Below are 57,537 nucleotides of genomic sequence, written 5' to 3' on the forward strand. Positions count from 1 at the left end.
AGGACTCCAGCTTCGCCGAATACGCCGTGTTCTGGCCGAGCCTTGTCGCCCCGTTGCCAGACGACCCGAAGTACAACTGGGCAAAGGCTTCGCTGGATCAACGGACCGGCGTGGTCTCGGTCGCCGAGGTGGCCGGTCAGGTGCCCGGCTACCTTCTCTCGCACCGCTCCAGCGGCAAAGACACGCACAAACGGTTCGACGACTCGCCGGGCACCGCCGTTCCCTACTGCTGCCCGAAATGCGGCGCGGACTATTCGACCCGACGATTATCCGAGAACGCTCTTCGGCGCGAGGGAAGGCTTTCCCCCATTCGTAGCTTCCGGACCGGCTTTAACAAGTTCTCCCAGTTGCTGGCGAGCGAACTCGTCGGAGCCCTCAAGATCCAGGGCGGGGATGGGAAGCTTGTCGCGTTCTCGGACAGTCGGCGCGACTCCGCCAGTCTTGCGATGGAACTGGAAGAGGCCCACCAACGGGACCTCCGTCGCGAGCTTCTCGCCATCAACGCTGAACGCATCGCGGAAGGACAGTCCTTCACCGCGGACGATGCGATCGCGCTGGAGGCGGCCGAGGCAGAAGTCGGTAAGGCAATCGCGGAAAAGCGTTTTGGCGATCTTGAGGAGATTGGAAGACGTATCAACGGTCTCGAAAGGAGACGGGATGCTGCGAACTTCCCGGTCGCCGTCGCTCTTAAGCACCTCTTCGAATTCAGCGAGGGCGCTGACCGCGAGCATGGAAACCTGAGACCGCTTCTCTCGGCGCTCGTCGGCCTGGGTGCCAACCCCATCGAGGGCGCAGACACGAAGCGGAGACTGCTCGGCAAGAGGCGGTGGGAAGAGAACTTCTACGGTCACGAGGACGGAACCTACCGCTGGAAGCAGAGCACGGACGCGAGCGACGCGCAGAAGCTCGACGACGCTCGTTCGCAACTCGAGCTTCAGCAAAGCCCGGAAGCCACGGACCTCCTGTTCAGCAAGACCTACTTCGCGATCGAGGAGACCGGCCTCGGGTGGCCGAGCTTCTACGGGACGCAAGCCTACACCGACGAATTGGACCGAAAGGACGCGTTGCTCCGAATGTTCGGGGACGCGTACAGGATCGTGCCGAACCGGTTCATGACGGTCGAGGACGCCAAGCCATGGGATAGCTGGCCGGACGTCGCGAGAAGCCGGCGTGTGCGCGAACTATCGAGATCCATATTCGGGACCGACGCGGCCGCGGCTCTCGTGGTGGAGGAATTCCTGCGGGAGATCGACGCGGCGGGTCATCGCAACGGCAGGATCGACGTCCGCAAGCTGTTCCTTCGCCCGACGCGAACCGGAGACACGTTCTGGCGCTGCGAGAAGTGCTCGAGAGTCCACCTCCACAAGGGCTTCGGACGATGCACCCGCTGCGCGGAGCCTCTGCCGCAGAAGGCTTCCGGCGTAGTCGACGAACTGCGCGACGCCAACTTTCTCGGCTCGCGCGTCGTCCGCGCCATGAAAGGCGGGGGCGAACCCTTCCGCCTGCGTTGCCAGGAACTGACCGGCCAGACCGGAGATCCGAGCGAACGCCTCCAGCAGTTCAAGGGGATCTTCGTCACTAGAGAAGGCGAGAGCGCCGACGCCTTCGACCTGAGGCGCAGCGCGCACGAAATCGACCTCCTCTCGGTCACGACGACTATGGAGGTCGGTGTCGACATCGGAGCCCTCCAAGCGGTCTTTCAGGCAAACATGCCGCCGCAGCGGTTCAATTATCAGCAGCGCGTCGGCCGAGCGGGGCGTCGTGGCCAGGCGTTCTCCTCGGTCTATACGGTCTGCCGCAGTCGCTCCCACGACCTGCACTATTTCCGGAACCCTGTCGCGATCACCGGCGACGCACCGCCGCCGCCGTTCCTCACCAACGGGTTGACCGACATTCCGGCCAGGCTTCTTCGAAAGTTCTGGATGATAGCCGCCTTCGACCTCCTGCGCGAACATGCAGGCGACGAATGGGCGGGCGACGATCTGGTACCGGGGGACTTCCACGGCGAGTTCGTGAAGTGTTCGACCTATTTTGCCTCCGACGACGATTGGCCGAGCCGCCTCTCGGCCGCTCTGGACAGAACGGACGAGGCGCGTCGAAAGCTTGCGAGCCTTCTCGCCTCCTCGTGTTCGGTGGACGAGGATGGAATACTGGAACTCGTTTCTCGGGACGCGCTCCTCGGTGCCATCGCCGGCATGCAGGAAGAGTTCGGCCACCAAAGCACTGGATTGGCTTCCGCCATGGCCGAGACCGGCCTTTTCCCGCTTTACGGAATGCCCACACGCAGTCGAAATCTCTATCTCGAGATGAATCGTGAGAGAAACGGCGAGTTCCACGGCTGGGACACGATCGACCGAGACCAGGACATGGCGATCTTCGACTTCGCTCCCGGTAGCGTGGTTGTCCGGGACAAGGAGCGCCATCTTGCCGTAGGCTTCACGGGAGAACTTCCCGATCTCTCGTTCCAAAGGGAAGCGGACGTCGAGCCCTACGGCAACTGGTACAAGGAAAGGTACGTCCTCGGCTACTGCTCGGCATGCGGTAACTGGCAACGCGATCTTCCAGAATGCGCCGTCTGCGGCTCATCTATCGACGAGGCAAATCGGCGTGCATGCATAAGCCCGGCGGGATATCGAACGGACTTCTCCCCGCGTCAGGACGATGTCAGGGTCGGAGGGCGCCGGAGCCTGAAGCTGTCGAGCATCGGCACGCTGCGTGATCCGGATACGACCGGAAATTTCGACGTCTACTTCCAGGAAGTGACCGAAATCCACACCGTCAATCCAGGGCCGGAAATGCCTGAGGGCGAGCCCTACGGCTTTTCCGTGCGTGAAGTAATCGACACGCAGCCCGTCAGAGCTTTCCCGAAGCGGCGCGTGTTCGGCAAAGAAGTTGACACCGTGCTGCTCGACCAGGCCGTTCAGAGCGATCTCGTCAGCGATCGTCGCTTCACGCTTTCGGGCGATCCACTCGTTCACGGATGGCTCGCGTCTTCGAAGAGGACGAACGCTCTCCAAATCTCGCCGCGCAGTCTCAATCCGGCGCTGCGGATCAAGGAGATCGATTCCGCGCCGTTCGGCGATCGCCGGCCGGAACTTACCAGCATCCGTGCGGCGGCAATAAGCGCGACCCAAATGATGGTCCAGCGCGCCGCTCTGGATCTCGACGTCGCACCGGAAGAGTTCGAGATCCTGGCGCCACGCTCAGCCAGCGGGCCGGACGGCAGCATGAGGCCGTTCTTGCAGATCGCGGACAGTCTCGCCAACGGTTCGGGTTTCTGCCGTCATCTGCAGACGGGCGCAAGCGCGGTACCTTTGCTCATCCGCAGCATACTGAGCGATCGAAAAGCGTGGCCGCGCAAGGCGTTGGAGGCGAAGAGCGACGCCCACGATCACAGGAAGTCCTGCGACACGTCGTGCTATCTGTGCCTGCAGCGCTATGACAACCGAAACTATCATGGCCTGCTCGACTGGCGTTTGGGGATCTCGTACCTGCGCGCCTTTTCGGACGCCGGCTTCATGTGCGGGCTGGACGGTCGCTTCTCCGAATACTTCGAACTCGAGGACTGGCCGCGGATGGCCGCCGCAATGGCAGACGAAGTTGAAAGCTATGTCCCCGGCCGCCGTCGGCGAGCGATTGGCAAGCTCGATCTTCCGGGCTTCACGCTCGACCGCAATGGAAAAAGGTGGGCAGTCGTGGTTCATCCGCTGTGGTCGCTGGAGGGCCTCAGAGAGCGCCTTCATTTTCCCGAAGATGTAGCGCTCGTTGACACGTTCGAGCTTGCACGGCGGCCGCTGGCGGCGATCGATGTCGTGAGGAACATTACGTGACAGAGGTGGCCTCGGAAGAGGCAGACGAGAAAGACGTTCCGGCCAAAAATGGGATGGACTGGTCGGACGAGGACAACGACTTCCTGGTCGGAACATATCTCAGGATGATGCGCCTCGAGCACGATGGTGTCGACTTCATCAAGTCTCATATTCGTCAAGAGGCGCAGGTCCGGCTCGAGAGAACGAAACGCTCTGTCGAGTTTAAGCTGATGAACATCTCAGCCGTATTATCCGAACTCGGTTTTATCCACCTGACCGGGTACACCAGGAAAATGAACTTCCAGCAGAGTCTCTTTGCTGCCATCGAACGCCGTCTCGTCGGCTATCCTGCCGATCTGGAGCTTCTCGAGAGCTTCTCTCCGCGGAGCGACAGGCAAACGTCGAAAGCGGCCCAAGAGGCCGAGGCCATGTCGTATGGCGTCATAGATTCGGTTCCACCTCCTAGGAGGGCTTCAGCAGAACAGCTGGAGGCACTCTCGCGTCTGGTCCGAAAGTTCGACCCGGCAGCGCGTGACGCCAGGAACAAGGCTCTCGGATCATGTGGCGAGCATTTCGTCTTCGAATTCGAGCGACGGACCATGATCGCCGAAGGAAGGCAGGATCTTCTGAGCGAGGTTCGATGGGTTTCTCGTGATGAGGGTGACGGCCATGGGTATGATATCGTCTCCGTGGACCCGCTAACGGAGAAGAAGAAGTTCATCGAGGTGAAATCCACGAGGGGATCACAGTACGTGCCATTCTTCCTCTCGCGAAACGAAATCGATGCCAGTGAGCAGACCCAAGGCTGGCAGATATACCGCGTGTTCGACATCGGAATACGATCGCGCTTGTTCAAGCTGATGCCCCCGCTCGACGCTTGCACCAGGATGAGACCGGAAACCATGAAAGTCTGGCCCTTCTCGACATTGGAAGGCAGCGGGAGTATTGCCTAGCGCATGACCCGAGGGACGATGAAGCGCCTGATGATGGAAGAGACGTCGCAGCAGCTTCGCTGACGACGATCGACATCGCTTGCCCCTATGGGCGCTTCTTCTTCAGCCAAGATCGAGGCTTGGCATTGTTCCGAGGTCCGGCGCCATGCGCCTTCTTATCGTCTCCGATCTACATCAGGGCGAGGGCGGCCTGCCGTTCGACCCATCCGACATACGCGAGCCCTTCGACATCGCCGTCGTCGCAGGCGACAATGCCGGCCGTCTGACATCGTCGATCGCCTGGCTCGGGGACCGCTTTCTCGGCACGCCGACGATCTACACTCCAGGTAATCACGACTTCTATCGCGACGAAGGTCCCGACGGATCCACGATCGAGGACGAGACGGAGGCCGGAATGGAGCTCGCGGATCGGCTAGGCATCCACCTTCTCATCGACGGGGAGGCCAATGTCGGCGGCCTGCGGTTCTTGGGATCGACCCTATGGACGGATCTGCGTGCAGGCCACCACCACAGCCTGTCGCATTCCTCCGGTGACGCTCGTCGAGGCATGAACGACTACCGGCGGATCCACCGCCGGTCGTCCACGCGGAGATCACGTCGGCTCGATCCCTCCGACACGCTGAGGTTCCATCACGCCTCGCGACGTTTCCTGGGAGAAGCGTTCGTGACGGGCGACGCCTCGCGCACGATCGTCGTCACGCATCACGCTCCCAGTCTTCGGTCGCTGCAGAGCCCGTCCGCGGAGCTGAACCAGTGCTATGCTTCCAATCTCGAGGCCGAGATCCACCTTTGGCGGCCCACTCTGTGGGTTCATGGACACATCCACAGCGCAAGGGACTACCGTATCGGGCCCACGCGCATCATCTGCAATCCAGCCGGTCGTGCGGAGGAATATACCGGTTTCGAACCCGAGCTGATCGTCGACATCGACTGACGACATCGACGAACGGGCTGCTCCTTCCTGGTACCCGTCCGGTTGAGGCGAGGCCGTCCGCGTGCGTCGAGGGCTGCTCGCCTATGGCAGGCAGACGGCAACTCCGGATCGCCGCAATTGCGACATCGACGACTAGACGGCGAGAGGAACGGCCCGTCGAAACAGCCGAGTTGAATGCATAGATGGGGTCAATCTGATACCCGAAAATCACGGACATCGACATGTTCCAGAACAAGGCCATCCGAGCCGCTCTCGGGGCCGCATCCCTCGTCGCCGCGACCGCGCTGGACCAACCGGCCGACGCCAAGACAAAGGCTCGGCCGATCAGCATCGTCGCTTTCGGCGACAGCCTCACGGCAGGCTACCGGCTCGATCGAAGCGAGGCGTTCCCCGCTAGGCTCCAGCAGGCGCTGAAGAAGCTCGGATATGACGTCGCGGTCCTGAACGCAGGTATCTCCGGCGACACCAGCGGCGGCGGTCTTGCCCGGGTTGCTCGCGACGTGCCGAAATCCGCCGACCTCGTCATCCTCGAACTAGGCGCGAACGATATCCTTAGAGGAATTCCGCCGACGACGACGGAGCGCAATCTCGACTCGATCCTCGAGCGGTTGCAGAGCAACGGCAGCGACGTGGTGTTGGCGGGAATGATCGCTCCTCCGGGAATGGGAACGCATTCTCCCGCTCGTTCAACCCAATCTTCGAGAGGCTGGCGGCCAAGCATGGGGCGGCATTGTATCCGTTCTTCCTGAACGGGATAGCGATGCGATCCAGCTATAACCTCGGCGACGGCATCCATCCGAATGCGGCCGGAGTGGATCGGATTGTCGACGGCATTCTTCCCGTCGTGACCGCCCGCCTCGACGCCCTGATTTGAGACCTCTCGGAAGAGGGACGTGCCAGCCCGTTGCCTTGCATCGACGAGAGTTCGGCTGACAACAAAGCGCTGCGCCAGAGCAGGATCTCTTCGATCGGTCTCTCGCTGCTCTCCCGATAGGCTGCACGTGCGGCCTGATCGAGGAGGCAGTCGTCCGTGACGAAGAACTCGTCCGCTGACGACAGGAGGATCTGGTTGTTGCCGAAGAGCTGGGTGGGAGAGCAATCGTCAGCTTCAACGCCTAACGGCTCGCCGATGGGGCGCCCTCGTAGTGGAACCCTGCGAGTTATCCATCTCGCGGGTCGTCGAATTCGATCTGGGATACCATCGCGTCTTGACGCGCGGCGCATCTAACAGGGTTGCCGTAATTGGTTAGCAGCCCGAGGGGTGCTTCCATCCCGGCGACGCGTTTAACCAGAGCTGATTTGCATCGAATCAAAACGCTTGCCTCACCGCACGTGTACCCTTTATGTTCTCATCATGATCGAGCGTCGAATGAAAACGCCAGTAGCCGTGATCCGGCTAGAGACACGCCGGAGATAGTGGGTTCCACCCCGTCCTCCGGCGCCTGACGGCGTGCGGCCCGCAGCGGCCGCGGAGCGACGATGATGAACACCTTTCTCGATAGATTATCCACATCCCAGCATAATTCCGAAGGCGGGGCGGCCACGCCTCCATCGTCACGCCGACGTTTTCAGCCCATCGGCACCGTCCGCTGCGAAGGTCGTCCTGTTTTCCGGACACAGCTTGCTCGTGACTTGGGTGTGCTTCTGGATCTGGACGACGAGGTCGAGAATTGGTGCTGTCTACCAGGGTCATTCGAGTTCCTCGGATCGGACGGGCAGGTGATTTCCCGCACCCCGGATTTCCGGGTCCATCACCATGACGGCTCGGCCATACTGATGGATGCAGGCGGCCCGGCGGGCATCCGGCCGATTGATCCCGCGTTGGCTTACAGCTCGGTCTCGTCGGATGAGGTTCGCGCCGAGCCTGCTCTCACGAATGCTCGCGAAATGCTGCGCTACAGCCGTCGGGTGGTCTCGCTCGCTGATCGGGTGCGGTTGCTCGCATGGCTCGAGGAAGTCGGCTCCGTCACCTTGATCGAAGCCGCTTCGGCCATGCGCGAGTCCACCGAGCCAGTCGGAGCCGTGTTGGCCCTCGTGCTTAAACGGCACGTAACGCTGGACTGGCGCGAGATGCCGGTCGGACCCGACACGCAGATCAGGCCGAGAAGATGAGCCTGGATTCCATTCGAAGATCTATCGCACGGAGGCGAACGGACATGACCCGCGCCGCACCTATCGACCGAGCCCAGAACACGGATGCTGAAGCTCCCGAGGATGTCGATCTCGCTGTCTCTCTCATCGAGGAGCAGACGAAGATCGCCCAGGAGGCCGTGGACGCCTTGCGACCGTCCGCCCTCATCGCGTACCGGACGATCTTGAACGCGCTCCCCCAGCGGACGCGGGACGCCCTCGCTTCGAGACGTCCGCAACTGATCGTCCTGCGCCTTGCGTCGGAGGCATGGAGCGCCCCGATCACTGATGCAGTCGAGACCATCACGATCGCCATCTGTGGCACGTCCATTCGTATGTCGCAGCACTACTCTCCGTCCGTCATCAAGACCGGCCGGCGGGGCGACTTCACGGCGGATGCCATCCTGAAGGATCTCTATAGCGAGACGGTCTGCTGCTTGATCGGCCCCGGAGACGCCCTGCCGGACCAAATCACGCCCTTCGTAGACTTCGACCACAAGATCGGTCCGTTGTCGCCCGACGATATCCGCGGCGCAGTGATCGACCGCTTCCCGAATGCTTCGGGGACATGGCCGGACGAGCTGTGCGCGGAAGCTGTCGCTCCGGACGTCCTGGACCTCGTCCTGAGGAAGGGCGTGGATGCCGATGATGCATATCGCCTGCTGAGGGCAACCTACATTGAGCGCCGGGCGGAGTCAGAACCGGGCGATCAGCCGCGGCTGGAAGATCTGCATGGTTACGGCCAAGCCCGGGAGTGGGGTCTGCAGCTCGTCTCCGATCTTGCAGCCTTTCGGGCTGGCCGCATCACTTGGGCCGACGTCGACTCGGGTTGTCTCCTGGTGGGACCGCCTGGAACTGGGAAGACCCTCTTCGCAGCGGCGCTTGCGCACTCGGCGGGGTGCGCATTCCTGCCGACGTCGTATGCCGAATGGCAGTCGAGCAAGTCCGGGCACCTCGGCGACTTGATGAAGAAGATGCGTCAAGTCTTCGAGGACGCGGCATCGCACTCCCCGTCAATCGTCTTTATCGACGAAATCGATACGCTGCCGGCGAGAGGAAGAGCTACGTCGTACGACGACTGGTGGCGCTCGATCACAAACGGGTTGCTCGAATGCCTCGACGGGGCGAGCCGCCGCGAGGGAGTGATCATCCTCGCCGCCTGCAATGACGGTCGAAACCTCGATCCGGCTCTGGTCAGGTCGGGTCGACTGGACCGACGCTTCCGGATCGAGCTGCCGGACGAGCAGGCACTGGCCGGCATCATCCGAAGCCACCTTGGGAACAACCTGGCGGACGACTTCGTCCAGCCGATCGCAACGGCGCTAGCCGGAACGACTTCCGGTGCCGACGTCGTGAGGATCGCCAGGGATGCGCGTCGCATCGCTCGCCTAGCGGGGAGGGACGTTGCCGGCGAGGATCTCCTCGCCGCAGCGCTGCCGCCTGAAACCCGGCCGGCAGCGGTCCTGAAGCGTGTGGCGATTCACGAGGCGGGGCATGCCGTCGTTTATATGCTGTTCGGCGGGGCGCCCTCGTCCCTTTCGATCGTGCGGGACGCTGAAAATGGCGGTGGCGTGACCCTCGAAGTCGATGAGGCGACTATGGAGGGGAGGCGCCGCGACATCGAAGCGATGATCGTCCCAATCCTTGCGGGTCGAGCCGCCGAGGAGATCATCCTCGGATCGGTCTCGGCCGGCGCGGGTGGAGCGGATTCGTCGGATCTCGCTCGAGCCACGACTCTGCTGATGCAGATCGAGGCACAGCTGGGTCTCGGCCGCTTCCTGTCTTTCGGTCAGCAGGTCGATGGCGTAACGGTCGAGATCGGACTCCGGCGTCTCTATGCCGAGGCCATGATGATGGTTGCTCGGCACAGGGGAGCGATTGCGGCCTTGGCGCAGCTGGCTCTGGAGAAGCGGGTCCTCGGCCGGGCTGCGCTGGAAGCGTTTGCGAAGACGCATCTGGTTTAGATCAAGTACGATCAAAGACTGAAAAAGGGTCGCGGTGTATCCACCGCGGCCCTTTTTCTTTGATCAGCTTTTATACTCTTCCAACCTTAAGTCGAAATCCGCCAAGTTCATAGTAAAGGTGGTTTTTCGCAGAACATTGGTGATCTCGACACAAGGCTGATCAGGGCCGGCGGGTACTGCCCGCTACGCCTCAGTGCCGGAAGTGGCGCATCCCGGTGAAGACCATGGCGATACCATTCTCGTCGGCGGCGCGGATCACCTCGTCGTCGCGCATCGAGCCGCCCGGCTGGATCACCGCCGTCGCCCCGGCCTCGACCGCCGAGAGCAGCCCGTCGGCGAAGGGGAAGAAGGCGTCCGAGGCAACGACCGAGCCCTTGGTCAGCACAGCGCCGCCGTTCGCCGCCGCCGCATCCTCGGCCTTGCGCGCGGCGATGCGGGCGGAATCGACGCGGCTCATCTGGCCGGCACCGACGCCGACCGTCGCCCCATCCTTGGCATAGACGATGGCGTTCGACTTGACGTGCTTGGCGACCCGGAAGGCGAAGCGCAGGTCGGCCAGCTCCGCTTCGCTCGGCTGCCGCTTGGTGACGACTCGCAGGTCGAGATCGTCGACGACGCCATTGTCGCGCGACTGGACCAGCAGACCGCCGGCGATCGACTTCACCAGCGTTCCCGCCGCGCGCGGGTCCGGCAGCGCGCCGGTCAGAAGCAGCCGGAGGTTCTTCTTGGCCGCGATGATCGCGATGGCGTCCTCGTCGGCCTCCGGCGCGATGATCACCTCGGTGAAGACCTTGACGATCGCTTCGGCCGCCGCCGCATCGAGCCGGCGGTTCACCGCCACAATGCCGCCGAAGGCGGAGACGGGATCGCAGGCGAGCGCCTTCTGGTAGGCGCTCAGAAGGTCCCTGCCTTCGGCGACACCGCACGGATTGGCATGCTTGATGATGGCGACGGCTGCGGTGCGGGCCGGATCGAACTCGGCGACGAGCTCGAAGGCTGCGTCCGTATCGTTGATGTTGTTGTAGGACAGCTCCTTGCCCTGCAGCTGGCGCGCCGCTGCCACACCCGGCCGCACCTCGCCGGTGCGATAGAGCGCGGCCGACTGATGCGGGTTCTCACCATAGCGCAGCGACTGCGAAAGGACTCCGGCAAAGCTTCGGTTCTTGGGCGTCGTATCCTGAACTTCGCCGGCAAACCAGTTGGACACCGCAGCGTCATAGGCGCCGGTACGGGCAAAGGCCTTGGCGGCAAGACGCCGGCGCAGCGTCAGCGACGTCTCGCCCTTCTCGGCTCGCAGGGCATTCAGCGTCTCGGCATAGTCGGCCGGATCGGTCAGAACGGTGACATAGGCGTGGTTCTTGGCGCCGGCCCGGATCATGGCGGGGCCACCGATATCGATATTCTCAAGAACAGTCGCGAAGTCGCCGCCAGCCGCCAGCACCGTTTCGAACGGGTAGAGGTTGACGACGAGAAGATCGATTCCGCCGATCGCATGGGCCTCCATGGCCGAGGCATGCGCGGCGTCGCCGCGGATGCCGAGCAACCCGCCATGCACCGCCGGATGCAGCGTCTTCACCCGCCCGTCCATGATCTCGGGAAAGCCGGTCAAGTCCGAGACGTCGCGAACCGGCAGTCCCAGCGCTTCGATGGCACGACGCGTGCCCCCCGTGGAAACCAGCTCGACCCCGAGCGCCGCGAGACCGCGGGCGAGATCCTCCAGGCCGGTTTTGTCGAAGACGGAGAGAAGCGCGCGGCGAACGGACACGCGGTCCGGTGCGGGGGTGAGATTGGCGGACACGGCCATGAGAAAGCTCCGGCGGGGGCCGTGGCCGGCCCGGCTGAACGAAGCGCTTCCCTTAGCTTCTGAGCACCGCCTGCACAACGCGCGTGTCGCCGGTGCTCCCCCCTGCGGTTAACCGATGCGGCGAAACTGCCAGGCGACGGCGTCGCGTTCGGCCGGGTCGAAGGCGATGACCAGTTGCAGGGTCCGCCGCGGGCCGGCGCTGTCGGCGAACAGCACCGACTCCTCGATCGTGACGCCTGCGTCGGCATAGAAGGACCAGGTCTGGCCTCGCACCTGCAGGCGGATCGTCGCGCCATCGTCCTCGGCCTGCACGGCCGGATGCAGATGGAAGCGGATGACGGCCTGCGGGTGGGGTTCGCGCAAGGAGCGCGGCGGCTTGCCGGCCGGCGTGTAGAGCCGGTCCGAGCCGCTCAAGGTCAGGCCGTCGCCGGCGAGCGACAGGCGGCGCTCATGCAGCAGGCCGAAGCCCTGCCGATATCCGTCATGGACAGCGGTGAAACCGGTCGCACCAAGGCTGTCCGGCTCGTCGCGGCTGACGGCGAGCTCGACCGGGCCGCCGATCAGCGGCGCGCCCAGGAAGCGGTCGATCGCCTCCGAGCGTGAGAAGCGGGCCGAGGAATGATCGGCCAGCGTCAGGGTGGAATGGGCCGCCGTGGCCCGCGACAGCCGCCGCCAATGCGGATCCGGACGGCCGGGCGCCCCGCAGTTGACGACGAGCCGCTGCCCGCCGGAGGAGAATTCGAAGGCGAGCGCGCCGGCATGGGCCTCGCTGGAGAGCGGCGGCGGCGGCGGCGTGCCGGTGTCGGCGATCACCACGCTGCGGCTCGCCGACAGACGCTGATAGCCGGACTGCCGGGCATTGCCGATGGTCTCACCCAGCGTCTCGTCGAAGCGCAGGAGCGCGGTGACGAGCGCAAGGTCGGTGACGCCCGCGCCGTTGAACAGCGCGATAGATCCGTCGGAATGACGGAAGAAGCGCAGCGCCGGCAGCATCCGGTCGATGGCGGAATAGATGCCCTTGGGCACCGCTTGACCCTGGTTCACATAGGTCTGGCGCAGCGGCAGAAGGTCGGCGAGAAGCTCCGGAATGGCGCTCGGCGCGCGCGACAGATGGCCGCCATCGGCAAAGATCTGCCGGTCAAGCTCATGCCCGAGATTCTGGGCGGCCGTCCTGATCCGGCCGCTGCCATTGGGCAGGCAGAGCGAGGCGAAGGCGAGCGCAATCCGCGCCCTGAGCCGCGGCAGCCCGTCGGGCGCCTCGCCGCAGACCGAGCGCAGATAGCGGCTTTGCTCAGCCAGGCTCTTCATGAACTGCCGATGGAAGGCGTGATCGGCCCCGTTCAGCATCAGGTCGGCATGGGTGAGCCAGGCGATCAGCCGCCGCGCCACGACATCGACCTCGAAAGCCGTGCCGCCGAGGCTCTGGCCGCTGCTGCGGATCCAGTCGCCAACCAGGGAGCGGGCGTTGAAGGCGGCCAATGCATCGCCCGCCTCGGCCAGGTGCCGCAGCCAAGCAAAGCCGTGCAGCTCCGCCGCCCAGGCCTGCGAGGGCGGCACGATTTGAAACGGCGAGCGGCCGGCGCTCTCGACGAGCTGGCCGGCAAAGTGCAGGCGCCCGCCATAGATCTGCTCGGCAATGATGGGATCGCCGCGCCGCAGCTCCGGCGGCACGACGAGCAGCCGGTCGGGCGCCGCGCCGGCAAAGCGCAGATGGCTGACGGGACCGACGCGCAGGCGGCGCCGGGCACGACGCCACGCCTCCCGGAGCATCAGCGCCGCAATCCGCGGCGAACCCACCATGTCCGCTGTCATTGTCACAGCTCGTTCCGCCTCACAGCCTCTCGCGGGAAGGTCCACCGAAGGCAGACCGGCACGACGAGAGCATCGACCCTCGCGGACAATTTTCAGCCTATAAGGTAAATCCTTCGCTAAAGAAGAGGAAGCCGGGACAAACGATAGAATGACTTGCCGGCTGCCGAGTTAACGTTGACTTAACCTTTGCGCAAGCGCGCCGCGAAGAAGCCGTCGAGCCCTGCCGCAGCGGCATCGTCCGCTGGCAGCATGTCGGGACGCGTGCGCAGATATCCCTCAGCGGTGATCGCCTCGGCCAGTTCCGGCAGCTCGCCGGCAAGGACCGGCTCGATGCTGAAATCCGGATGCTCGGCAAGGAAGGCGCGAGCGACGTCCTCGCCCTCCTCCCGGTCGAGCGAGCAGTTGGAGAAGACCAGCAGCCCGCCGGACGCGACGAGCCCTGCCGCGACACTGAGGAGGCGCTGCTGCACGGCCGCCAGCTTGGCGACTTCGGCGGCATCCTTGGTGTAGGCGACATCCGGGTGGCGCCGGATCGTGCCGGTCGACGAACAGGGCGCGTCCAGGAGCACCCCATCGAAGCCGCCTGCCGGTGGCTCCAGCCCCGACAAATCACCGATATGGGTATCCACCTCCAGCTTGAGGCGCTGGAGATTGGCCTTGAGCCGCTTCATGCGCGAGGCCGAGATGTCGACCGCGGTGACCTTGGCGCCGGCGGCCGCGAGTTGTGCGGTCTTGCCGCCCGGCGCTGCGCAGAGGTCGGCAATGCGCTTGCCCGCGACGTCGCCGAAGAGGCGCGCCGGCAGGGCGGCGGCCGCATCCTGCACCCACCAGTCGCCCTCCTCGAAGCCGGGCAGCGCGGTGACCGGGCCGCTGAGGCTGCCGGCGGCCAGACGCACCGTCGCACCCGCGACGACCTGCCCGCCGAGGCGCTCGGCCCAGCCCGCGGGATCCTGCTTGACGCTGAGATCGATCGGCGCCGGCAAGCGGTGGATCGCAGCAATAGCCTGGGCGCGCTCCGGGCCATATTGGGCCGACAGGCGCGCGGCGAGCCAGGGGGCACAGTCGAGCATCGGATCGGCGAAGCGGGTCCTGACGTCGTCCGCCTCGCGCGACAGCCGCCGCAGCACGGCATTGACGAGCCCCGCGAAGCGGGCCGAGCGAGGATCGCCGGAGGCTGCCGCAACCGCCAGATCGACCGCGGCCGAATCCGGCACGTCGAGATGGAGGATCTGCGTGGCGCCGACTGCAAGGAGATGGCGCAGCGGCGCGGCGTTCGGCGGCAGCGGCCGATCGAGACAGGCGTCGATCGCCGCCGTAAGGCTGCCGCGAAAGCGCAAAGCCGTCGTCAGGATCGCCCGCACCAGCGCCTGATCGCGCGGCTCCAGCGCGCGATAGGCCGGATGGCCGCCGGCCGGATCGGTGAGGCCGTCCGCCGATGTCTTCGCATCCACCACGGCAGACAGGAGCTTGGCGGCCACGAGCCGCGCCTCCAGTCCGGGACGCGGCGCGACGGCCGCCCCTGCCGGATCGCCCGGCTTGCCGCTACGGGATGGACGAGAGCGATGCGGTGGTCGGCGGCCGGACGAGGTCTCGCTCAACCCCATGGGCCTTTGCGGCCGGAGGTCGGAGCATTCCGGCTGGCAGAGCCGCTGCGGCTCCACGGTCCGGACCGGCGTGGTGCAGCGGAGGCCTCATCGGCCATGCGCCGAGCCGCGCCGCTCGGGCGGATCATGCCGCCGCCGCCGCCAAACTCGCTCGCCATCTGCTGCAGGGCCGCGATGCGGTTGCCCGTATCCGGATGGGTCGAGAAGAGGTTGTCCATCCGCGCGCCCGAGAGCGGGTTGATGATGAACATATGCGCGGTCGCCGGATTGCGCTCGGCATCCGGATTGACGATGTGCCCGGCCGCGCCGGCGATCTTGTTCAAGGCAGAGGCGAGCGCCAACGGCTGCCCGCAGATTTCGGCGCCGCGCCGATCGGCGGAATATTCGCGGGTCCGGCTGATCGCCATCTGCACGATCATCGCGGCGAAGGGCGCGACGATCATTGCCAGAAGCACGCCGATGATGCCCGCGCCGCCATTGTTGTTGTCGCGGTTGCCGCCAAAGAAGAAGGCGAAGTTGCCGAGCATGGAGATCGCGCCGGCGAGCGTCGCGGTGATCGTCATGATCAGCGTGTCGCGATTCTGCACATGGGCGAGCTCGTGCGCCATCACGCCGGCGACCTCCTCCGGCGTCAGCCGCTCGAGGAGGCCAGTGGTCGCCGCCACGGCGGAGTTCTCAGGATTGCGGCCGGTGGCAAAGGCGTTCGGCTGCGGGTTATCGATGACATAGACCTTCGGCATCGGCAGACCGGCATTGGCCGCAAGCTGCTGGACGATGCCGTAATACTCCGGCGCCGAGCGGGCATCGACCTCCTGCGCATGGTGCATGGAGAGGACGAGCTTGTCGGCGCTCCAGTAGGTGAAGAGGTTCATCGCCGCGGCCATGGCGAAGGCGATCATCATGCCGCCGCGTCCGCCGATCAGGAAGCCGACTCCCATGAAGAGCGCGGTCAGACACGCGATCAGCATCGCCGTCTTGATCATGTTCATGGTGTCGGTGGCTCCTTCTGCCGGTGGATGGCGGGTCTTGCCTGAAATCTGGTGTGTGGCAAGGGTCGCTTCAACGCTGCGGGAACGCAGAGCCCGCTGGGCCGGTGTCGTCAAGGCGAGGACCCGACAGCAAGCCCGGCCGGCTAATCCTCGTGCCGGCCCACTGATGGGCGATCGCGCTCGTAGCGGTGCTTCAGCGGAAAAGCCGGCAGCCAGGCCTCACGGCGGACGGTCCAGAGTTCGTAGGTCGGCATCAGCTGGTCCGGCGCGTCGAGCGTGCCGAGGCTGACTTCAATCTCGTCGCCGCTCATCATGAGCACGCAGGAGCCGCAGCGCGGGCAGAAGTGCCGGCCGGCATAGTCGCGCGTCTCCCCTTCGATCGTCACCGCCTCTTCGGGGAAGATCGCTGAAGCGTGGAACAGGGTGCCGGTGTGCTTACGGCAGTCGAGGCAGTGACACAGGCCGACGCGGTAAGGCCGCCCCGCTGCCGTGATGCGGACGTCGCCGCACAGGCACCCTCCCGTGAACCGGTCCATGCTGCGTCTCCTCCCCATTCGCTGCGCCACGCCTGCGGCAGGTCATCTTGGTCAATGCGGCTCGGCAGACTAGATGCGGGCAACGACAATTCGACGAGGAGCGATGACATGGCTGACGAACCGAACGCGGTCGACCCGGCAGACCCCGCCGAGACGGCTCCCGCCGGCGAGAAGCCGGCCCTCCCCGATGCTGCGCGCCGCGCCTTGGCCGAGGCGGAGGAACGGCGCCGCCTAGCCGCTGAAGCGGCACACCGGCCAGCGGAAATCGGCGGCCGTAACGGACCAGAGCCGGTTCGCTTCGGCGACTGGGAGAAGAACGGCATCATCTCCGACTTCTGAGCCGCAACGCATTGGTCCCGAGCCGCGACGCATCCTCTTCTGGTTGTAGGATCAGGTTCCCTAGCGTGAGGTCGGCGCCTGAAGGGGTGCGGCTGGTCGCCACTATCGTGAACGGCTAACGCCATGCGGCTCCAGGACGGGCAGAGCGATTGACCGCAGAACGGGGGTCTGATCGCGGCGACGTCGCCTGCAGCTCTGCAGCATTTGACGAATCGATCTTTCCTAAGTAGGAAAATAGTCCGATTACGCGAGCCTGCGGCGCCACCCGCGAACCCGATCTGATGCGATATCTATCATCCACAAGTTGCCTGACGATGATGCTGCTGACGATTGCGGTCGCTGCAACGGCAGCGGGCCGCGAGCCGCTGGAGAGGATCGGCGGCCCCGTGGAAGCGCGTGTGGTCAAGGTGCGCGACGGCGACACGATCGAAGTGGAGGCGTTTATCTGGCCGCTGCAGAGCCTTCAGGTTGCCGTTCGCCTCCGCGGCATCGATGCACCGGAACTACGCGGCAAATGCACGGCCGAACGCCGCGCAGCCGAAACGGCGCGCGACCGTCTCAGCGAACTCGTCGGCACGGGTCCGGTGCGCCTGTCCGACATTTCCGGCGACAAGTATTTCGGGCGGGTGCTGGCTCGCGTCGCGGCCGGCGGCGACGCGGATCTCGGCCGCCGGCTGCTCGCGGAAGGCCTGGTCGCCCGCTATGACGGTGGCCACCGGCAGAGCTGGTGCGATGGCGTCAGCGCCGCGGATGGTCCGCACGGCGAACACGGCTGAACGCTAATATGGGCCCAGCCGGGTGGGGCAGCTCATGCGAGTATCATGCGGCGGCGTGGCGTGGTGCGGCTTTACCCTATATCACCGTTTCACGTGAAACGGAGCCCGGCCTATGGCGGCGCACGCAGATACCCTGGCAAAGCTCGTGCGCGAGACGGTGGCTGCTCTCGAACCAGGGGTCGCGGTCCGTCTCTGGAACGGCGAGCGCATCGGGCCCAGCGACGGCCCGGTCGTTCTCCTCAACGATCCCGCTGGTTTGGCCCGGCTGCTGTTACGTCCACGCATCGAGACCGTCATCGAACTCTGGATGGCGAAAGGTCTCGATATCGATGGCGGCAGCCTCTTCGACGTCGCGGCGGCACGCTCACAGAAGAAGGTGCGCCTTGGAGACATCTGGCGCCGCGTCGACAAGCGGCTGCTCGCCAAGGCTCTGCCGGCGCTGATCGGCCTGGCGCGCAGTGGCCGCGGCGCTGGCGTCGAGGCGGGGACCGGCGCCGGTGCCAGCGGCTCCTCCAAGGCCGCGATCCAGTTCCACTACGACGTGTCGAACGACTTCTACCGCCTCTTCCTTGATCGGCGGATGGTCTATTCCTGCGCCTATTTCGACGGCTGGCACGACGATATCGACAAGGCGCAGACCGACAAGCTCGACATGATCTGCCGCAAGCTGCGGCTCCAGGAGGGCGAGCGCTTCCTTGACATCGGCTGCGGCTGGGGTGCGCTGCTGATCCACGCCGCCGGCACCTATGGCGTCAGCGGTCACGGCGTGACGCTCAGCCAGGCACAGTACGAACTCGCCACCGCGCGCGTCTTCGAAGCCGGGCTGCAGGACCGGATCACCATCGAGCTGAAGCCGTTTCAGGCGCTCACCGGCCGCTTCGACAAGATCGCCTCCATCGGCATGTTCGAGCATGTCGGCTTTGCCAATCACGATGCCTATCTCGATGCGGTCAAGACCCTGCTGCGGCCGGGCGGTCTCTACCTCCACCACGCCATCACGCGGCCGGCGAAGACCTCTGAAGCCAAGTTCCACAAGGGCACGAAGGAATATGCGGCGATCCTGCGCTACATCTTCCCCGGCGCCGAACTCGACCATATCGGTCATTCCTCGCGGCTGCTGGAGGCGCATCGCTTCGAGGTGCACGACGTCGAGAACTGGCGCATGCACTATGCCCGCACCTGTCGGCTCTGGGCCGAGCGGCTGCAGGCGAACTTCGCGGAGGCCGCGCGGATTGCGGGCGAGCCGCGCGCGCGGCTATGGCTGCTCTATCTCGTCGGCGTTTCTCTCGGCTTTGAGCGCGGCGGCCTGCTGATCTACCAGACGCTGGCCTCGCGCCGGCGCCGCTCGGGACCCTCCGAGGTGCCGCCGACGCGGCGTGATCTCTACAGCTGAGGGCATTTCAGGCGGTCAGTGCGACGCACCAGCCCTCCAGCCGGATTCACCTCGCCGGAAGCCACACCGACGGTTGCGACCGCCGGCGGCGGCGCTTCAGATCGCAGCCGTGTCCGGCAGCCGCGCCTCGGCTTCGGAGGTCATCACGGGACCGGCAGCTACCGGCGTACCGGCATCCAGGACGGCGGCCAGCTGCGCCTCGTCCAGCTCGCTCTCCCAGCGGGCGACGACCAGCGTCGCCACGGCATTGCCGACGATGTTGGTGAGAGCCCGGCACTCCGACATGAAGCGGTCGACGCCCAGGATCAGCGCCATGCCCGCGACCGGCACCGATGGCACCACCGAAAGCGTCGCGGCGAGCGTGATGAAGCCGGCGCCGGTGATCCCCGCCGCGCCCTTGGAGCTCAGCATGGCGACGAGGAGGAGCGTGATCTGCTCCGTCCAGGTGAGCTCGATATTGGTCGCCTGCGCGATGAACAGCGCCGCCAGGGTCATGTAGATGTTGGTGCCGTCCAGATTGAACGAGTAGCCGGTCGGCACGACGAGGCCGACAACCGATTTTCGGGCGCCCGCCTGCTCCAGCTTCTCCATCAGTGTCGGCAGCGCCGCCTCGGAGGACGAGGTGCCGACGACGAGCAGCAGCTCCTCCTTGATGTAGCGCAAGAGCTTGAGGATGGAGAAGCCGTTGAAACGGCAGACGGCGCCGAGGACCACCAGCACGAAGATCAGCGACGTCAGGTAGAAGGTCGCCACCAGCTCGGCGAGATTGGCGATGGTGCCGATACCGTATTTGCCGATGGTGAAGGCCATGGCCCCGAAGGCGCCGATGGGTGCCGCCTTCATCAGCATGCCGACGAGGCGGAAGATCGGCCGCGACAGCGCCTGCAGGAAGTTGAGCACCGTGGCGCCCGCCTCGCCACTGACCGACAGGGCAATCCCGAACAGGATTGAGAAGAACAGGACCTGCAGAATATCGCCGGAGCTGAAGGCCGAGACGACGGTCGAGGGGATGATATTCAGGAGGAAGTCGACGACGCCGTGCTCATGCGCCTGCTGGCTATAGGTCGCGACGGCACTCGCATCGAGCGTCGCAGGATCGATGTTGAGCCCCGAACCCGGACGCGTCGTATTGGCGACGATCATGCCGACGAGAAGCGCCAGCGTCGAGAAGGTGAGGAAGTAGATGAGCGCCTTGCCGGCGACCCGGCCGACCTTCTTCAGGTTGCTCATGCCGGCGATGCCGGTCGTCACCGTCAGGAAAATGACCGGCGCGATGATCATCTTCACGAGCTTGATGAAGGCATCGCCGAGCGGCTTCATCGCCGCGCCGGTCTCGGGGAAGACATAGCCCAGCAGTACACCGCAGACGATGGCGATGATCACCTGGACGTAGAGGATGTGGTAGAAGCGCCGGCGGCCGCGTGGTGCCGCAGCGCCGCTGATATTGATCGCTTCCATGGTGCCCCTGCCCTGCTGGCTCGTCCGTGCCGAAGCAAGGGTCCAAAGGAATGGACGGCCGAGGCACTGCCGCTTCAACTAATTGAAAAGGCAGCGATGGGGAGGTTTATCGGTCGCCCGGTGGCCGATTAAAGACCAGTCGTGGCCAACGACATCCGGTGCCTCACGCGGCCCGTATCGGACGTAGCGCTAGTCTGCCCCGCACAATCAAAAGGCCGCTTCTCCGGTGGGAGAAGCGGCCCCGTGAATTCTGTCATGCCGGAGGTCGTCGAGACCGTACCCGGATCGACATACCGTCAGGCGTGGGAAGGAGACTGCTCCGTCGTTCCGCCGAGATACAAAGACCCAACCGGCATTTGGAAATCACTCGACATTGGATCACCTCCTTCCATTACGTTGAACACGACGCCAATATGAGACGCACAATCGGGCACGACAAGGGCTTGGCTGAAAAAGTGTCAGTTTGCCGCAAGCCTCGCGTCTATGCCCTGTTTCTCCCGTCAGCCCTTGCGGTTCTGGCGGTTGTCGATGAGGTCTTCGACGACGCCGGGATCGGCCAGCGTCGAGGTGTCGCCGAGCGCGCCGTAGTCGTCCTCGGCGATCTTCCTCAGGATGCGGCGCATGATCTTGCCTGAGCGCGTCTTCGGCAGGCCCGGCGCGAACTGGATCTTGTCGGGCGAGGCGATGGCGCCGATATCGGCGCGCACATGGGCGACGAGCTCCTTCTTGAGCTCCTCCGACGGCACCTCGCCCTGCATCAGCGTGACATAGCAGTAGATGCCCTGCCCCTTGATGTCGTGGGGATAGCCAACGACGGCTGCCTCGGACACCTTGGGATGAGCAACCAGCGAGGACTCGACCTCCGCCGTGCCCATGCGGTGGCCGGAGACGTTGAGGACGTCGTCGACGCGGCCGGTGATCCACCAGTAGCCGTCCTCGTCCCGCCGGGCGCCGTCGCCGGTGAAGTACTTGTTCGGATAGGTCGAGAAATAGGTCTGTTCGAAGCGCTCATGGTCGCCATAGACGGTGCGCATCTGCCCCGGCCAGGAGTCGGTGATGCAGAGATTGCCCTCCGCCGCGCCCTCCTGCACATGGCCGTCATTGGCGACGAGCTGCGGCTTGACCCCGAAGAAGGGCCGCGTCGCCGAACCCGGCTTCAGGGCTGTGGCGCCCGGCAGCGGTGTGATCAGGATGCCGCCGGTCTCAGTCTGCCACCAGGTGTCCACCACCGGCGAGCGCTCGTCGCCGACGACGCGGTAGTACCAGAGCCAAGCTTCCGGATTGATCGGCTCGCCCACCGAGCCGAGCACTTTGAGCGAAGCGCGCGAGGTCTTCTTCACCGGCTCGTCGCCGGCGCCCATCAGCGCCCGGATCGCCGTCGGCGCGGTGTAGAAGATGGCGACCTTGTGCTTGTCGATGACCTGCCAGAAGCGGCCCGCATCCGGATAGGTCGGCACGCCCTCGAACATCAGCGTCGTCGCGCCGTTGGCGAGCGGTCCGTAGACGATGTAGCTGTGGCCGGTGACCCAGCCGACATCGGCGGTGCACCAGTAGATGTCGCCGTCATGGTAGTCGAAGATGTATTCGTGCGTCATCGAGGCATAGACGAGATAGCCGCCGGACGTGTGCAGCACGCCCTTCGGCTTGCCGGTCGAACCTGAGGTGTAGAGGATGAACAGCGGATCCTCCGCGCTCATCTCCTCCGGCTCGCAGTCTGCCTCGACGCTCTCGCGCGCCTCGTGCCACCAGACATCGCGGCCTTCGGTCCAGGCGACGCTACCGCCGGTGCGGCGCACCGTCAGGACGGTTTCGACGCTCTGGCCCGCTTTGGCGGCGATCTCGCAGGCGCGGTCGGCATTCTTCTTCAGGGGCACGGCGCGGCCGCCGCGCACGCCCTCGTCGGCGGTGATGAGGACGCTCGATTGGGCTCCCTCGATGCGCCCCGCCAGCGCGTCCGGCGAGAAGCCGCCGAAGACCACCGAGTGGATTGCACCGATGCGCGCGCAGGCGAGCATCGCATAGGCCGCTTCCGGGATCATCGGCATATAGATGGTGACGCGGTCACCGCGCTTGACGCCACGCCCTTTGAGGACGTTGGCCATGCGGCAGACCTCGCCATGCAGCTCGCGATAGCTGATCGCCCGCGATACGGCGGGATCGTCGCTCTCCCAGAGGATCGCGGTCTGCTCGCCGCGCGTGGCGAGATGCCGGTCGATACAATTGGCCGAAACGTTCAGCGTCCCGTCCTCGAACCACCGGATCGAGACGGCGCCGGGCGCAAAGGAGGTGTTCTTCACGGCCGAATAGGGCCTGATCCAGTCGACCCGCTGGCCGTGCTCGCGCCAGAACCCCTCGGGATCAGCGATGCTGCGCTCGTACCAGGCGCGATAGGTCGCATCGTCCAGCTTGGCGCGGGCCTTCCATTCGTCCTTCACGGCGATGGTCGTCATGACGTCCTCCCTCATCACCGCCGGTCGTCACACCCGGCGTCGTGGCGCAATCTATGGCCAACCACGGAACGGGTCCAGTTCGGCTGGCTCATACTTTGGATGCGCCAGACGGGCCCCGCCACCCGGTGCCAAAATGCGAGACGAGCGCGATGTCGGCGCCGGCTGGGACTCGCGATCGGTTCATCCGACCCTATCTTCGGCGCGCCGGCCGTTCTCGCCCGCCGGCGACGGGCTCTGCCCGCCTTTTAGTCCAGTTGCAGAGGTCCCCGTGCCCGAGAACACATCGCAGCCACGAACCGGCCTCCTCCGCTCCGTTTTCCGCTGGACGTCCGGCGAGCTGGAGCTGGTGATCGCCCTCTTCGTGGCGGCCTCCGGCCTGTGGATCTTCGGCAGCATCGCCGAAGAGGTGTTCGAAGGCAGCGCCGAGAAGCTCGACCGGACCCTGCTTCTTCTCTTCCGCGACCCGGCCAACCTCGCCGATCCGATCGGCCCACCCTGGTTCGAGGAAATGGCGCGCGACGTCACCGCCCTCGGCAGCTTCGCGGTTCTTGCCTTGGTGCTGCTGATCGTCCTCGGCTACCTCCTGATCCGACGCCAGGGCGGCGCGGCGCTGTTCCTGATCCTGGCCATCGCCGGCGGCCAGGTCCTCAGCACGATCCTGAAGACGCTGTTCGCCCGGGCGCGGCCGGATCTCGTGCCGCATTCGACGACCGTCTTCACCGCCAGCTTTCCGAGCGGCCACGCCATGCTGTCGGCCGTCACCTATCTCACCATCGGCACGCTTCTGATGCGCGTCGAAGGCGAGCGGCGGGTCAAGATCTTTGCCATGTCGGTGGCGATCGCGCTGACGCTCCTCGTCGGCATCAGCCGCGTCTATCTCGGCGTCCACTGGCCGACGGATGTGCTCGCCGGATGGTGCATCGGCGCGGCCTGGGCGATGGTGTGCTGGGCGCTCGCCCTGTGGCTGCAGCGCCGCCGCGCGATCGAGCCGCCGAAGTGACGGTTTCCGCCTGAGCGGCCCGAGAACACGGGCGTTCGTCAGTCGCCGCCTGAAGGCGCCGGCACAGGCCCGCCGAGCGTGTCCTTGACGTAGAGCTCCTCCACGAAGACCATGATGACCGCCAACGCCGGAACGGCAAGGATCACCCCCACAAGGCCGAACAGCGCGCCGAAGACGAGCTGCGCTCCGAGCGTCAGCGCCGGCGGCAGCGCCGAGGTCCAGCGCTGGGCGATCGGCGCGGTGACGTTGCTCTCGATGCCCTGGATCAGAAGGTAGACGCCAAGGCCCCATAGCGCCATCGTTGGGCTCTGGGCGAGCCCGGCGAGAATGATGGGCACGCCCGCCACGACAGGCCCGATGGTGGGGATAAAGGCGAGTAGCCCAGCCTGAAGGGCGAGCAGAAAGGCGCCGGGCATGCCGATCAGCCAGAGGCCGAGCAGGGACACGAGGAAGATCGTCAGCATGGAGATTGCCGCGCCCGCGACCCACAGGATGAGCCTGCGGTGCGCGTCGTCCAGGGTTTCGGCAATGCGAGGCCGCTTGGCCTTCGGAAACAGGCTCACCAGCCCGCGCTTGTAGAGGCCGGGCTGCCAGGCCACGAACACGGCGATGAAGATGAGCACGGCAACATTGCCGAGCCCGCCGAGAAAGGCCAGCCCCGCTTCCGAGGCCCTCGAGACGACGCGTCCCGAGCCCGGCAGCAACTGGTCGAGTTGCATCTGGCCGTCGCCGACCGGAAGCCCGGCATCAGCCGCCCAGCCACGCAGCCGCTCCACCTGGCCGCCGATCTGGCCGCTGAGGTCGCGCACCTCCTGCACGAGCGCCATGCCGCCATAGGCGGTACCGCCGGCGAGCAGCACGGCGAGAACGAGAATGACGAGGAGAAGCGCGGCCCACCGCGGCAGACCGAGCCGCTGAAGCGGGCGGGACAGCGCATCGAATATAGAGGCGAGCAGCAGCCCGCCGAAGATCAGGAAGAACGACGAGGCGGCCGTCCAGAACAGGAAGATGCCGACGGCCATGGCGAGCACGATACCGGCGACGAGGGTCGTGCGAGCGGCAAGCGTGGAGGTCGGCACATCGAATGGCACGGGCAGGGCTTCCTGGTGGCACGCGACCGGAAGATGGCGCGCACCAGCGATCTGTCCACGCGGAAGGCCGATGCTAAGCCGGCTATCAAGCCGCCGGCCGGCCGAGCGGCGGGCGCGCACCGAAGATGGCGGAGCCGACGCGCACACTGGTGGCACCGAACGCGATCGCTGTCTCGTAGTCGCCGGACATGCCCATCGACAATCGTCCGACCCCGGCTTCCGCGGCGATCTTCGCGAGCAGCGCGAAGTGCGGACCCGGATTCTCCTCGGCAGGCGGGATGCACATCAGCCCCTCGATGGAAAGGCCGAGCGCGTCGCGGCAGTGCTGGACGAAGGCTCCGGCCTCGCGCGGCGCAATGCCGGCCTTCTGCGGCTCCTCGCCGGTGTTGACCTGCACATAGAGCCGCGGCGTGCGCCCCTGCTTCTTCATCTCCTTGGCAAGCTCGCGAGCGATCTTCTCGCGGTCCACCGTCTCAATGACGTCGAACAGCGCCACCGCGTCGGCGGCCTTGTTGGACTGCAGCGGACCGATCAGCCGCAGCTCAAGATCCGGATAGTCCGCCTTCAGCGCCGGCCATTTGCCCTGCGCCTCCTGCACGCGGTTTTCGCCGAATATACGCTGTCCCGCCTCGAGCACCGGCCTGATCGCTTCGGCGTCATAGGTCTTCGAGACCGCAACGAGCTCTACGCTGCCGCGCTGCCGCCTAGTCTCGCGCTCCGTCGCCTCGATGCGGCTGCGGACATCCTGCCACTGCTCTACTGCGCTCATCGCGATGCCGTGCCCATTCTGCCGATGCGTTCGCGGACGTGTCGTTCCGCCGGCCGTCCCATGCCGGTGGTGAACAGGGCGGCGCGCTGGAAGTCAACGCATCTGCGCCCGCACCCGCCGTCCAGCGGGCAGAGGTCGTATCGTCCGGCGTCAGCGCGACGGAGCGGAGAGGCTGCGTGCGACGCCATCGCCGCGACCCGCCAGACGGCGCGGCATGGCGCGCAGTCCGGCGAGCGTCTCCCGCGGCCGGCGCAGCAGTCCATCGACCGGGAGTTCGAACAGATAGTAGGTCGCGATACCGACGACAGCCGAAGCCGTGATGGTGACGGCGACATAAAGGAGGCCATGCCAGCCGTCCGCCGAGAGCCCGGCCAGCCGCCACAGCGTCTGGCACAGCGGAATGGTGACGATGTGCGTCAGGTAGATCGCGTAGGAGGCGTTACCGAGGACGTAGAGCGGCGCGATGCGCCACGGCCGGCTGCTCTTCTCGAGATTCACCGCGCCGAAGACCAAGAGGGCCGCCATCGGTCCGGCGATCAGGATGCCGCCCTCGCTCATGCAGAGTGCTGCCAGCAGCGCGAGGCCGACGAGGAAGCTCGCCAGTGATACGACGCGCGGCACGGCGATGCGTGAGGTGTAGAGCACGCCGATCAAGACGCCGGCGCCAAATTCGAGAATCAGCGGACGGGTGTAGAAGCCGGCGAGCCCGGCTGGTTCGAGCAGCGCACCGGCTGCAGCCGCTGCCACCAGCACGGCCACAAGCGGCCAGGCTCGGTGCCGCTCGGGCAGGAGCAGGCTGACGGCGAAGAGCAGGTAGAACGCCATCTCGTAGTTCAGCGTCCAGCCGACGAACACCACCGGAAAGTAGCCGCCCGTCAAAGGACGCTCGACGGGGACGAAGAACAGCGAGCCAAGGAAATGCTGCAGCTCAAAGGTCGTTGATTTCAGGAGCTGCGGCACGAGTATGGCAAGCGCGGCAAGCGCCAGCGTCGCTGCCCAGTAGAGCGGCAGGATGCGGATGAGGCGGCGGCGCATGAACTCGCCGCTGCCGATGTCACGCCCTGACGTCGTGACCCACATGATGAAGCCGGAAATGACGAAGAAGATGTCGACGCCGGCGGCACCGGCGGTCAGCTGCGTCAACTGGTTGGTGCCGAGCCGCGCCGCATTTTCGGTAGCGTGGTACAGGACGACCATCAGCGCTGCGATGCCGCGCATGTATTGTAGATTTACAATCATGGCTTCATCCCACTTCGGCCGTCTTCTCGGACGTGGATGGCGGTAATCAACGCGATTTCGAGCGATCTTGCCACGCTGGAGCTGTTTATAGGTTAACCAGCTCTGTGGCGGATGCAGCTGGCGCTGTGCAGCTGCGAGCCTGCCGTATCGGCCCGGCACGGGCCGAATGGGCTGCGGTCCAGGCAACGCCGCGCGTTTCGGTTGATTTCGCGCCCCCGCCGTGGTGAACAGGGCGCCCGATCATAAGTCAACGCTGCCGACGCCTTCGCGCATCCCCAGCGCCTTCCCGTCACGCTTTACGCAGAGACGACCGCCCAGCATGGCCACCGAACGCTACAATCCCCGCGCCAGCGAACCGCGCTGGCAGAAGGCCTGGGACGAGGCCCGCCTGTTCGAAACCGCGACCGACGCGCCGGGCGAGAAATACTACGTCCTCGAGATGTTCCCCTATCCCTCGGGGCGCATCCATATGGGCCATGTGCGCAATTACGCGATGGGCGACGTCGTGGCCCGCTATCGCCGTGCCAAGGGCTTCAACGTCCTGCATCCGATGGGCTGGGACGCCTTCGGCATGCCGGCCGAGAACGCCGCGATGCAGAACAAGGTGCATCCGCGCGACTGGACCTACGAGAACATCGCGACCATGCGCGGCCAGCTGAAGTCGATGGGCCTGTCGCTCGACTGGTCCCGCGAATTCGCGACCTGCGACGTCGAATACTACCACCGCCAGCAGATGCTCTTCCTGGATTTCCTGGAGAAGGGCCTCGCCTACCGCCGCAAGTCCAAGGTCAATTGGGATCCTGTGGACCAGACGGTGCTTGCCAACGAGCAGGTGATCGACGGCAAGGGCTGGCGCTCCGGCGCCGAGGTGGAGCAACGCGAGCTCACCCAGTGGTTCTTCAAGATCACCGACTTCGCCGACGATCTCCTGACCGCGCTCGACGCTCTGCCGGGCTGGCCGGACAAGGTGCGACTGATGCAGCGCAACTGGATCGGCAAGTCGGAGGGACTTTCCTTCGAATTCGGCCTTGTCGGCGCGCCGGAGGGTTTCGACCGTCTGCCGGTCTTCACCACGCGCGCCGATACGATGTTCGGCCCGACCTTCGCGGCCGTTGCCGCCGACCACCCGCTGGCGAAGACACTCGCCGCGAGCGATCCGAAGGTCGCTGCCTTCGTCGAGGAGTGCCGGCGCATCGGCACCTCGCAGGAGGAGATCGATACGGCCGAGAAGCTGGGGCTGGACACCGGCATCAAGGTCACGCACCCCGCCGATCCGAACTGGCAGCTGCCGCTCTTCATCGCCAATTTCGTGCTGATGGACTACGGCACCGGCGCCATCATCGGCTGCCCGGCGCATGACCAGCGCGACCTCGACTTCGCCCGCAAATACGGCCTGCCGGTGATCGACGTCTTCGTGCCGGCGGACACCGGGGAGACGGTGACGGACACCGCCTTCGTGCCGCCGAAGACGCAGGAAGTTCGCTATATCAGGTGGGCCGGTGCGCCGGACACGCTGCAGACCTGCCAGGAGGCGATGGACAAGTCGCTCGCGCAGTTCGAGCGCGATGGCTGGGGCCGACGCGAGACCAACTTCCGGCTGCGCGACTGGGGCATCTCGCGCCAGCGCTACTGGGGCTGCCCGATCCCGGTTCTCCATTGCGAGGCCTGCGGCGTCGTGCCGGAAGCGCGCGAGAACCTGCCCGTCAAACTTCCGGACGATATCGACTTCGACAAGCCGGGCAATCCGCTCGACCGGCACCCGACCTGGCGGCAGGCCACCTGCCCGCGCTGCGGCGGCGCGGCGCTCCGCGAAACCGACACGATGGACACGTTCGTGGATTCCTCGTGGTACTTCGCGCGCTTCACCGCGCCGCATGCCGAGGAGCCGACCGACCCGCAGGCCGCCAATGCCTGGCTGCCGGTGGACCAGTATATCGGCGGCATCGAGCATGCGATCCTGCACCTCCTTTATTCTCGCTTCTTCATCCGCGGCATGCGGGCCTGCGGCCATCTCGACCTCTCAGAGCCGTTCCGCGGCCTCTTCACGCAAGGCATGGTCGTGCACGAGACCTATCGGCTCGGGCGCGAATGGGTGCCGCCGGCCGAGGTGAGGATCGACGAAGCGGAGGGTAAACGCACGGCGACGCGCATCGCCGACAACGCGGCGCTCGAGATCGGCGCCATCGAGAAGATGTCGAAGTCGAAGAAGAACGTCGTCGACCCCTCCGACATCATCGCCTCCTACGGTGCCGACACGGCGCGCTGGTTCATGCTCTCCGACTCGCCGCCCGACCGCGACGTGATCTGGACCGAGGCCGGCGTCGAAGGTGCGCACCGCTTCGTGCAGCGCCTGTGGCGGCTCGTCTCCGAGACGGCACCCAAGCTCGGATCATCTGATGGTGCCGCAGGCGGCGAGACCGCCGATGCCCTGCGCCGCGCAGCGCATCAGGCGGCGGCCGGCGTCTCCGACGACATCGAGCGGCTCGCCTTCAACAAGGCGGTTGCTCGCATCTACGAGCTCGTCAACGCTCTATCCGGGCCGCTTGGGGCGTTGTCGACCGATGGTCCGGCGGCCGATCGTGCGGCTGCGCGCGAGGCGCTGACGATCCTCGTCCGGCTGATCGCGCCGATGATGCCGCATCTTGCCGAGGAGTGCTGGCAGGTTCTCGGCGAAGACGGGCTTGCGGCAGCCGCCGCCTGGCCGAAGGCCGATGACGCGTTGCTGCGTCAGGACAGTGTCACATTGCCGATCCAGATCAACGGCAAGAAGCGTGGCGACTTGACGGTATCGGTGACCGCCAGCCAATCTGAGGTGGAAGCTGCCGTCCTGGCGCTCGACGTCGTGCAGGCGGTGCTTGCCGGCGCAACGCCGAAGCGTGTGGTCGTGGTCCCCGGGAGAATCGTCAATGTCGTCGTTTGATCGGGGTCGCACCACCGCCCTTGCGGCCTTTGCCTTGCTCGCCGCTGCAGGCGTCCTTCCCGGCTGCACCAGCGGCCCGCTCTATGGCAGCAACCAGATCGCGCCGGATGGTAGCGCCGTCTCCGGCCTGGCCGCCCTTCGCGGCAAGATCGCCGTCGTCGCCGCAGATGACCGCACGTCGCAGATCTTCCGCAACGAGGTGCTGTTTCGCCTGAACGGCGGCGTGCCCGTCACCAATCCGATCTACGAATTGCGTTATGTCGGCACCGGCACGGAAAGCACCGTCTCGATCGAGGCGGGATCGGGCATCCCGAGCGCCAGCCTCTACAAGATCACCGTCACATACCAGCTGGTGCGCCTGTCGAACCGGACGGTGGTCGACAAGGGCACTCGCTTCTCGATCGTGCCGTTCGACCGCACGGCGCAGCTCTTTGCTGCCGAACGCGCCATTCTCGACGCCCGCCAGCAGGCGGGCGAGGAAGTCGCCGCCAAGATCGAACTCGCCGTCGCCGCGGCACTGCGCAAGGCTGGTGTCTGACCGGGCGCTGACGGCCGGCCTGTCGGACATCCGCCTCCGCCGGTTGGCGGATGCGTCCTGCCGGAGATCGTGATGGCACAGAAGAAGGCGAGCGAGGTCGAGGCATTCCTGTCGCGGCCCGACACGAGCTTTCCCGTTGTGCTGCTCTATGGCCCCGATCCCGGCCTCGTCTCCGAGCGCGCCAACAAAATCGCGGCGCAGTCCGGCGTCGATCTCACCGATCCTTTTTCCACGGTAGCGCTTGCAGCCGACGAGTTGGAGAAGGACATCGGCCGGCTCTTCGACGAGGTCCGCACCGTCTCCCTCTTCGGCGGTCGCCGTTTGGTCCGGATCCGCGGTGCCGGTGCCGGCAAGGCCTTGGCGGATGCGGTTGCCGAACTCGGGGCCGAGCCGCCGCAGGACGCGACCGTGATCATCGAGGCCGGCGATCTCAAGAAGAATGCAGCCCTGCGCATCCATACCGAGCGGGGCAGGGCCTCGATGGCGCTGCCTTGCTACCAGGACGAGGGCAGGGCAGTCGACCAGATGATCGACGAGGAGCTGAGAGCGAGCGGCCTGACCATTGACCGCGACGCTCGTGAGGCGCTGCGCTCACGCCTCGGCGCCAACCGGCTTGCCTCGCGCGGCGAAGTGCGCAAGCTCTGCCTCTATGCCTATGGCGCCAGCCGTATCACCGAGGAGGATGTCGAGGCGATCGTCGGCGATGTCTCCGCCGAGACGCTGGACGAGATGATCGATGCGGCCGTGAGCGGCGAGGTGCGCAAGCTGCCGAACCTCATCGATCGCCTCGTCTCGGCGGGAACGCCCTTGTTCCAGATGCAGCAGGCGCTCTTGCGCTATTTCCAGCAGCTGCAGACGATGCGCGAGGCTATCGAGCTCGGCAACGAGACCGTGGGACGTATGGTCGAGCGTCGCCGTCCGCACTTCCGCCGTAAGGCAGCGATGGAAGCCGCGCTCGGCACCTGGACGCTGGCCGCGATCGGCGCAGCGCTGCGGCGGATCGAAGCCGACATTCTCGCTAGCCGCCGCGAGAGCGCGCTGGCCATGACCATCACGCGGCAGCTGCTACTGGCTATGGCTGTAGACGCTGCGAAGGCGCGTGTGCGGCCGGGACCACGCAGCAACTGACAAGAGTTGAGACAACGGGTACCGACGCCCTACGGCCAGGCGCTGTCACACGTGAGTCACAGCGTGGATCACACGAATGACGGCGGCAGGCGTCGCAGTCCCGGTGATCTCAGCACACACATTGTTGCGGATGCGAATCGAGCTAGAGGCTGCGGATTCGTGGACCATCCTGCGGGTCGCGCCTCGCTTTCAGTAAGCGGCACAACTCGTCGAGCTGCGACAGATCGGAGTAGTCGATCCGCAACGAACCGCCGGTCGATGTCCAGGTGATCGCAACCGGCATGCCGAGCGACCCCGACAGCAGCTGCTCCAGCGCCTGCGTGTCCTCGTCCTTCGTCGCTGAGGAGGCAGGCCGTGGCTTGCGAGCGCTGTTGGATCGCCCGTTCTGGTCGACGGCCGAAGCGACAGGAGCGTCCGCTTTTCCGGCACCCTCGCGCCGTGCCAAGGTCTCCGCCTCGCGAACCGACAAACCACCATCGACGATCTGCTGCGCAAACCGCTCCGGATCCTCAGCGGAGACAGCCGTGCGCGCATGTCCAGCGGAAAGTTCGCCGCGGGTGACCATGCCGCGCACGGTTTCCGGCAGCTTCAAGAGGCGCAGCGTATTGGCCACATGGCTGCGGCTCTTGCCGAGCACATCGGCGAGATCGGCCTGCGTGTAGCCATGCTCGGCGATCAACAGCTCATAGCCCAGCGCCTCTTCGATCGGGTTGAGGTCAGCGCGTTGGACGTTCTCGATGATGGCGATCTCGATCGACTCGCGATCGCCGATCTCGCGCAGGACGACGGGAACCTCGTTGAGGCCGGCCAACTTCGCGGCCCGAAACCGCCGCTCGCCGGCAACGATCTCATAGCGACCCTTTTCACCAGGCTTGGGACGGACCAGGAGCGGCTGCACAATGCCGTGGACGGCGATCGAGGCGGCGAGATCGGCCAGCTCCGCATCGCCGAACGTCTTGCGGGGGTTGTTCGGATTCGGCGTGATCCGGCTGAGCGGCACCATGCGGTCGGCGGAGACGGACGGCTCGTCCGGCGCGACCGAGGCAAAGCCCGGCACCGGCCGGGCAGTCCCGGCACCACCGATCAGCGAGGCGAGACCGCGCCCGAGACGCTGTCGCGATCTGTCTTCGTTCATCTCGATCTCCGTTGCCACAAGTCCGTCACCTCACCGCTGCGGTCAAGCCGCGGCAAGCCGGCGCTCGCGCTGGATCACTTCCGAAGCCAGGCGGATATAGGCCTGACTGCCGGAGCATTTCATGTCGTAGAGAATGGCCGGCTTGCCGAAGGACGGTGCCTCCGAGACGCGGACATTGCGCGGGATGATGGTGTCGTAGACATGGCTGCCCATGAAGGCGCGCACATCCTTGACCACCTGACCTGCGAGGTTGTTGCGGCCGTCATACATGGTGAGGACGATGCCGTGCAGGTCAAGCGTCGGGTTCAGCGAGTCGCGGACCTGCTCCACGGTCTGCAGCAGCTGGCTGAGACCCTCGAGTGCGAAGAACTCGCACTGCAGCGGCACCAGGATCGAGTCCGCCGCCGCCATGGCATTGACGGTCAGAAGGTTCAGGGACGGCGGGCAGTCGATCAGCACGAAGTCGAACTGCGCTTCGTCGGTCGCATGGAAGTGCAGCGCGTCGCGAAGGCGGTAGGCTCGCCCGGCGGCGCCGGCGATCTCCATCTCGAGGCCGAGCAGATCCAGCGTCGACGGGACAACCGACAGGTTCGGCACGGCGGTCGCCATCGCGGCCTCGCTGATCGTGGCCGACTCGACCAGCACGTCATAGGAGGAGACCTCGCGCTCGTCCTTGTCGATGCCGAGTCCCGTCGAGGCATTGCCCTGGGGGTCGAGATCGATCAGCAGCGTCCGCTTGCCGATCGCGGCGAGAGCGGTCGACAGATTGATGGCGGTCGTCGTCTTGCCGACGCCGCCCTTCTGGTTGGCGATGGTGATCACGCGCATCGGGCGTCTGGCCAGCGCATCCATGGCTTCGCTCCTGCCGCCGGAGAGGCCCTGCATGCCTGCGGTCGGTTCGGCATGCACCTCGTTACGGTGACGTCCGCGGCAAAGGCTCGATATCGCTGAGCTCGAGGATCACCGAACCGGCTGCCGCATCCGATTGATGCTTTACCATGGTGAATCGCCAATGGGCAGCCGCATCCGCGATTTCCTGTTCATGATTGCGGCCCTTGGCGAAGTAGCAGCGCGCCGACAGCGGCAGGTTCGGCCGCAGCAATTCGAAAAGCTCGCTTAGCGGTGCCAGTGCACGGGCGCTGATGGCTTCAGCACTCCTGATCACAGCGCCCGCATCTTCGATCCGCGTGGCATGAACGCTTCCCGCCAAGTTCAGCTCGCGCAAGGCTGTACGCAGGAACGCTGCCTTCTTGGCATTGCTTTCGACGAGCTCGATCCGAGCACCGTCCTGATCGGCATTCAGGATGGCCACAACGATGCCGGGAAGGCCGCCGCCGGACCCAAGATCGACCCAGTGCCTGACATCCGGCGCCAAGGCATGAAGCTGCGCCGAATCAGCGACATGCCGCTGCCAGATCTCCGGCAGAGTCGCCGGTGAGATCAGATTGATATGCGCCTGCCACTGCACCAGCAGCTCGACATACCGATCGAGCCTCTGCTGTGTCTCACGTGAAACACTGTGCGCGGCAATGAAGGCGTCGCGGCCTTCCTGCCGCAGGCGCTCCATCTCCTGGCGCGATGGCAGCTTTGACGCGGAGCCTTTACGCTGCATCGGCAAGCCCGCTGCGACGGAGAGCGACCAGGATGAGTGCCAACGCCGCCGGTGTCATGCCGTCGATACGCTCCGCCTCGGCGATCGTGCTAGGACGCCGCTCCAGCAGCTTCTGCCGCAGCTCGTTCGACAAGCCGCTCAAGGACGACAGGTCGAGATCGGCCGGGATTTGCCGCTGCTCGTCACGCCGGAGGCGATCCTGATCTCGCCTCTGGCGATCGAGATAGACGTCATAGGCCGCCTCAATTTCGATACGATGCCGAATCGATACCGGTAGGAGAGAAAGTTCAGGCCAGACCGGCGTAAGGCGTTCGATGTCGATACCTTCATGCGACAGGAGCTGCCACGCCGAACGATGCCGCCCGTCCTGATTGACCTCCAAGCCATGTCGCGCCGCCTCCGGCGGCGTCACCCCTAGGGATTTCAACTGCAATTCGGCCGCCGCCAACGCAGCCTCGCTCATCCGGAAGGCGGTCTCGCGCCGTGCATCGGCAATGCCGAGGCGGATCGCTTGTGGCGTCAGCCGCCGATCGGCATTGTCGGCCCGCAGTGAAAGACGGAACTCCGCCCGCGAGGTAAACATGCGGTAGGGCTCGCTCACACCCGTGCGGGTGAGATCGTCCACCATCACGCCGAGATAAGCGTCGGACCGCCCGATGGTGATGAGCTCCGAGCCACCTGAACGACGCGCGGCGTTGAGCCCGGCCAGTAGTCCCTGCGCCGCTGCCTCTTCATAGCCGGTGGTACCGTTGATTTGACCGGCTAGAAACAGCCCTTCCGCGGCCCGCAGTTCCAGCGTCGGCCGCAGCTCGCGCGGATCGACGTGATCATATTCGATGGCGTAACCGGCCTTCAGGATCCGGACATGCGCCAAACCCGGTATCGAACGCAGGAAGGCGTCCTGAACCTCTTCAGGCAACGAGGTGGAAAGACCGTTCGGATAGACCGTGTCGTCATCCAGCCCTTCCGGCTCGAGGAAGATCTGGTGACATTCGCGATCGCCGAACTTGACGATCTTGTCTTCGATCGACGGGCAGTAGCGCGGGCCGACTCCTTCGATCCTGCCGCCATAGAGGGCAGAGCGCGACAGATTTTCCCGAATGATCCGATGCGTATCCGGCGTGGTACGGGTGATGCCGCAGTCGATCTGCGGGTTGGTGATCGCCGTCGTGAGATAGGAGAAGGGCGTCGGCTCATCATCCGGCCTTTGCCGGTCGAGGCCGCTCCAGTCGATGCTGCGCCCATCGAGCCGCGCCGGCGTACCCGTCTTCAGCCGACCGAGCTTGACGCCGAGCCGCGCAAGCGTTGCGGACAGACCGACGGACGGCGCCTCGCCGATACGTCCGGCCGGAATAGTGCGCTCGCCGATATGAATGAGCCCGCGTAGGAACGTGCCGGTCGTGAGTACGGCCGCACCGCAGGCGACCTGCCGCCCATCGGCAAGAAGCACGCCCGCAATGCGGTTCTCGGCGTCCAGAGCGAGGTCGGCGACATCGCCCTCCGCAACGACGAGGCTAGGCTGTGCCGCCATCGCCGCCTGCATCGCCGCGCGGTAGAGCTTGCGGTCCGCCTGTGTGCGCGGCCCGCGCACCGCCGGGCCCTTACGCCGGTTGAGCAGTCGGAACTGGATGCCGGCGGCATCCGCCACCTCACCCATGAGGCCACCCAGCGCATCGATCTCGCGCACGAGATGGCCCTTGCCGATGCCGCCGATCGCCGGGTTGCAGCTCATCGCACCGATGGTGCCGGCGGAATGAGTAACAAGCAGCGTAACCGCGCCAACGCGCGCTGACGCGCTTGCGGCCTCGCAGCCGGCATGGCCGCCGCCGATCACCACCACGTCGACGCGCGGCGGCAGTGTTGCGATGATTGGGATCATCCCTCGGTTAAGCCGCGCCGCAGCGCGCCTGTCAACCGCACGGCGGATCGCTTTGCGAGACACCAAGGACGAGTCTAAGCGCGCGTTTCACGTGAGTCAGCTTTCACGGGTACGAGCCTGTTCACTTGCCGATGCAAAAGCGCGAAAACACCACGTCCAACAGGTCTTCGACGTCGACCTGGCCCGTCAGTCGCCCCAGCGCCATCGAGGTGTGGCGCAGCGTTTCCGCGGCGATCTCCGCTGGCATATGCGGTGATGCGAGATAGGCTTCCAAAAGACCGGCAGCCTCGCTGATGACGGCGCGGTGGCGCGTCTGGATCGGGATGGACGATCCGGATGCACCGGCGGCTCTCTCCGCCCGTTGGCTGATATCGGCCAGGAGCGCGTCGATGCCGAGCCCGGTGAGAGCCGAGATTCGATGGACTGCGCTCCCGTCGCCGCTGCTCGGAACTCTGCTTGGATCAAGATCAGCCTTGGTCTCGACGAGCAAGACCTCTGTCGCTCCCTCTGTCGAACTCGGCTCACCGGGCAGCCGACGCAACTGTTTCACGTGAGTCATGGCTGTCCCAACATCAGCGGCATCTGCCAGGTCGGTCAGGAGAAGGACGAGATCGGCCTGCCGCACAGCGGCTTCGGCGCGCTCAATGCCGATCGCCTCGACCTCATCCCTCGTTTCGCGCAGCCCGGCGGTGTCGGCAATCCGCACCGGCAGGCCACCGAGGTCAAGCGTCACCTCCAGCACATCGCGGGTGGTGCCGGGCACCGGCGTGACGATGGCGACGTCACGGCCCGCCAGCGCATTGAGGAGGCTGGACTTGCCGGCATTCGGAGCCCCGGCAAGAACGACACGATAACCCTCGCGGATGATCTCGCCCCGGTGGCTGCCGGCGAGATCGTCCCGCATCTCGGCGAGAAGCGCTGCCACCGCGCTGTCGCTGCGCGTCGCCGCATCTTCCCCGACATCGCCCTCATCGGCAAAGTCGAAGGCGGCTTCGATGCCGGCGCGGATGTCCGTCAGCCGGCGCATCCACCCGTCGAAGCGCATGCGCAGCGCACCCGCAGCTTCGGCCAGGGCGAGGCGACGCTGCCCTTCCGTCTCGGCCGCCAGAAGATCCGACAGGCCCTCGGCTGCGGTCAGGTCGATGCGGCCATTCTCGAAGGCGCGGCGGGTGAACTCGCCGGCTTGGGCCAGACGCACCCCCGCAACGGAGGTGACGGCCTGGAGACAGGCTGCGACAACCGCTCGTCCCCCGTGCAGGTGAAATTCGGCGATGTCTTCGCCCGTCGCGCTGTTTGGACCATCGAAGTAAAGGACGACGCCGTTGTCGATCAGCGCGCCGACAGCGTCACGGATGCTGCGGTAGCTCGCGCGCCGCGGCGCCGGCACGCCGCCTACCAGTGCGGTGAGGACATCGGCAACGGCGGGCCCGCTGACGCGCAGCACGGCGATACCGGAGGGCAGGGTGCCGGAGGAGAGCGCGGCGATCGTCTCGTTCATGGCCAAGCTCTTAGCGCGGCAAAGCCGCCGCAGCCACTCGATCTGCCAGCCCACCGCCTTAGGTCGTGCGGGTGCCACCGGCGGAGAGGACTGCGGCGATGACTGAGATGAACCGGCTCGGGAACGCCGTCAGCCCCTATCTCCAGCAGCACCGTGACAACCCGGTCCACTGGTGGGAGTGGTCAGCCGAGGCCCTGGCCGAGGCAAAGCGGCGTGACTGCCCGATCCTTCTCTCCGTCGGCTATGCCGCTTGTCACTGGTGCCATGTCATGGCGCATGAGAGCTTCGAGGATCCGGATGTTGCGGCGGTGATGAACCGCCTGTTCGTGCCCATCAAGGTGGATCGCGAAGAACGGCCCGACATCGACCATCTCTATATGACGGCTCTGCATGCCATGGGCGAGCAGGGCGGCTGGCCGATGACGATGTTTCTGACGCCGGACGGCCAGCCGTTCTGGGGCGGCACCTATTTCCCGAAGATGCCCCGCTACGGTCGCGCCGGCTTCGTGCAGGTGATGGAAGCCATCGACAAGGCCTGGCGCGAGCGCCGCGGCGAGCTGACATCAAGCGCCGGCGCGATGACGGAGCGTCTGGACGCTTTCCTCGGCGGCCGGGCCGCGCCGGGCGAACTCGCAGCCGATGTCATTGGTCCTGTTGCCGAACGTCTTGCCGAATTGATGGACCCGGTGCGCGGTGGCATCCGCGGCGCCGCGAAGTTTCCGAACGCGCCCTATCAGGAAATCCTTGCCCGCTCGGCCTTTCCGAACGGGCCGGAGCCGCATCGACGCGCCTTCCTCCTGACGCTGAGGATGCTCTGCGAAGGCGGCATCTATGATCATCTAGGCGGCGGCCTGCACCGCTATTCAACCGACGACCGCTGGCTGGTGCCGCATTTCGAGAAGATGCTTTACGACAATGCGCAGTTCCTGCGCCATCTCCTCTGGGGTTGGCGCGCCACCGGCGACGATCTGTTCCGCATCCGAATCGACGAGACCATTAGCTGGATCGAGCGGGAGATGGTGGTCGACGGCGGCGGACTTGCGGCATCGCTCGACGCCGACAGTCTCGATGAGGCCGGCCATTCGGAGGAGGGGGCTTTCTATGTCTGGCACGAGACGGAAATCGACGTAGCTCTTGGGGAGCGTGCCGGCCCCTTCAAACTCGCCTATGACGTCACGTCCGCCGGTAATTGGGAGGGCAAGAGTATCCTCAACCGGCTGACCAACAGCCCGTCCGACGGGCCCCATCGATTTTCAGACGATCGGGCCAAGCTTCTGAAGATTCGCGCTGAAAGGCACCGGCCGGGCCGCGATGACAAGGTCCTGGCGGACTGGAATGGTCTTGCCATCCGTGCCCTCGCGGAGGTCGCCGCGGCCACGGGAAATGCATCCGCGCTGGCCTTGGCGAAGAATGCCTTCGCCTTCGTCGAGCGGACGCTCGTCGTCGATGGGCGCCTGCATCACGCGACGCGGGATGGACGCACCGTGGGCCTCGCACTGTCGGCCGATTACGGCGCTCTGATCCTTGCAGCAGTCGCCTTGTTCCAGGCGACGCTGGAGGCCCGCTATCTCACCGTGGCCCGGGCGTTCGCGGACGAGCTGGAGCGCTGGCACGGCGATGGCGAGGGGGGCCACATGATGACGGCCTTGGACGCCACCGACGTGATCCTGCGGCCCCGCGGCGATCAGGACGAGGCGGTCCCCGGAGGCACGGCGTTGGTGCTGGAAGCGCTGATCCTCCTCGGGCAGGCGAGCGGCGACATCGTCGTCGGCGAACGAGCCGAACGGGCGGCCGCATTGGCAGCCGGACGAATTGCCGGCGGTGAGGCCGGTCATCCCGCCGTGGTCGCAGCCCTCGACCGCCTGCAGCGCGGAAGCGAGCTGGCCATTATCGGCTACCGGTCCAATCCGGGGATGAGCGAAATGCTTTCGGCGGCGAATCGAACGCTGGATCTGAATCGTCTCGACCTCATCGCCAGGGACGCGGCGGCTTTGCCGGAGGAGTTGCCATTGGCAGCCATGCGACCGGAGCGTCTTCCGGCGGCCTTCCTCTGCCGCGCCCGGGCCTGCCGCCCGCCGATCACCAGCCCCGAGACGCTGGCGACCGCGCTCGCCGAGGGCTCGCTCTAGCTCAAACCTCGTCTTTGCGGCCGTCGACGCGCCCGATGCGCGCGCCGGTGGCGCTGCGCAGCTGCAGCGGCACCACCTCGAAGACGTGCGTCGGCGTACCAGCCGCCGCCCAGACGGTGGCATAGAGCAGCAGATCCACGTCCATGAAGACGTCGATCGCCTTGGTTCCTCCAAAAGGCGAGACGCCGCCAATGGCAAAGCCTGTCGCCTCCCGCACAAATGCGGCATCCGGCCGGGTCACCGCCTCGCCGAGATGCTCGGCCATCGCGGCTTCGTCGACGCGGTTCGAGCCGGAGACAAGCAGGAGATAGGGACGCCCGCTGGTGGCGCCCTTGAAGACCAGCGACTTGACGATCTGCCCGACGGTGGCACCGACGGCTTTGGCCGCTTCCTCTGCGCTGCGGGCCGACGTTGCGGTTTCCACGACGCGAATCTTCAGGCCCTTTGCGGTGGCATCCGCTGCCACCCGGTTCACTGCATCAGGCCAGTCCGCCATCCCGTCGTCCTCCGTGCTCTCCAGCTCTCCGATAGCCCTGGCAACGCCACCGCTCAAACGAAAACGGCGGCCCGTTGCCGGACCGCCGTCAAACCCTGTGCGGCGACCAGCGCCGTCAGGTGTTCATCGAATCGAAGAAGTCGCTGTTGGTCTTGGTCTGCTTGAGCTTGTCGTTGAGGAACTCGATCGCATCCGTCGTGCCCATCGGGGACAGGATGCGGCGCAGCACGAAGATCTTCTGGAGATCCTGGCGCGGCACCAGGAGGTCCTCCTTGCGGGTGCCGGACTTGAGGATGTCCATGGACGGGAAGATGCGCTTGTCCGCCACCTTGCGGTCGAGCACGATCTCGGAATTACCGGTGCCCTTGAACTCCTCGAAGATCACCTCGTCCATGCGGCTGCCGGTGTCGATCAGCGCGGTCGCGATGATGGTCAGCGAGCCGCCTTCCTCGATGTTGCGCGCCGCGCCGAAGAAGCGCTTCGGCCGCTGCAGGGCGTTGGCGTCGACGCCGCCCGTCAGCACCTTGCCGGAGGAGGGCACGACCGTGTTGTAGGCGCGGCCGAGGCGGGTGATGGAGTCGAGGAGAATCACGACGTCGCGGCCATGCTCGACAAGGCGCTTGGCCTTTTCGATCACCATCTCGGCGACCTGGACGTGGCGCACCGCCGGTTCGTCGAAGGTGGAGGAGACGACCTCGCCGCGCACCGAGCGCTGCATGTCCGTGACTTCCTCGGGACGCTCATCGATCAGGAGAACGATGAGGTAGCACTCCGGGTGGTTCGCTGTGATGGAGTGGGCGATATTCTGCAGGAGCACCGTCTTGCCGGTGCGCGGCGGCGCGACGATCAGCGCGCGCTGACCCTTGCCGAGCGGCGCCACCAGGTCGATGACACGGGCCGAAAGGTCCTTCGAGGTCGGAACCTCGAGCTCCATCTTGAAGCGCTCATTCGGATAGAGCGGCGTCAGATTGTCGAAGTGGCTCTTGTGCTTGATCCGCTCGGGATCGTCGAAGTTGATCGTGTTGACCTTGAGAAGCGCAAAGTAGCGTTCGCCCTCCTTGGGACCCCGGATGGTTCCCTCCACCGTGTCGCCGGTTTTCAGCGAGAAGCGGCGGATCTGCGAAGGGCTGATGTAGATATCGTCAGGGCCCGGCAGGTAGTTCGCGTCCGGTGAGCGCAGGAAGCCGAAGCCGTCCTGCAGGATCTCGACGACGCCTTCACCGATGATCTCGATCTCCTGCGCAGCGAGGCGCTTGAGGATCGCGAACATCAGCTCCTGCTTGCGCATGGTGGAGGCGTTCTCGACCTCGTTCTCCTCCGCGAAGGCGACGAGCTCGGCGGCATTCTTGTTCTTCAGGTCCTGAAGCTTCATTTCGGGCATTGATTGGTCTTTCGGGATCGTCGCGAGCGGGATGGCGGCGTCTTGATCAGTCAGTCAGGGGAGGAATGCGATTCGGCCGAGAACTCGTCGGCGGCAACGCTGGAGCGGGGAGGCGATCAGCCTGCACCCTTTGAGGCGGGATAGATGAACAGCATATACGGCTGCCACTCGGCGCGCGCAAGTGCCGCACGATGCGTTCCGCCGATCAATGACGTGCTGCCCGACGGCTATGTGTCTTCAGCGGGAAGGCGTCCGCCTTCCCGGCGGGCCGTCAGAGTGGTGAAAGCCGAACGATCAGAACGGCTTCACCACGACGAGGATGACGATCAGGACCAGCAGCACGGCCGGCACCTCGTTCATGATGCGCCAGTGCTTTGACGAGCGCTTGTTCGCATCATTGGCAAAGCGGCGTGTAGACGCCGAGAGATAGCCGTGTATCCCCGACATGATAACCACCAGCGCGATCTTGGCGTGGAGCCAGCCATTGCCGCCCGAGAACCAGCCGCCGCGGATGGCCAGCCACAGTCCGGCGATCCAGGTGACGACCATCGCGGGATTGATGATCGCCTTGAGGAGCCGGCGCTCCATCACCTTGAAGGTCTCGGACTGCGGCGAACCCGGCCCGGCCTCGGTATGATAGACGAACAGGCGCGGCAGATACAGCATGCCCGCCATCCACGAGATCAGCGCCACCAGATGCAGTGCCTTGATCCAGGGATAGGCGCTTTCCGGTGCCAAGAGGAACAGGGCGAGCGCCGCCGCGGCGGTGATGACAAGGGCGATCACGGCATTCTTCATCGATGGCATCCCTGCGGCACTGGCGTAGCCGTCATCACGCACCGGCAGCCACGGGTCGGCGCTGCCGTCGGCAGACCTTCGAGCCTGCCGCAATCGGCTTAGCGGGAAGCTGGAACGCTTCCAAGAGTTCCGCCACCGATTCTGCCGCGGCCGGCACCTATTGTGATCATCCTCGGAGCTGCGTGAGCATGGCTGATGCTCTGCCCGTCAGCCGCGGATCTGCCGCAGCAGCGCCTCGACATGGGCGATCGGCGCGTCCGGCGTGATGCCATGGCCGAGATTGAAGACCAGCGGTCCATGGCCAAGCGTTGCCAGGATGCGCTCCACGCCCTCTTCCAGCGCCCGCCCGCCGGCGATCAGCCGCAGCGGGTCGAGATTGCCCTGCACGGCGCCCTGGGCCTGCAGCTCCGCCGCAAAGGAGAGCGGCACCGACCAGTCGAGACCGACCGCATCGACGCCCGTGGCAGCACGGTAGCCCGCGAGCAGCGCGCCCGCGCCCTTGGGGAAGCCGATGATCTTGGCACCCGGCACGGCGGCGCGAACCTTGTCGACGATGCGGCGCACCGGCTTCACGGCATAGGCGGCAAAGCTCGCCTCGTCGAGGACGCCGGCCCAGGAGTCGAAGATCTGCACGCAGTCGGCACCGGCATGGAGCTGCCGGATGAGGTAGTCGGCCGACATCTCGGCGAGCAGCGTCAGCAGCTGCTCCATCGCTTCCGGATGGCGATAGCCGAAGAGCCGGGCCGGCGCCTGATCGGGTGTGCCATGGCCGGCGATCATGTAGGTCGCAACCGTCCACGGCGCGCCGCAGAAGCCGATCAGCGTCGTCTCATCGGGCAGCTCGGCCCGCAGGCGCCGCACCGTCTCGATGACCGGTGCCAGATGCGTCTCCGCTCGGCTGGGATCGAGGCGGGAAACCTCCTCCGGCGCAATCGGGCGCAGCTGCGGTCCCTCGCCTTGCACGAAGGTCAGATCACGATCCAGCGCATCCGGGATGACGAGGATGTCGGAGAAGAGGATCGATGCATCGAAGCCGAAACGGCGGATCGGCTGCAGCGTCACTTCGACCGCAAGATCCGGATTGTAGCAGAGGTCGAGGAAACTCCCGGCTCGCGCTCGCGTTTCCCGATACTCCGGCAGATAGCGACCAGCCTGGCGCATCAGCCACACCGGAGGCGGCGTGAGGCTTTCGCCATCCAGCACTCGAAGAAGTCTGCGCTGTTCGCTGGCCATTCGAGGCTCCTCTTCAACAAAGAAATTCTTAAAGAAATGGATTCTGATTCTATGACTCGGTGGATTGCAGGGATTCACCGGCCGGTCTGTTTACGCGTCCATTTACCGTGATCCCGCGGTCGCTACCACAGACGGAGCGCGTATCGCGTGAAGATTGGGGAGGAAGGCCGATCCGCCTTTCACCTCAAGCCTCTAGGCGAAGAAACCAGATGTCCGCGGCTGGGGACAAGCGAGTGGGCAACGCGGCGGTTGCAGGATCCATCCACATATTGACCAGGTGCAGTCGACAGGGCGCCTCGTGCGCCGCGATGTGGATGACCGAGCTGTTTTGCGCATCCGGCCGCAAGCTTCGGGCAAGCTCCGCGACTTCGCCGCAAAAGCCCACAGGGGCCCGGTGAATCCGGTGCGCTCAGCGCAATCGCGCTTGCATCCCTTGAGCGAATCGAGTCCGGCGTCTGCGGTGGCCTCATCGGCTTCGTCCGGCTATCAAGCATGTCGAATCTGAATAAAGCTTTAAGGATGCGCCCATGGCCAAAGGCCTCGTTCTCGCCTCCGGCAGCCCGCAGCGCCTGGCGTTGCTGCGCGATGCCGGCATTGCCGTCGCCGTGCAGCCGGCCGAACTCGACGAACGGGCGCTGGAAGCCCCGCTGCAGGACAGCGGCGCCGATCCGGAGGACGTGGCTCTGATCCTTGCCGAGGCCAAAGCGGTGGACGTCTCCGAGCGGCGGCCGGGCGAACTCGTGATCGGTGCCGATCAGACGCTCTCCATGGGCGATACGATCTTTCATAAGCCGGCCGACATGGAGGCGGCACGACGCACGCTTCTCGCCCTATCCGGCCAAACCCATCGCCTCAACAGCGCCGTTGTGCTGGCTTTGGATGGCGAGGTCGTCTGGCGCCATGTCGGCGTCGCCGAAATCACGATGCGGCATCTGGATCCCGGCTTCATCGGCCGTTTCATGGCTGAGGTGGGCGAGCGGGCGCTGACCAGCGTCGGCGCCTATCAGATCGAGCGCGAGGGTATCCAGCTGATGGAGCGGATCGAGGGCGATCATTTCACCATCGTCGGCCTGCCGATGCTGCCGCTCCTGAAGGAACTGCGATCCCGGGGTGCGATCGATGGCTGAGGAGGACTGGAGGCCGACGCCGCTCGAGCCGGGCGCGGTGCTGCCGCGCGGCGAGGGGTCGGTGTTCAAGCCGGCCGAGACGCGCGCCCTGCCGGAAGGGCCGCAGGCCTTCGTCACGGGATGGCCGGTCTGGCATTCGCGCTCGCCGCTGATCCACGGACGCTGGCTGAAGACGCTGGGCCTCAAGGGGGACTATAGGCGCGTCGGCGTGCCGCCGGAGGAGATCGACGAGTTCCTGGCCGCGCTGCCGGAGAGCGGCTTTGTCGGCGGCAACGTCACCATCCCGCACAAGCTCGCCGCCTTCCAGGCTACGGCACGGCACGACGCGGCCGCCGAGGCGATCGGTGCGGTGAACACGCTGTGGTTCGAAGGCGGGACGCTCGTCGGCGGCAATACCGACGCCTATGGCTTTGCCGCCAATCTCGACGAGCGGCTGGCGGGATGGGCCGATGCCGAGACGGCGGTGGTGATTGGTGCCGGCGGCGCGGCGCAGGCCGTGGTCTACGCGCTGCTGGAGCGCGGCATTGCCCATGTGCGGGTGATCAACCGGACGCTGTCCCGCGCCGAGGATCTGGCGGCGCGCTTCGGCTCGCGCGTCAGCGCGCATGGCGAGGACGACCGCGCCGCGCTCTACCGTAACGCCGACCTCCTGGTGAACACGGCGCCGATTTCGCCACGCGACCCGGAGCTGCCGGAATGGTTCGCCGATCCGCTGCCGGACCTCTCGGCGCTGCCGGATCATGCTGTTGTCACCGATATCGTCTACGTGCCGCTGGAAACGCCGATCTTGAAGGCGGCGCGGCTGCGCGACTTAAAGACCGCCGACGGGCTCGGCATGCTCCTGCATCAGGCGGTGCCGGGATTCGAGCGCTGGTTCGGCGCGCGGCCGGTGGTCACGGAAGAGCTGCGTGCGGCGCTGATCAAGGATATCGAGAGCGGCTCGTGAGCAACCTTGCATCATCAGGTGCTGACGTGACGTCGCGTGTCCTACCCTGGGCGGCCGCATGATCGTGCTCGGCCTCACCGGCTCGATCGGCATGGGCAAGTCGACCACGGCGGAAATGTTCGAGGCGGCCGGCATGCCGGTCCATTCGGCGGATGCGGCGGTTCACAGGCTGTATGCCGGCCGTGCCGTGCCGCTGATCGAAGCGGCCTTTCCCGGTACGACGGCGGACGGCGTCGTCGACCGCACGAAGCTCGCTGCAGTCGTCCTGGGCGACACCGCGGCGCTGCGGCGGCTGGAGGGGATCGTCCACCCTCTGGTGCGGGAAGAGGAACAGGCTTTTCTCGCCGTCGCTCAGGGCTCAGGGGCGCCGATCGCCGTGCTCGACATTCCGCTCCTCTACGAGACCGGCGCGGAGGCGCGCTGCGACAAGGTCGTCGTGGTGACGGCGCCGGAGGCCGTGCAGCGGGAGCGTGTCCTCGCGCGCGCCGACATGAGCCCGGCAAAGTTCGAGGCGATCCTCGCCAAGCAGATGCCGGATGCCGAGAAGCGCCGGCGCGCCAACTATGTCATCGACACCAGCCGCGGCATCGAAGCGGCGCGCGATGCCGTCGCGGCGATCATTGCGGAGGTGGCGGAAAGCGGCGTAAACAAAGCAAGAACATAGACTTATATCGGGGGATAGGCATCCTCGGGGCGGCGCAGTGCTTGAACTGGGGGCAGGGCTCGCACACAGCTCACGCGAGGGTTGGGTGATCCAGATGCGCGAAATCGTCTTCGATACGGAAACGACGGGGCTCGACTTCGAGGCCGACCGCGTCATCGAGATTGGTGGCATCGAGCTCTGGAACCACATCCCCACCGGCAAGAGCTTCCATCACTTCATCCGTCCGGAAGGCCGCAAGGTCGATCCCGGTGCCTTCGACATTCACGGCATCTCCGATGCCATGCTGGCGGACAAGCCGCTCTTCTCCGAAGTTGTCGAGGAGTTCGAGGAGTTCTTCGGCGGCGCCAAGCTCATCGCGCATAACGCCACCTTCGACATGCGCTTCCTCAATGCCGAGCTTGCGCGGCTCGGCCGGCCGCTGATCGAGCAAAACCGCATCGTCGATACGCTCGCCATGGCGCGACGCAAGTTTCCCATGGCGCCGGCGACGCTCGACGCCTTGTGCTCGCGCTTCAACATTGACACGAGCCGGCGCGACAAGCACGGAGCCCTGCTCGATTCCGAGCTTCTCGCCTCGGTCTATATCGAGCTGATCGGGGGCCGGCAGGCCGCGCTCGGGCTCGTCACGGTCGAGACGACAGCGCGCGGTGCTGATGGCGCGGAGATTCGCATCGGCCCACGCCCGGTTCCGCTGCCGTCCCGCCTGACGGCAGCCGAGATCGAGAAGCACCGGGCGTTTATTGCCACCCTCGGCGAGGACGCGCTGTGGTGGGCCTACCTGCCGCGCGAGACGGAAGCGACCGCGAGCGCCTGAGGCGCCCGCAAGGTTCGGCGGAGAGGGCCGACGGGGCCGGCGCCCGTGTGGAATACCGCGTCTAGAACTCGAAGCCGACCTGCGCCAGCAACTGGTGGCGTTCGAACTCTTCGAACTCGTCCTCGTCCCCGCGCGCATCTCCGGCGACGTGGATCGACCAGGCGGCCTTGAGGTAGGCGTTGTCGGCAAAGCCCCAATAGAGCGTCGGTCCGAGATAGAAGGCGTTCGCCACCACCTCGTCGAAGGCAAGCCCCTCGCCGGCGACGAGGAAGCGCGCTTCGCCGCCGAGGAAGAAGTCGTCCGCCACCCTGGCTGAAAGGGCAGCGGCGATCTCCAGGCCGGACTCCTTGTCGGAGTCCTCTTCGTCCTCTTCGCCCGCCTCCTCGGCTTCGTCACTGCCGTCGTCTTCGAGGCTCCATTCCGGCTCGTAGCTGACATTGACGGCGGCGAAGAGCGTGTTGGGGATCAGCTCGGCATCGGCAAAGGCCTTCAGCTCGACGCCGATACTGTCCTCGCGCTCGCCTTCCACCTCGTCGAAGCGGCTCCACTCCACCTCGGCGCCGAGCGCAAAGCCGATCGGCGACGTCGCTCGGTCAAGGAGCTTGTACTTGATCTCGCCGGAGAGGCCGCCGAGGCCGCCGCTCGTATCGTGACCGGGTTCGAAGACGTTCTCCTGGTCGAAGCGCACGCCCGCGGCCTCCGCCGAGACCTTCAGCGCATCGGTGACGCTGTATTCGAACTCCAGCGCGCCGCTGAAGGCGCGGTAGTGATCCGGTCCGAGGGCGAAATCGGCGTCATCGTCGTCCGCCTCGACGAAGGAGTCCTTGCCGGTGCGCAGCAGCAGCGAGGCGCCGATCTCGCGCTCGCCGGCCTCGCCCGTATCGGCGCCTTCGGTGAAGCCGAAGATGTCCTCGGTCTCGACGCCCTCGTCGTCATCATCGGCTTCGACGGCAGCCTGATCGCTGTCTTCGATATCGGCGGCATGGCCGATCGGAGCTGCCGAGCAGGCCATCGCGGCCGCGATGCAGAGAATGCGGAATGCGGCTGTCATGAAGTCCCCTCCGACGGTGCCGGTGAGGACTATCGGAACAGCGGCGAGCGGCGCGGAATGGGAGACTTTCCCGCTAAGCGACGCCCTGGGCAATCATTCGCTTAAGTTGCATTTCTGCCGCAGCTGCCCGCGCCCCACGAGGGAGCGGTCGATCGCAAAAAGGCGGGAGCGCCGCCGCAAAGAAAAAGGACCGGCGCCTCGCGACGCCGGTCCTTCAAAATCGTCAAACTGCCTGGCGGCTTGGCTCAGGACAGGGAGACCTGCGACTTGGCCCGCTCCTCGGCCATGCGCTGCTGGAACAGCTGCGCGAAGTCGATCGGGTCGATCATCAGCGGCGGGAAGCCGGCATTGCGGGTGATGTCGGCGATCACCTGGCGGGCGAAGGGGAAGAGCAGGCGCGGGCACTCGATGAAGAGAACCGGCAGGATATGCTCCTGCGGGAAGTTCTGCAGCCGGAAGACGCCGCCATATTCGAGCTCGACATGGAACAGGAAGTTCGAGCCTTCGCCGGCCTTGGCGTTGAGCGACAGCTTGACGTCGTAGTCGCCATCCGCGCCGGCGAGCGGCGTTGCGCCCACATTGACGCCGATATTGATGCCGGGCGCATTGGTCTGGCCGCGCAGCACCTGCGGCGCGTTCGGGCTCTCGAAGGAGAGGTCCTTGATGTACTGGGTCAGGACGTTGAGGCTCGGCGACTTGCCGTTCGCCTGGGCGCCGTTGGTATCGGACATCGGTGCTTCCCGTTCTCTGGTGCCGGCAGTGGTAGCCGCGATGCGGCTGCCTTGATGGTGAGACGAGGCGGCCGGTCGCAGCGGCCTATCCTCCCGGCGGCCTGTTCAGGCGACCGTTTGATCGGCGCGAGGGCTAGCATGCCGCCCGTGCGAGTGACAAGCGCGGCCCTTGCCGGCATCGGTGGCGGAGGCAGCTGATCGAGACCTCGCTCCCCTGCCGTGAATGGCCGCGATGCTCTGTTCAGACCGCCAGAGGCTGACTTAGTGCAGTGTGCGGTTGGGCGGCGGCGGCACATCGTCGCCGCCGTGCCAAGGGGACGTGGCATCGGGCTTGCGGATGAAGTCGCCCTCGCCAAGATCGATGACGTCCGGACGGCCGGGCTGCGACGGCGCTGCGGCGCCCCGTGAACCGCGCTGGTTGAAGGCTCCCGCACCGACGACGACGATGCGCCGGCTGACGAAACGCCAGATCGCCGCACGCACCGGTTCGACGAACAGGAGGAGGCCGATCGTATCGGTGACGAAGCCGGGGGTCAGCAGAAGCAGCCCCGCGGCCATGACCATGAAGCCGTCGGCGATGCCGCGGCCCGGTAGCCGGCCGGCGGCAAGCTCGCTCTGCACGCGCGTATAGGCCTTCAGGCCCTCGCGTCGCAGCAGCGCCGTGCCGACCACGGCTGACAGAAGCACCAGACCGATGGTCGGCCAGACGCCGATCGCCTTGCCCACTGTGATGAAGACGGCGATCTCCAGCACGGGCATGGCCAGCAGCAGGAATGGGATCAGCACGAGCGGCATTGTCGGTATCTCCCGCAGCCAGACTGCGCCAAAGCTCCTCCGAGGCGAGGGTGCTTACGACAGCCGGCGGTCACGTCGCATGAAGATAGGATGACGCACAGGCGATTTGAATGCATGCTGGCAGGTCTCTATATGAGGACCTCCAACCGACGCAGCCGGAGAATGTGCGCATCATGGGCTTTGGGACGATCTTCTTCATCGTCGTTACGGTGATCGTTCTCTACCAGCTGCGCAGTGTGCTCGGCCGGCGGACCGGCAACGAGCGGCCGCCCTTCGACCCCTATACGCGGCCGGAGGTCAAGAACGACAATGCGACGCCGTCCGGCAATGTCGTGACGCTGCCGAGCCGCCGCACGCCCGCCAACGAGTCGGTTGAGCCGGCCCGTCCCTATGAGGCGATCGACAAGGCGGCCGCTCCGGGCACCGTGGTCAATGAAGGCATGCGTCGCATCCGCGATGCCGATCCGTCTTTCGATCCCGCTGAATTCCTCGGCGGCGTGCGCACCGCCTATGAGATGATCGTCACCGGCTTTGCCGATGGCGACCGCAAGCTCCTGAAGAACCTCCTGTCGCAGGAGGTCTATAGCGGCTTCGAGACGGCGATTGCCGAGCGCGAGAAGCGCGGCGAGCGCATGCAGTTCTCCTTTGTCGGCATCGAGGATGCCAAGATCACCGGCGCCGAGTTGCGCGACCGCGAAGCCTTCGTCACCGTCGAGATCGTCTCGCAGATCATCTCGGCCGTTGTCGGCGCCAATGGCGAGACGGTGGAGGGCGATCCGGAGGCGGTGGTGCAGGTGCAGGACGTCTGGACCTTTGCCCGCGACGTGCGCTCCCGCGATCCCAACTGGAAGCTGGTGGAGACCGAGTCCGAGGACGCCGGCACGCACTGACGACCCGGAGCCGACGATGATGGACCTCCTGAGGCGCGGCCGCTTCGCCGATCTCGGCGCCTTCGACGGCGCCGCGCTTGCCTTTGCCGCCTTCCGGCGTTCGGCCGCCCGGTTTCGCGATGGCGAGGTTGTGACGGGAACGCTCGGCCTCGATGCCGACGCCTTCCAACCTGCCGCGGAGGCCGCGCTTGGCTCCGCCGGAACACCCGGTGATGCCGATGCGCGTGACTTCTTCGAGCACCATTTCGTGCCGGCGCAGCTCGCGCCGGCGTCCGGCAAGCTCGGAGAGCCTGGCTTCCTGACCGGCTATTACGAGCCCGAGGTCGAGGCCTCACTCACCCCTGATCGCCGCTTCCGCTACCCGCTCTACAGTCCGCCCGACGATCTGGTGAAGGTCGACGACGTCTCGCGTCCGGTCGGCCTCGACCCCTCCTATCGTTTCGCCCAGCGGCTGGCGACCGGCCTTCTCGGCGAGTATCCGGACCGTGCCGCGATCGAAGCCGGCTATCTCGAAGGGCGGCGCCTCGAGATCGCCTGGCTCGACAATCCAGTCGATGCCTTCTTCATCCACATCCAGGGCTCGGCGCGTCTGAAGCTGCCGGACGGGCGGCGCATCCGCGTCACCTACGCTGCCAAGACCGGCCAGCCCTTCACGGCGATCGGCCGCATCCTCGTCAATGAGGGCGAACTGACGCTCGCCGAGGCCGACATGGACGGCATCCGCGGCTGGCTCGCCGCCCATCCGGACCGGGTGCGGGCGCTGCTCGACCGCAACCGCTCCTTCATCTTCTTCCGCGAGGCGCCGGTGGAGGACGAGAGTCTCGGGCCGATCGCCGCCGCCAAGGTGCCGCTGACAGCGCTGGGCTCCATTGCGGTGGATCGCGAGATCCACACCTTCGGCACGCCGATGCTGCTAAACGCACCGACGCTGAGCCTCGAGGAAGCGCCGTTCCGGCGGCTGCTGATCGCGCAGGATACAGGATCGGCCATCGTCGGGCCGGCGCGCGCCGACCTCTTCGTCGGCTCCGGCACGGCAGCCGGCACCATCGCCGGGCGCATCCGTCATCCCGCCGCCTTTACCCTGCTGCTGCCGAAGAGGCTCGCCGACCGGCTGCCGTCATGAAGCGCCGCCGCTCCTTGAGCGAGGAGGATGCCAGGCTCTGGGCCGGTGTCGCGCGGACTGCGATCCCCTTGAAGGGCAAGGCGATGCCGTTGCTTGCCGAGGAGCCGCCGGCGCCAGCTGGACCCGCAGGCGCCGCCACGGGCACCGGCGATGTCCCGGCATCGCCTTACGCGCTGCCCTCGCCCGCTGCCCCGGCCCGGCTCATGCAGCATCCGATCGAGCGGCCGACGCGCCGCAAACTCTCGCGCGGCCGGCTGCCGATCGAAGCCAGGCTCGATCTCCATGAGATGACGCAGGCGGTCGCCCACTACGCCCTGTCGAACTTCCTGCGCCGGGCCCAATCCGCCGGGCTCAGGCACGTGCTGGTGATCACCGGGCGCGGCTCACCGGGTGGTGCCTCCGCCGGATCGCGCGGCATCCTGCGCCGTGTCGTGCCGCACTGGTTCGCGACGCCGGAATTTATCTCCCTCGTCTCCGGCTTCGAGCCGGCCGAGCGGCACCACGGCGGCGACGGCGCCTTCTATGTGCGGGTGCGGCGGCGATGACGCCATTCGGCAAGAAGATCCGCGAGCTGCGCCGCGAGCGTGGCGTCACCCAGCGCGAGATGGCGGCGGCCTTACGCGTCTCCAGCGCCTATCTCTCGGCTCTGGAGCATGGCCGGCGCGGTCGGCCGACCTGGCAGCTGCTGCAGCGGATCATCGGCTATCTCAACGTCATCTGGGACGATGCCGAGGAGCTGGAGCGCCTCGCCGAACTATCGCATCCGAAGGTGGTGGTGGAGACGTCGGGGCTCGGGCCGGATGCGACGGCGCTCGCCAATCGGCTCGCCGAGACGATCTCGACCCTCTCGGCCGACGATCTCAAGGCGCTGCTCGGTCAGCTCGAGACGGCGGCTGCGCGGGCCGAGGAGCGGATGAAGGCCAGTCGTCGGCGCTGACGGCATGATCGCGCCAGATGGCGACTAGCCTGTCGCCTCATTCCAGCGCGGCGCGCAGCTCGTCCAGCTTCTCGTTGACGAGCCAGCCGTAATAATTCTCCTCCGGCGGCAGCGCGGCCTCGCCAGAGCCTGCTCGCGAAGCGTTGCGCGCTTTCAGCGCCGTCGCCCGGAGCCGCGGATTGCCGACATTGTAGAGCGTCGCTGTGATCCCTGGATTGCCGGAGATGTCAAAGCCGGCAATGTCGCGGTAGTCGTCGATCGAGCGGCGCAGGATCGCCGCCATATAGGCGAGGGTGCGATCCGGATCCATGATGGCGCGGTAGACCTCCGGCGCGTCGTCCGCCGAGAGTTCGTCATAGCCCGAGACACGCGACACGTAGTCGGAGACCGACAGCGCCGTCAGGGGGTTGAGCTGGCCGAGGCCGAAGGTCTGGCCAGCATAGAGCGGCTGGAAGAACACCGCGCCAAAGCGGTTGTCCGGATAGCGGCGGCCGTCCACCACCTTGCCTCGGAAGCTGCGGTCGAAGACCGCCTCGCGGCAGCTCCACAGCGCCTCGTCGCTGCGCGCGCCGCTGCAGCTGGCAAATTCCGGCCGCGCCACGAAGTCGGTAACGCTCTCCCCGTCATGCTCGAAGGAAATGCCCGATTTGAGATAGGACATCGCCTTGACGTAATAGGTCTGCAGCCGGTCGAGCGCGTCGACATTGTAGGTGTGCTCGCCCACGAGAGCGCCGACGATGTGGATCGGGTCGATCCCATAGGCCGCGGCAGCCTTCTTGATCTTGCCGCGCAGCTCATCATTGCCGGCGATGAGGTCGCGGATGCGCCGGTACTTCGCCTCGAAGGTCGACTTCAGCTGCGCCGTTCGATGGGTCGCGCCGGACGGTATGGCCGGCTGCTCGGCATTGCGGTTACCAGGTGCGACGAGGATCTGGGCCGCGGCGGGATATCCGCCCAGGCTGGTCGCCGACAGAGCCAACATCACTGTGGCGAGCCCGATTCTCCAGCGCTGCATGCCTGATCCTGCCTGTCATGACCGAAGAGCGTTCCGGCGCCTGTAGCACGGAGTTGCCGCCTGTTTCACGTGAAACCGGCGGGACCATGGCGAGTGGCACATGCCCGGCGACGAGATACCGGTAAGAAATTCTTACCTGAGGAGCCAGTTAATATTAGTACCAGGGAAATCAGTGGTTTAGCAGCCGTTGACGTCGCGCAGCCCTTGTCGCGGGATCGCAAACCGAATAGTCCGGCGCTCGGGAGGATCTGGCTTCACGCTCGAAGGACGATCCTGATGATCAAGACCATTTTCACCGCCGCTGTCGCGGCCGCTCTCCTCACAACCGCCGCGCAGGCCGGAGACCTCAAGCCGCTGAAGGGCCAGACCCTGGCGCTGCAGGGCGTCACCGGCTCGGTCTACTACACCGCAGAAGCCGACAGCTATCGTGTCGTCGCGACGCTTGGCGCTGAAAACGGCCTCGCGCCGGTGCGCTTCGTCGCCCGTCTCACCGATGGCCAGGCCGTCTCGGTGGAAGTTCCGGCAGCGGTTGGCGTCACACCGGTTCAGCTGGAGATCCGCAGGACCGGCGACCGCCTGTCGGTGGGAGGCCTGGCGCAGCCGGAAATCCGCGCTTCGCTCGATTGACCGTGCTGGCGGGCACCAGGCCCGGTGGTTCCTGCTGCCGGGCCTGGTGCCGCGCTTTTCAGGTGACCGGCAGCCCAAGCGGCGGTGCCGAATCGCCACAGGATCAAGCGCTTGGGCGCGGCGTTAAGCTCCGCTTAACCATCGCAGCGGAAGACTGATGCGTCCGGACCGGCCCATGCCGGAGAGCCCCGGGCGCGTGATGGACCGATGTGCCGCTTCCTTGCCTATGCCGGACCGCCGATCTTTCTAGAAACGCTGCTGATCCAGCCGGCGGGATCGCTGGTGGCTCAATCGATCGCCGCCCGTGAGGCGCGCACCGCGGTGAACGGCGATGGCTGCGGCCTCGGCTGGTATGGCGAGCGCGAAGAGCCGGGCCTTTATCGCGGCATCCTGCCGGCCTGGTCGGACGCCAATCTCAATTCGCTCTGCCAGCAGATCCGCTCCAGCCTGTTTCTGGCGCATGTGCGCGCTGCCACCTCCGGCGAGGTGTCGACGGCGAACTGCCATCCCTTTGCCTATGGCCGGCACCTCTTCATGCATAACGGCCAGATCCCGTCCTACGAGGCGCTGCGCCGGCGTGTCGACGCGCTGATCCCGGACGATCTCTACCGCCACCGCAAGGGCACCAGCGACTCCGAGGCGCTGTTCCTGGCCGCTCTCGGCCGAGGGCTGGGCCGCGACCCGGCACGCGCCTTTGCGGCCGTCATCGCCGAGGTGAGCCTGCTGATGGCCGCGGGCGGCGTCGCGCGTGAGCCGCTGCGCTTTGCCTCCGTCCATTCCGACGGGACGGTCCTGCACGCCTTCCGCTGGGCAAGCGACGGCACGGCGCCCTCGCTCTACTGGCGCGAGGAAGGCGAGGGGATCGTGGTGGCGTCCGAGCCCTGCGGCGAGGCGGCCGGCTGGCACCAGGTGCCCCAGGCCTCGCAGCTGATCGTGGAGCCGAACGGCGTCGCGCGCCTCGTGCGCTTCGACCCGCTGGGGACATTTGCCGGAGCAGAGCCCATCGCGGCGCCGGACCAGCTGCAGGGCGCATCGCCGCGTCAAAACATCGTCTGCACCGCAGCGTTGCCGGTGACCGCAACGGCTCCGGCGATGCAGGCGACAGTGGCGAGGCAGGCGGCGCGGGCAGCCTGATCGTCCACGCTCGGGCTGCATGTGATGTGGGGCCGCCGATCGCCGCACCCGTAGGGCTGGAGGGAAGCCGGCAGAGCCGCGCCTCGCCCCTCACTCGTAGTCGACGACGCCGTCGAGCGCGTAGTGCTTCACGGTTCTGCGGTTGGCGATCAGCGTCTCGACGCTCGGCTCGCCGGTCATGGCGCGGCTGATCGCGAGCTTCGTCGCCTCGTAGTTGGTGCGGTAGAGGTCCTTGTGATCCAGCTCGGCATGGCTGGCGCAGCGCGGATCGAGCCAGATCATGATGATCATGCAGATCTCGTCGGCCTGGTCCTTCGGCAGCGTGCCGTCGATGAGGCAGTCGACGATGGCATCGCCCGTGGCCGCCTGCACGACGCCGCCGAGGAGCTCGACATAGGCCGAGTTCTTGATCGTCGCCTTGGTGGTCATCATCGTGGCGGGACGGACCAGCTGGTTGAGGTCGCGCACCACGAACATGCGGGTATGGCCGACGGTCTGGCCCATCATCGAGGCAAAGGCCTGGCCGACCGGCCCCTTCACCGAGCCGATCAGCACCTCCGGCATTGCATCGGTGTACTGCCCCTCGGCGGCGAGAACCGTCGCCTCGCCCGTCTTGAACCAGATCTCGCTCATGCCTGCCGCTCCTTGGCTGCGGTGCCCGCCGCTGGCGCTGTTCTCGCGCTCCGGCGGGATTGGCCACAGGACCGGACGGCAGGCAAGCCCTGTTCACTGCGCGGGGCAGGCGGCCTGCCGTCGGACGCCGGTGCAGGGAGACCGGCGCCCTGACGCAAGCGGCCGCTACGCCTTGTCGCCGCGGGTCAGGCGCAGGATGGTGCTGGATCCGCCGCGGCTCTCGGTGACGGCATAGACGGCGCCGTCCGGCCTGAGCTTGACGTCGCGGATGCGGGCCTCCAGCGGCACGCGCTCCTCGCTGGCGACATGGCCGTTCGCATCGAGCTTGAGGATGATCAGCCCTTTGGACACGAGGCCGCCGATCAGCGCAGCGCCCTGCCACTGCGGAAACTCCTCGCCCCGGTAGAACGCCATGCCGGAGGGGCCGATCACCGGATCCCAATAATAGACCGGCTGTTCCATGCCGTCCTTGGCGGTGATGCCCTGGCCAATCGGCTTGCCGCTATAGTCCTCGCCATAGGTGATCACCGGCCAGCCATAGTTCAGTCCGGCCTCCGGCCGGTTCAGCTCGTCGCCGCCCTTGGCGCCGTGTTCGACAGTCCACAGCCGGCCTTCGGCGTCGATGGCGGCGGACTGGAGATTGCGATGGCCATAGGACCAGATCTCCGGCTGCGCGGAGCCCTTGCCGGCAAAGGGGTTGTCCTTGGCCGCCTTGCCGGTTTCGGGATCGATGCGGAAGACCTTGCCCATGCCGGCGGCAAGATCCTGCGCCCGGTCGCGGATCGGCCTGTCGGAGCGCTCGCCGACGGTGACGAAGAGGTTGCCGGCGGGATCGAAGGCAAGGCGCGAGCCGAAATGCTTGTTCCCGTCATAGCTCGGCATCTGTCGGAAGATCACCGACACGTCCTCGAGCGCATCGCCGGCCTCGTTCAGCCTCGCACGGGCGACCGAGGTGCCGTTGCCACCCTCGCGCGGCTCGGAGAAGGACAGGAAGATCGTGCGGTTCTCGGCAAAGCCCGGTGAGAGCGCGACGTCGAGAAGACCGCCCTGACCCCGGGCGACGACCTTGGGCACGCCCGTTATCGCAGGCCCGGCCGTGCCATCCTTCTCGATGATGTGCAGGGCGCCTTGCTTGGCGGTGACGAGCATCCGCCCGTCGGGGAGGAACTCCAAGGACCAGAGATGCGGCAGGTCCTTGGCCACCGTCTCGACGCTGACCGGTGTTGCTTCGGCCGGCAGCGGCGCGCGGGTCT

General features: G+C 66.0%; 47 protein-coding genes and 2 pseudogenes (2 of these 49 running past the window's edge). 24 read left to right on the forward strand and 25 right to left on the reverse strand.

Annotated elements, in window-relative coordinates:
- The 6 genes and pseudogenes from C0R46_RS09155 to C0R46_RS09180 form a co-directional block, all read left to right on the forward strand.
- Positions 1-3,830 carry the 3' portion of a DEAD/DEAH box helicase gene (locus C0R46_RS09155; RefSeq protein WP_102959330.1) on the forward strand. Its footprint begins 2,029 nt before the window's first position, so the window shows 3,830 of its 5,859 coding nt (coding positions 2,030-5,859); the start codon falls outside the window, past its left edge; it ends in the stop codon at positions 3,828-3,830.
- Positions 3,827-4,762 carry a protein NO VEIN domain-containing protein gene (locus C0R46_RS09160; protein WP_102959331.1) on the forward strand — a complete coding sequence of 312 codons (936 nt, stop codon included), beginning with the start codon at positions 3,827-3,829 and terminating at the stop codon, positions 4,760-4,762. The genes C0R46_RS09155 and C0R46_RS09160 overlap by 4 nt, the downstream gene beginning before the upstream one ends.
- 145 nt (positions 4,763-4,907) lie before the next feature.
- Positions 4,908-5,696, forward strand: a complete 789-nt coding sequence (locus C0R46_RS09165) for a metallophosphoesterase (protein ID WP_102959332.1) — start codon at positions 4,908-4,910, stop codon at positions 5,694-5,696.
- 221 nt (positions 5,697-5,917) lie between these two features.
- Positions 5,918-6,570 (forward strand): annotated as a pseudogene (locus tag C0R46_RS09170) (arylesterase).
- 605 nt (positions 6,571-7,175) lie between these two features.
- Positions 7,176-7,808, forward strand: a complete 633-nt coding sequence (locus tag C0R46_RS09175; RefSeq protein ID WP_157944606.1) for a PDZ domain-containing protein — start codon at positions 7,176-7,178, stop codon at positions 7,806-7,808.
- Positions 7,809-7,852: 44 nt separating this feature from the next.
- The gene (locus C0R46_RS09180) at positions 7,853-9,790 is read left to right on the forward strand and encodes an AAA family ATPase (RefSeq protein WP_245413500.1); all 1,938 of its coding nucleotides are present in this window, start codon (positions 7,853-7,855) and stop codon (positions 9,788-9,790) included.
- A gap of 190 nt (positions 9,791-9,980) precedes the next feature.
- On the opposite strand, the gene purH is transcribed toward C0R46_RS09180, so the two are convergent.
- From purH to C0R46_RS09205, 5 genes are all read right to left on the reverse strand, one after another.
- Complete coding sequence (gene purH, locus C0R46_RS09185) at positions 9,981-11,594, reverse strand: bifunctional phosphoribosylaminoimidazolecarboxamide formyltransferase/IMP cyclohydrolase (RefSeq protein WP_102959334.1); 1,614 nt, start codon at positions 11,592-11,594, stop codon at positions 9,981-9,983.
- Between the two features lie 108 nt (positions 11,595-11,702).
- Entirely contained in the window at positions 11,703-13,406 is a 1,704-nt protein-coding gene (locus tag C0R46_RS09190) for a heparinase II/III family protein (protein WP_102959335.1), read from the reverse strand.
- Between the two features lie 179 nt (positions 13,407-13,585).
- Positions 13,586-15,010: an RsmB/NOP family class I SAM-dependent RNA methyltransferase gene (locus C0R46_RS09195; protein ID WP_102959336.1), complete on the reverse strand. Its 1,425-nt coding sequence runs from the start codon at positions 15,008-15,010 to the stop codon at positions 13,586-13,588.
- Positions 15,001-15,999 carry a zinc metalloprotease HtpX gene (gene htpX / locus C0R46_RS09200; RefSeq protein WP_102959337.1) on the reverse strand — a complete coding sequence of 333 codons (999 nt, stop codon included), beginning with the start codon at positions 15,997-15,999 and terminating at the stop codon, positions 15,001-15,003. Before htpX ends, C0R46_RS09195 begins: the two co-directional genes overlap by 10 nt.
- 143 nt (positions 16,000-16,142) lie before the next feature.
- On the reverse strand, positions 16,143-16,535 hold the full coding sequence (locus tag C0R46_RS09205) for a GFA family protein (protein ID WP_102959338.1): 393 nt from the start codon (positions 16,533-16,535) through the stop codon (positions 16,143-16,145).
- Between the two features lie 108 nt (positions 16,536-16,643).
- Between C0R46_RS09205 and C0R46_RS09210 the strand changes: the two genes are divergently transcribed.
- The 3 genes from C0R46_RS09210 to C0R46_RS09220 all read left to right on the forward strand — a co-directional run bounded on the left by C0R46_RS09210 (position 16,644) and on the right by C0R46_RS09220 (position 19,043).
- Positions 16,644-16,874, forward strand: a complete 231-nt coding sequence (locus C0R46_RS09210; RefSeq protein ID WP_102959339.1) for a DUF1674 domain-containing protein — start codon at positions 16,644-16,646, stop codon at positions 16,872-16,874.
- A gap of 281 nt (positions 16,875-17,155) precedes the next feature.
- Positions 17,156-17,650 (forward strand): thermonuclease family protein, encoded by a 495-nt coding sequence (locus C0R46_RS09215; protein ID WP_245413501.1) that lies wholly within the window; start codon positions 17,156-17,158, stop codon positions 17,648-17,650.
- Positions 17,651-17,762: 112 nt separating this feature from the next.
- Positions 17,763-19,043 (forward strand): SAM-dependent methyltransferase, encoded by a 1,281-nt coding sequence (locus C0R46_RS09220; protein WP_102959341.1) that lies wholly within the window; start codon positions 17,763-17,765, stop codon positions 19,041-19,043.
- Between the two features lie 96 nt (positions 19,044-19,139).
- Here C0R46_RS09220 and C0R46_RS09225 read toward each other — a convergent pair whose 3' ends face one another.
- Both C0R46_RS09225 and acs read right to left on the reverse strand, forming a co-directional pair.
- Entirely contained in the window at positions 19,140-20,501 is a 1,362-nt protein-coding gene (locus C0R46_RS09225) for a dicarboxylate/amino acid:cation symporter (protein ID WP_102959342.1), read from the reverse strand.
- A gap of 500 nt (positions 20,502-21,001) precedes the next feature.
- Positions 21,002-22,951: an acetate--CoA ligase gene (gene acs, locus C0R46_RS09230; protein WP_102959343.1), complete on the reverse strand. Its 1,950-nt coding sequence runs from the start codon at positions 22,949-22,951 to the stop codon at positions 21,002-21,004.
- A 268-nt stretch (positions 22,952-23,219) separates the two neighbouring features.
- Here acs and C0R46_RS09235 point away from each other — a divergent pair, with 268 nt between their 5' ends.
- Positions 23,220-23,951 (forward strand): phosphatase PAP2 family protein, encoded by a 732-nt coding sequence (locus C0R46_RS09235; protein ID WP_245413502.1) that lies wholly within the window; start codon positions 23,220-23,222, stop codon positions 23,949-23,951.
- A gap of 38 nt (positions 23,952-23,989) precedes the next feature.
- On the opposite strand, the gene C0R46_RS09240 is transcribed toward C0R46_RS09235, so the two are convergent.
- The 3 genes from C0R46_RS09240 to C0R46_RS09250 form a co-directional block, all read right to left on the reverse strand.
- Positions 23,990-25,042: an AI-2E family transporter gene (locus tag C0R46_RS09240; RefSeq protein ID WP_157944607.1), complete on the reverse strand. Its 1,053-nt coding sequence runs from the start codon at positions 25,040-25,042 to the stop codon at positions 23,990-23,992.
- An 85-nt stretch (positions 25,043-25,127) separates the two neighbouring features.
- The gene (locus tag C0R46_RS09245) at positions 25,128-25,811 is read right to left on the reverse strand and encodes a YggS family pyridoxal phosphate-dependent enzyme (protein WP_102959346.1); all 684 of its coding nucleotides are present in this window, start codon (positions 25,809-25,811) and stop codon (positions 25,128-25,130) included.
- Between the two features lie 150 nt (positions 25,812-25,961).
- Positions 25,962-27,050 carry an acyltransferase family protein gene (locus C0R46_RS09250; protein WP_102959347.1) on the reverse strand — a complete coding sequence of 363 codons (1,089 nt, stop codon included), beginning with the start codon at positions 27,048-27,050 and terminating at the stop codon, positions 25,962-25,964.
- 319 nt (positions 27,051-27,369) lie between these two features.
- Here C0R46_RS09250 and leuS point away from each other — a divergent pair, with 319 nt between their 5' ends.
- The 3 genes from leuS to holA all read left to right on the forward strand — a co-directional run bounded on the left by leuS (position 27,370) and on the right by holA (position 31,636).
- A complete protein-coding gene (gene leuS, locus C0R46_RS09255) occupies positions 27,370-29,970 on the forward strand; it encodes a leucine--tRNA ligase (RefSeq protein ID WP_102959348.1) in 2,601 nt (866 codons plus the stop codon).
- Positions 29,957-30,508, forward strand: coding sequence for a hypothetical protein (locus C0R46_RS09260; protein WP_102959349.1), 552 nt, complete (start codon positions 29,957-29,959; stop codon positions 30,506-30,508). Before leuS ends, C0R46_RS09260 begins: the two co-directional genes overlap by 14 nt.
- 72 nt (positions 30,509-30,580) lie before the next feature.
- The gene (gene holA / locus C0R46_RS09265; RefSeq protein WP_102959350.1) at positions 30,581-31,636 is read left to right on the forward strand and encodes a DNA polymerase III subunit delta; all 1,056 of its coding nucleotides are present in this window, start codon (positions 30,581-30,583) and stop codon (positions 31,634-31,636) included.
- A 142-nt stretch (positions 31,637-31,778) separates the two neighbouring features.
- On the opposite strand, the gene C0R46_RS09270 is transcribed toward holA, so the two are convergent.
- The 5 genes from C0R46_RS09270 to mnmE all read right to left on the reverse strand — a co-directional run bounded on the left by C0R46_RS09270 (position 31,779) and on the right by mnmE (position 37,760).
- Positions 31,779-32,771, reverse strand: coding sequence for a ParB/RepB/Spo0J family partition protein (locus C0R46_RS09270; protein WP_102959351.1), 993 nt, complete (start codon positions 32,769-32,771; stop codon positions 31,779-31,781).
- Between the two features lie 42 nt (positions 32,772-32,813).
- Positions 32,814-33,599 (reverse strand): ParA family protein, encoded by a 786-nt coding sequence (locus tag C0R46_RS09275; RefSeq protein ID WP_102959742.1) that lies wholly within the window; start codon positions 33,597-33,599, stop codon positions 32,814-32,816.
- An 85-nt stretch (positions 33,600-33,684) separates the two neighbouring features.
- Positions 33,685-34,338 (reverse strand): 16S rRNA (guanine(527)-N(7))-methyltransferase RsmG, encoded by a 654-nt coding sequence (rsmG, locus tag C0R46_RS09280; RefSeq protein ID WP_102959352.1) that lies wholly within the window; start codon positions 34,336-34,338, stop codon positions 33,685-33,687.
- A 34-nt stretch (positions 34,339-34,372) separates the two neighbouring features.
- The gene (gene mnmG / locus C0R46_RS09285; RefSeq protein WP_102959353.1) at positions 34,373-36,262 is read right to left on the reverse strand and encodes a tRNA uridine-5-carboxymethylaminomethyl(34) synthesis enzyme MnmG; all 1,890 of its coding nucleotides are present in this window, start codon (positions 36,260-36,262) and stop codon (positions 34,373-34,375) included.
- Between the two features lie 121 nt (positions 36,263-36,383).
- The gene (gene mnmE / locus C0R46_RS09290; protein WP_102959354.1) at positions 36,384-37,760 is read right to left on the reverse strand and encodes a tRNA uridine-5-carboxymethylaminomethyl(34) synthesis GTPase MnmE; all 1,377 of its coding nucleotides are present in this window, start codon (positions 37,758-37,760) and stop codon (positions 36,384-36,386) included.
- A 98-nt stretch (positions 37,761-37,858) separates the two neighbouring features.
- Here mnmE and C0R46_RS09295 point away from each other — a divergent pair, with 98 nt between their 5' ends.
- Positions 37,859-39,889 (forward strand): thioredoxin domain-containing protein, encoded by a 2,031-nt coding sequence (locus C0R46_RS09295; RefSeq protein ID WP_102959355.1) that lies wholly within the window; start codon positions 37,859-37,861, stop codon positions 39,887-39,889.
- A gap of 1 nt (position 39,890) precedes the next feature.
- Here the strand turns inward: C0R46_RS09295 and C0R46_RS09300 are convergent, their stop codons facing one another.
- The 4 genes from C0R46_RS09300 to hemE form a co-directional block, all read right to left on the reverse strand.
- Positions 39,891-40,385 (reverse strand): YbaK/EbsC family protein, encoded by a 495-nt coding sequence (locus tag C0R46_RS09300; RefSeq protein WP_102959356.1) that lies wholly within the window; start codon positions 40,383-40,385, stop codon positions 39,891-39,893.
- Positions 40,386-40,500: 115 nt separating this feature from the next.
- On the reverse strand, positions 40,501-41,766 hold the full coding sequence (gene rho, locus C0R46_RS09305; RefSeq protein ID WP_102959357.1) for a transcription termination factor Rho: 1,266 nt from the start codon (positions 41,764-41,766) through the stop codon (positions 40,501-40,503).
- 294 nt (positions 41,767-42,060) lie between these two features.
- Positions 42,061-42,564, reverse strand: coding sequence for a protoporphyrinogen oxidase HemJ (gene hemJ / locus C0R46_RS09310; protein WP_102959358.1), 504 nt, complete (start codon positions 42,562-42,564; stop codon positions 42,061-42,063).
- A 207-nt stretch (positions 42,565-42,771) separates the two neighbouring features.
- The gene (gene hemE / locus C0R46_RS09315) at positions 42,772-43,797 is read right to left on the reverse strand and encodes a uroporphyrinogen decarboxylase (RefSeq protein ID WP_102959359.1); all 1,026 of its coding nucleotides are present in this window, start codon (positions 43,795-43,797) and stop codon (positions 42,772-42,774) included.
- Positions 43,798-44,324: 527 nt separating this feature from the next.
- Here hemE and C0R46_RS09320 point away from each other — a divergent pair.
- The 4 genes from C0R46_RS09320 to dnaQ all read left to right on the forward strand — a co-directional run bounded on the left by C0R46_RS09320 (position 44,325) and on the right by dnaQ (position 47,348).
- Entirely contained in the window at positions 44,325-44,924 is a 600-nt protein-coding gene (locus C0R46_RS09320; protein WP_102959360.1) for a Maf-like protein, read from the forward strand.
- 88 nt (positions 44,925-45,012) lie between these two features.
- The gene (locus C0R46_RS09325) at positions 45,013-45,870 is read left to right on the forward strand and encodes a shikimate dehydrogenase (protein WP_245413538.1); all 858 of its coding nucleotides are present in this window, start codon (positions 45,013-45,015) and stop codon (positions 45,868-45,870) included.
- 58 nt (positions 45,871-45,928) lie between these two features.
- Positions 45,929-46,534, forward strand: coding sequence for a dephospho-CoA kinase (coaE, locus tag C0R46_RS09330; RefSeq protein ID WP_102959362.1), 606 nt, complete (start codon positions 45,929-45,931; stop codon positions 46,532-46,534).
- 94 nt (positions 46,535-46,628) lie between these two features.
- Positions 46,629-47,348, forward strand: coding sequence for a DNA polymerase III subunit epsilon (gene dnaQ, locus C0R46_RS09335; RefSeq protein WP_102959743.1), 720 nt, complete (start codon positions 46,629-46,631; stop codon positions 47,346-47,348).
- Between the two features lie 61 nt (positions 47,349-47,409).
- Here the strand turns inward: dnaQ and C0R46_RS09340 are convergent, their stop codons facing one another.
- The 3 genes from C0R46_RS09340 to C0R46_RS09350 form a co-directional block, all read right to left on the reverse strand.
- The gene (locus tag C0R46_RS09340; RefSeq protein ID WP_102959363.1) at positions 47,410-48,399 is read right to left on the reverse strand and encodes a hypothetical protein; all 990 of its coding nucleotides are present in this window, start codon (positions 48,397-48,399) and stop codon (positions 47,410-47,412) included.
- 245 nt (positions 48,400-48,644) lie between these two features.
- Positions 48,645-49,130: a protein-export chaperone SecB gene (gene secB, locus C0R46_RS09345; protein ID WP_102959364.1), complete on the reverse strand. Its 486-nt coding sequence runs from the start codon at positions 49,128-49,130 to the stop codon at positions 48,645-48,647.
- Positions 49,131-49,391: 261 nt separating this feature from the next.
- Positions 49,392-49,925: an FxsA family protein gene (locus C0R46_RS09350; protein ID WP_102959365.1), complete on the reverse strand. Its 534-nt coding sequence runs from the start codon at positions 49,923-49,925 to the stop codon at positions 49,392-49,394.
- Between the two features lie 164 nt (positions 49,926-50,089).
- Between C0R46_RS09350 and C0R46_RS09355 the strand changes: the two genes are divergently transcribed.
- The 4 genes from C0R46_RS09355 to C0R46_RS09370 are packed head-to-tail and all read left to right on the forward strand — an operon-like array spanning position 50,090 to position 52,875.
- Positions 50,090-50,815, forward strand: a complete 726-nt coding sequence (locus C0R46_RS09355) for a Tim44/TimA family putative adaptor protein (protein WP_425349878.1) — start codon at positions 50,090-50,092, stop codon at positions 50,813-50,815.
- A 16-nt stretch (positions 50,816-50,831) separates the two neighbouring features.
- A complete protein-coding gene (gene mltA / locus C0R46_RS09360) occupies positions 50,832-51,938 on the forward strand; it encodes a murein transglycosylase A (RefSeq protein WP_245413503.1) in 1,107 nt (368 codons plus the stop codon).
- A complete protein-coding gene (locus C0R46_RS09365; RefSeq protein WP_102959366.1) occupies positions 51,935-52,483 on the forward strand; it encodes a Smr/MutS family protein in 549 nt (182 codons plus the stop codon). The genes mltA and C0R46_RS09365 overlap by 4 nt, the downstream gene beginning before the upstream one ends.
- Positions 52,480-52,875, forward strand: a complete 396-nt coding sequence (locus C0R46_RS09370; RefSeq protein WP_102959367.1) for a helix-turn-helix domain-containing protein — start codon at positions 52,480-52,482, stop codon at positions 52,873-52,875. The genes C0R46_RS09365 and C0R46_RS09370 overlap by 4 nt, the downstream gene beginning before the upstream one ends.
- 37 nt (positions 52,876-52,912) lie before the next feature.
- On the opposite strand, the gene C0R46_RS09375 is transcribed toward C0R46_RS09370, so the two are convergent.
- Entirely contained in the window at positions 52,913-53,890 is a 978-nt protein-coding gene (locus C0R46_RS09375) for a DUF1402 family protein (RefSeq protein WP_102959368.1), read from the reverse strand.
- A gap of 276 nt (positions 53,891-54,166) precedes the next feature.
- On the opposite strand from C0R46_RS09375, the gene C0R46_RS09380 reads away from it, so the two are divergent.
- Together C0R46_RS09380 and C0R46_RS09385 are read left to right on the forward strand one after the other, a co-directional pair.
- Positions 54,167-54,517, forward strand: coding sequence for a hypothetical protein (locus C0R46_RS09380; RefSeq protein ID WP_102959369.1), 351 nt, complete (start codon positions 54,167-54,169; stop codon positions 54,515-54,517).
- Positions 54,518-54,724: 207 nt separating this feature from the next.
- A pseudogene (locus C0R46_RS09385) lies at positions 54,725-55,480 on the forward strand (class II glutamine amidotransferase); the annotation flags it as partial.
- A 261-nt stretch (positions 55,481-55,741) separates the two neighbouring features.
- Here C0R46_RS09385 and fae read toward each other — a convergent pair.
- Together fae and C0R46_RS09395 are read right to left on the reverse strand one after the other, a co-directional pair.
- Positions 55,742-56,284: a formaldehyde-activating enzyme gene (fae, locus tag C0R46_RS09390; RefSeq protein WP_102959371.1), complete on the reverse strand. Its 543-nt coding sequence runs from the start codon at positions 56,282-56,284 to the stop codon at positions 55,742-55,744.
- A gap of 165 nt (positions 56,285-56,449) precedes the next feature.
- On the reverse strand, positions 56,450-57,537 hold the 3' portion of the coding sequence (locus C0R46_RS09395; RefSeq protein ID WP_102959372.1) for a PQQ-dependent sugar dehydrogenase. It continues 139 nt past the right edge of the window; the window shows 1,088 of its 1,227 coding nt (coding positions 140-1,227); the start codon falls outside the window, past its right edge — the gene reads right to left on this strand; the stop codon is at positions 56,450-56,452.

The organism is Mangrovicella endophytica (assembly GCF_002893625.1).
In the GTDB taxonomy this organism is placed as follows: domain Bacteria; phylum Pseudomonadota; class Alphaproteobacteria; order Rhizobiales; family Rhizobiaceae; genus Mangrovicella; species Mangrovicella endophytica.

Excerpts from the sequence above, each read along its gene's own strand:
- C0R46_RS09165 (WP_102959332.1), top strand. The coding sequence starts at position 4,908 with ATGCGCCTTCTTATCGTCTCCGATCTACATCAGGGCGAGGGCGGCCTG.
- C0R46_RS09375 (WP_102959368.1), bottom strand. The coding sequence starts at position 53,890 with ATGCAGCGCTGGAGAATCGGGCTCGCCACAGTGATGTTGGCTCTGTCG.
- C0R46_RS09210 (WP_102959339.1), top strand. The coding sequence starts at position 16,644 with ATGGCTGACGAACCGAACGCGGTCGACCCGGCAGACCCCGCCGAGACG.
- C0R46_RS09190 (WP_102959335.1), bottom strand. The coding sequence starts at position 13,406 with ATGACAGCGGACATGGTGGGTTCGCCGCGGATTGCGGCGCTGATGCTC.
- C0R46_RS09365 (WP_102959366.1), top strand. The coding sequence starts at position 51,935 with ATGAAGCGCCGCCGCTCCTTGAGCGAGGAGGATGCCAGGCTCTGGGCC.
- C0R46_RS09180 (WP_245413500.1), top strand. The coding sequence starts at position 7,853 with ATGACCCGCGCCGCACCTATCGACCGAGCCCAGAACACGGATGCTGAA.
- C0R46_RS09260 (WP_102959349.1), top strand. The coding sequence starts at position 29,957 with ATGTCGTCGTTTGATCGGGGTCGCACCACCGCCCTTGCGGCCTTTGCC.
- C0R46_RS09205 (WP_102959338.1), bottom strand. The coding sequence starts at position 16,535 with ATGGACCGGTTCACGGGAGGGTGCCTGTGCGGCGACGTCCGCATCACG.
- mltA (WP_245413503.1), top strand. The coding sequence starts at position 50,832 with ATGATGGACCTCCTGAGGCGCGGCCGCTTCGCCGATCTCGGCGCCTTC.
- C0R46_RS09300 (WP_102959356.1), bottom strand. The coding sequence starts at position 40,385 with ATGGCGGACTGGCCTGATGCAGTGAACCGGGTGGCAGCGGATGCCACC.
- fae (WP_102959371.1), bottom strand. The coding sequence starts at position 56,284 with ATGAGCGAGATCTGGTTCAAGACGGGCGAGGCGACGGTTCTCGCCGCC.
- C0R46_RS09195 (WP_102959336.1), bottom strand. The coding sequence starts at position 15,010 with ATGGGGTTGAGCGAGACCTCGTCCGGCCGCCGACCACCGCATCGCTCT.
- dnaQ (WP_102959743.1), top strand. The coding sequence starts at position 46,629 with ATGCGCGAAATCGTCTTCGATACGGAAACGACGGGGCTCGACTTCGAG.
- C0R46_RS09220 (WP_102959341.1), top strand. The coding sequence starts at position 17,763 with ATGGCGGCGCACGCAGATACCCTGGCAAAGCTCGTGCGCGAGACGGTG.
- purH (WP_102959334.1), bottom strand. The coding sequence starts at position 11,594 with ATGGCCGTGTCCGCCAATCTCACCCCCGCACCGGACCGCGTGTCCGTT.
- C0R46_RS09250 (WP_102959347.1), bottom strand. The coding sequence starts at position 27,050 with ATGATTGTAAATCTACAATACATGCGCGGCATCGCAGCGCTGATGGTC.
- C0R46_RS09245 (WP_102959346.1), bottom strand. The coding sequence starts at position 25,811 with ATGAGCGCAGTAGAGCAGTGGCAGGATGTCCGCAGCCGCATCGAGGCG.
- C0R46_RS09340 (WP_102959363.1), bottom strand. The coding sequence starts at position 48,399 with ATGACAGCCGCATTCCGCATTCTCTGCATCGCGGCCGCGATGGCCTGC.
- leuS (WP_102959348.1), top strand. The coding sequence starts at position 27,370 with ATGGCCACCGAACGCTACAATCCCCGCGCCAGCGAACCGCGCTGGCAG.
- C0R46_RS09370 (WP_102959367.1), top strand. The coding sequence starts at position 52,480 with ATGACGCCATTCGGCAAGAAGATCCGCGAGCTGCGCCGCGAGCGTGGC.
- hemJ (WP_102959358.1), bottom strand. The coding sequence starts at position 42,564 with ATGAAGAATGCCGTGATCGCCCTTGTCATCACCGCCGCGGCGGCGCTC.
- rho (WP_102959357.1), bottom strand. The coding sequence starts at position 41,766 with ATGCCCGAAATGAAGCTTCAGGACCTGAAGAACAAGAATGCCGCCGAG.
- C0R46_RS09270 (WP_102959351.1), bottom strand. The coding sequence starts at position 32,771 with ATGAACGAAGACAGATCGCGACAGCGTCTCGGGCGCGGTCTCGCCTCG.
- rsmG (WP_102959352.1), bottom strand. The coding sequence starts at position 34,338 with ATGGAGCGCCTGCGGCAGGAAGGCCGCGACGCCTTCATTGCCGCGCAC.
- coaE (WP_102959362.1), top strand. The coding sequence starts at position 45,929 with ATGATCGTGCTCGGCCTCACCGGCTCGATCGGCATGGGCAAGTCGACC.
- mnmG (WP_102959353.1), bottom strand. The coding sequence starts at position 36,262 with ATGATCCCAATCATCGCAACACTGCCGCCGCGCGTCGACGTGGTGGTG.
- holA (WP_102959350.1), top strand. The coding sequence starts at position 30,581 with ATGGCACAGAAGAAGGCGAGCGAGGTCGAGGCATTCCTGTCGCGGCCC.
- acs (WP_102959343.1), bottom strand. The coding sequence starts at position 22,951 with ATGACGACCATCGCCGTGAAGGACGAATGGAAGGCCCGCGCCAAGCTG.
- C0R46_RS09295 (WP_102959355.1), top strand. The coding sequence starts at position 37,859 with ATGACTGAGATGAACCGGCTCGGGAACGCCGTCAGCCCCTATCTCCAG.
- hemE (WP_102959359.1), bottom strand. The coding sequence starts at position 43,797 with ATGGCCAGCGAACAGCGCAGACTTCTTCGAGTGCTGGATGGCGAAAGC.
- C0R46_RS09275 (WP_102959742.1), bottom strand. The coding sequence starts at position 33,599 with ATGCGCGTGATCACCATCGCCAACCAGAAGGGCGGCGTCGGCAAGACG.
- C0R46_RS09215 (WP_245413501.1), top strand. The coding sequence starts at position 17,156 with ATGCGATATCTATCATCCACAAGTTGCCTGACGATGATGCTGCTGACG.
- C0R46_RS09320 (WP_102959360.1), top strand. The coding sequence starts at position 44,325 with ATGGCCAAAGGCCTCGTTCTCGCCTCCGGCAGCCCGCAGCGCCTGGCG.
- C0R46_RS09175 (WP_157944606.1), top strand. The coding sequence starts at position 7,176 with ATGATGAACACCTTTCTCGATAGATTATCCACATCCCAGCATAATTCC.
- secB (WP_102959364.1), bottom strand. The coding sequence starts at position 49,130 with ATGTCCGATACCAACGGCGCCCAGGCGAACGGCAAGTCGCCGAGCCTC.
- htpX (WP_102959337.1), bottom strand. The coding sequence starts at position 15,999 with ATGAACATGATCAAGACGGCGATGCTGATCGCGTGTCTGACCGCGCTC.
- mnmE (WP_102959354.1), bottom strand. The coding sequence starts at position 37,760 with ATGAACGAGACGATCGCCGCGCTCTCCTCCGGCACCCTGCCCTCCGGT.
- C0R46_RS09380 (WP_102959369.1), top strand. The coding sequence starts at position 54,167 with ATGATCAAGACCATTTTCACCGCCGCTGTCGCGGCCGCTCTCCTCACA.
- C0R46_RS09350 (WP_102959365.1), bottom strand. The coding sequence starts at position 49,925 with ATGCCGCTCGTGCTGATCCCATTCCTGCTGCTGGCCATGCCCGTGCTG.
- C0R46_RS09225 (WP_102959342.1), bottom strand. The coding sequence starts at position 20,501 with ATGGAAGCGATCAATATCAGCGGCGCTGCGGCACCACGCGGCCGCCGG.